The sequence below is a fragment of the Butyrivibrio sp. AC2005 genome, from assembly GCF_000424145.1.
GTDB lineage: Bacteria > Bacillota > Clostridia > Lachnospirales > Lachnospiraceae > Butyrivibrio.
Window position 1 is genome coordinate 403,701 of record NZ_KE384137.1, and the last position, 54,783, is coordinate 458,483.

General features: G+C 41.9%; 52 protein-coding genes and 1 pseudogene (1 of these 53 cut by a window edge). 3 read left to right on the forward strand and 50 right to left on the reverse strand.

What is annotated here, in order from left to right:
- The 34 genes from G602_RS0118725 to G602_RS27490 all read right to left on the reverse strand — a co-directional run.
- On the reverse strand, positions 1–704 hold the 5' portion of the coding sequence (locus G602_RS0118725; protein WP_044932745.1) for a respiratory chain complex I subunit 1 family protein. It extends 166 nt beyond the left edge of the window; 704 of the gene's 870 nt are visible here — the first part of the coding sequence; the start codon lies at positions 702–704; the stop codon falls past the left edge of the window.
- The gene (locus G602_RS0118730) at positions 704–2,641 is read right to left on the reverse strand and encodes an NADH-quinone oxidoreductase subunit 5 family protein (protein WP_242835667.1); all 1,938 of its coding nucleotides are present in this window, start codon (positions 2,639–2,641) and stop codon (positions 704–706) included. Before G602_RS0118730 ends, G602_RS0118725 begins: the two co-directional genes overlap by 1 nt.
- Positions 2,642–2,783: 142 nt before the next feature.
- Positions 2,784–3,221: a MarR family winged helix-turn-helix transcriptional regulator gene (locus G602_RS0118735; protein ID WP_026660351.1), complete on the reverse strand. Its 438-nt coding sequence runs from the start codon at positions 3,219–3,221 to the stop codon at positions 2,784–2,786.
- 181 nt (positions 3,222–3,402) lie between these two features.
- Positions 3,403–3,690 (reverse strand): cell division topological specificity factor MinE, encoded by a 288-nt coding sequence (gene minE, locus G602_RS0118740; RefSeq protein WP_026660353.1) that lies wholly within the window; start codon positions 3,688–3,690, stop codon positions 3,403–3,405.
- 15 nt (positions 3,691–3,705) lie between these two features.
- Positions 3,706–4,494 (reverse strand): septum site-determining protein MinD, encoded by a 789-nt coding sequence (gene minD, locus G602_RS0118745; protein WP_026660354.1) that lies wholly within the window; start codon positions 4,492–4,494, stop codon positions 3,706–3,708.
- A 49-nt stretch (positions 4,495–4,543) separates the two neighbouring features.
- Entirely contained in the window at positions 4,544–5,305 is a 762-nt protein-coding gene (locus G602_RS27475; protein ID WP_049945332.1) for a septum site-determining protein MinC, read from the reverse strand.
- A gap of 109 nt (positions 5,306–5,414) precedes the next feature.
- Entirely contained in the window at positions 5,415–6,365 is a 951-nt protein-coding gene (gene tsf, locus G602_RS0118755; protein WP_026660355.1) for a translation elongation factor Ts, read from the reverse strand.
- 47 nt (positions 6,366–6,412) lie between these two features.
- A complete protein-coding gene (rpsB, locus tag G602_RS0118760; RefSeq protein ID WP_026660356.1) occupies positions 6,413–7,156 on the reverse strand; it encodes a 30S ribosomal protein S2 in 744 nt (247 codons plus the stop codon).
- A 224-nt stretch (positions 7,157–7,380) separates the two neighbouring features.
- The gene (locus G602_RS0118765) at positions 7,381–8,310 is read right to left on the reverse strand and encodes a hypothetical protein (protein ID WP_026660357.1); all 930 of its coding nucleotides are present in this window, start codon (positions 8,308–8,310) and stop codon (positions 7,381–7,383) included.
- 26 nt (positions 8,311–8,336) lie between these two features.
- A complete protein-coding gene (locus G602_RS29305; RefSeq protein WP_049945333.1) occupies positions 8,337–9,608 on the reverse strand; it encodes a DUF6115 domain-containing protein in 1,272 nt (423 codons plus the stop codon).
- A 66-nt stretch (positions 9,609–9,674) separates the two neighbouring features.
- Entirely contained in the window at positions 9,675–10,034 is a 360-nt protein-coding gene (locus G602_RS0118775; RefSeq protein WP_026660358.1) for a hypothetical protein, read from the reverse strand.
- Positions 10,035–10,362: 328 nt separating this feature from the next.
- A complete protein-coding gene (locus G602_RS0118780; protein WP_026660360.1) occupies positions 10,363–11,946 on the reverse strand; it encodes a FapA family protein in 1,584 nt (527 codons plus the stop codon).
- Positions 11,947–11,967: 21 nt separating this feature from the next.
- Entirely contained in the window at positions 11,968–12,741 is a 774-nt protein-coding gene (locus tag G602_RS0118785; protein WP_026660361.1) for a FliA/WhiG family RNA polymerase sigma factor, read from the reverse strand.
- 16 nt (positions 12,742–12,757) lie between these two features.
- A complete protein-coding gene (locus G602_RS0118790) occupies positions 12,758–13,339 on the reverse strand; it encodes a hypothetical protein (RefSeq protein ID WP_026660362.1) in 582 nt (193 codons plus the stop codon).
- Entirely contained in the window at positions 13,336–13,821 is a 486-nt protein-coding gene (locus tag G602_RS0118795) for a chemotaxis protein CheD (RefSeq protein WP_026660363.1), read from the reverse strand. The genes G602_RS0118790 and G602_RS0118795 overlap by 4 nt, the downstream gene beginning before the upstream one ends.
- A gap of 12 nt (positions 13,822–13,833) precedes the next feature.
- Positions 13,834–14,472, reverse strand: coding sequence for a chemotaxis protein CheC (locus G602_RS0118800; protein WP_026660364.1), 639 nt, complete (start codon positions 14,470–14,472; stop codon positions 13,834–13,836).
- Between the two features lie 24 nt (positions 14,473–14,496).
- Positions 14,497–14,976, reverse strand: coding sequence for a chemotaxis protein CheW (locus G602_RS0118805; protein WP_026660365.1), 480 nt, complete (start codon positions 14,974–14,976; stop codon positions 14,497–14,499).
- Between the two features lie 24 nt (positions 14,977–15,000).
- Positions 15,001–17,175 (reverse strand): chemotaxis protein CheA, encoded by a 2,175-nt coding sequence (locus tag G602_RS0118810; protein ID WP_026660367.1) that lies wholly within the window; start codon positions 17,173–17,175, stop codon positions 15,001–15,003.
- 90 nt (positions 17,176–17,265) lie between these two features.
- Positions 17,266–18,339 (reverse strand): protein-glutamate methylesterase/protein-glutamine glutaminase, encoded by a 1,074-nt coding sequence (locus tag G602_RS0118815; RefSeq protein WP_026660368.1) that lies wholly within the window; start codon positions 18,337–18,339, stop codon positions 17,266–17,268.
- On the reverse strand, positions 18,340–19,062 hold the full coding sequence (locus G602_RS0118820; protein WP_026490848.1) for a flagellar brake protein: 723 nt from the start codon (positions 19,060–19,062) through the stop codon (positions 18,340–18,342). It abuts the gene before it with no gap.
- A 32-nt stretch (positions 19,063–19,094) separates the two neighbouring features.
- A complete protein-coding gene (locus G602_RS27485) occupies positions 19,095–20,015 on the reverse strand; it encodes a MinD/ParA family protein (protein ID WP_044932752.1) in 921 nt (306 codons plus the stop codon).
- Positions 20,016–20,062: 47 nt separating this feature from the next.
- Entirely contained in the window at positions 20,063–21,373 is a 1,311-nt protein-coding gene (gene flhF, locus G602_RS0118830) for a flagellar biosynthesis protein FlhF (RefSeq protein ID WP_026660369.1), read from the reverse strand.
- Position 21,374: 1 nt separating this feature from the next.
- Positions 21,375–23,429, reverse strand: a complete 2,055-nt coding sequence (gene flhA / locus G602_RS0118835; protein ID WP_196808726.1) for a flagellar biosynthesis protein FlhA — start codon at positions 23,427–23,429, stop codon at positions 21,375–21,377.
- A gap of 137 nt (positions 23,430–23,566) precedes the next feature.
- Positions 23,567–24,715, reverse strand: a complete 1,149-nt coding sequence (gene flhB, locus G602_RS0118840) for a flagellar biosynthesis protein FlhB (RefSeq protein WP_044932755.1) — start codon at positions 24,713–24,715, stop codon at positions 23,567–23,569.
- Positions 24,702–25,481 carry a flagellar biosynthetic protein FliR gene (locus G602_RS0118845; protein ID WP_026660373.1) on the reverse strand — a complete coding sequence of 260 codons (780 nt, stop codon included), beginning with the start codon at positions 25,479–25,481 and terminating at the stop codon, positions 24,702–24,704. Before G602_RS0118845 ends, flhB begins: the two co-directional genes overlap by 14 nt.
- A gap of 14 nt (positions 25,482–25,495) precedes the next feature.
- A complete protein-coding gene (fliQ, locus tag G602_RS0118850; RefSeq protein WP_026660374.1) occupies positions 25,496–25,765 on the reverse strand; it encodes a flagellar biosynthesis protein FliQ in 270 nt (89 codons plus the stop codon).
- A 25-nt stretch (positions 25,766–25,790) separates the two neighbouring features.
- Positions 25,791–26,723 carry a flagellar type III secretion system pore protein FliP gene (fliP, locus tag G602_RS0118855; protein ID WP_044932757.1) on the reverse strand — a complete coding sequence of 311 codons (933 nt, stop codon included), beginning with the start codon at positions 26,721–26,723 and terminating at the stop codon, positions 25,791–25,793.
- A 3-nt stretch (positions 26,724–26,726) separates the two neighbouring features.
- Positions 26,727–27,071 carry a flagellar biosynthetic protein FliO gene (locus G602_RS0118860; protein ID WP_026660376.1) on the reverse strand — a complete coding sequence of 115 codons (345 nt, stop codon included), beginning with the start codon at positions 27,069–27,071 and terminating at the stop codon, positions 26,727–26,729.
- Positions 27,072–27,101: 30 nt separating this feature from the next.
- Positions 27,102–28,358: a flagellar motor switch phosphatase FliY gene (fliY, locus tag G602_RS0118865; protein WP_026660377.1), complete on the reverse strand. Its 1,257-nt coding sequence runs from the start codon at positions 28,356–28,358 to the stop codon at positions 27,102–27,104.
- Between the two features lie 4 nt (positions 28,359–28,362).
- Positions 28,363–29,346, reverse strand: a complete 984-nt coding sequence (gene fliM / locus G602_RS0118870; RefSeq protein ID WP_026660379.1) for a flagellar motor switch protein FliM — start codon at positions 29,344–29,346, stop codon at positions 28,363–28,365.
- An 84-nt stretch (positions 29,347–29,430) separates the two neighbouring features.
- Entirely contained in the window at positions 29,431–29,964 is a 534-nt protein-coding gene (locus tag G602_RS0118875) for a flagellar basal body-associated FliL family protein (protein WP_026660380.1), read from the reverse strand.
- Between the two features lie 15 nt (positions 29,965–29,979).
- On the reverse strand, positions 29,980–30,984 hold the full coding sequence (locus tag G602_RS0118880; RefSeq protein WP_026660381.1) for an OmpA/MotB family protein: 1,005 nt from the start codon (positions 30,982–30,984) through the stop codon (positions 29,980–29,982).
- The gene (locus G602_RS0118885; protein WP_026660382.1) at positions 30,984–31,790 is read right to left on the reverse strand and encodes a motility protein A; all 807 of its coding nucleotides are present in this window, start codon (positions 31,788–31,790) and stop codon (positions 30,984–30,986) included. The genes G602_RS0118880 and G602_RS0118885 overlap by 1 nt, the downstream gene beginning before the upstream one ends.
- A 51-nt stretch (positions 31,791–31,841) precedes the next feature.
- Complete coding sequence (locus G602_RS27490) at positions 31,842–32,099, reverse strand: flagellar FlbD family protein (RefSeq protein ID WP_044932759.1); 258 nt, start codon at positions 32,097–32,099, stop codon at positions 31,842–31,844.
- Positions 32,100–32,758: 659 nt separating this feature from the next.
- Between G602_RS27490 and G602_RS29310 the strand changes: the two genes are divergently transcribed.
- On the forward strand, positions 32,759–33,088 hold the full coding sequence (locus G602_RS29310) for a hypothetical protein (RefSeq protein WP_049945334.1): 330 nt from the start codon (positions 32,759–32,761) through the stop codon (positions 33,086–33,088).
- Positions 33,089–33,270: 182 nt separating this feature from the next.
- Here G602_RS29310 and G602_RS31950 read toward each other — a convergent pair whose 3' ends face one another.
- The 15 genes and pseudogenes from G602_RS31950 to topA all read right to left on the reverse strand — a co-directional run bounded on the left by G602_RS31950 (position 33,271) and on the right by topA (position 51,296).
- Positions 33,271–35,958, reverse strand: a complete 2,688-nt coding sequence (locus G602_RS31950) for a flagellar hook-basal body complex protein (protein ID WP_049945335.1) — start codon at positions 35,956–35,958, stop codon at positions 33,271–33,273.
- 213 nt (positions 35,959–36,171) lie between these two features.
- Positions 36,172–36,567: a TIGR02530 family flagellar biosynthesis protein gene (locus tag G602_RS0118910; protein WP_026660383.1), complete on the reverse strand. Its 396-nt coding sequence runs from the start codon at positions 36,565–36,567 to the stop codon at positions 36,172–36,174.
- 142 nt (positions 36,568–36,709) lie between these two features.
- Positions 36,710–37,465: a flagellar hook capping FlgD N-terminal domain-containing protein gene (locus tag G602_RS29320; protein WP_049945336.1), complete on the reverse strand. Its 756-nt coding sequence runs from the start codon at positions 37,463–37,465 to the stop codon at positions 36,710–36,712.
- 17 nt (positions 37,466–37,482) lie between these two features.
- Positions 37,483–39,210, reverse strand: a complete 1,728-nt coding sequence (locus G602_RS0118920) for a flagellar hook-length control protein FliK (protein WP_026660384.1) — start codon at positions 39,208–39,210, stop codon at positions 37,483–37,485.
- Positions 39,211–39,430: 220 nt separating this feature from the next.
- A complete protein-coding gene (locus G602_RS27515) occupies positions 39,431–40,417 on the reverse strand; it encodes a hypothetical protein (protein ID WP_049945337.1) in 987 nt (328 codons plus the stop codon).
- The gene (gene fliJ / locus G602_RS0118930) at positions 40,417–40,875 is read right to left on the reverse strand and encodes a flagellar export protein FliJ (protein ID WP_026660385.1); all 459 of its coding nucleotides are present in this window, start codon (positions 40,873–40,875) and stop codon (positions 40,417–40,419) included. The genes G602_RS27515 and fliJ overlap by 1 nt, the downstream gene beginning before the upstream one ends.
- Positions 40,876–41,047: 172 nt before the next feature.
- Entirely contained in the window at positions 41,048–42,406 is a 1,359-nt protein-coding gene (gene fliI, locus G602_RS0118935) for a flagellar protein export ATPase FliI (RefSeq protein WP_044932762.1), read from the reverse strand.
- Complete coding sequence (locus G602_RS0118940; RefSeq protein WP_026660388.1) at positions 42,406–43,614, reverse strand: FliH/SctL family protein; 1,209 nt, start codon at positions 43,612–43,614, stop codon at positions 42,406–42,408. Before G602_RS0118940 ends, fliI begins: the two co-directional genes overlap by 1 nt.
- Positions 43,598–44,692, reverse strand: a complete 1,095-nt coding sequence (gene fliG, locus G602_RS27520) for a flagellar motor switch protein FliG (RefSeq protein ID WP_081676076.1) — start codon at positions 44,690–44,692, stop codon at positions 43,598–43,600. Before fliG ends, G602_RS0118940 begins: the two co-directional genes overlap by 17 nt.
- Before the next feature lie 440 nt (positions 44,693–45,132).
- Positions 45,133–46,389: pseudogene (locus G602_RS0118950) on the reverse strand (flagellar M-ring protein FliF C-terminal domain-containing protein); the annotation flags it as partial.
- Positions 46,390–46,571: 182 nt separating this feature from the next.
- Positions 46,572–46,913: a flagellar hook-basal body complex protein FliE gene (gene fliE, locus G602_RS0118955; protein WP_049945338.1), complete on the reverse strand. Its 342-nt coding sequence runs from the start codon at positions 46,911–46,913 to the stop codon at positions 46,572–46,574.
- Between the two features lie 49 nt (positions 46,914–46,962).
- Complete coding sequence (gene flgC / locus G602_RS0118960) at positions 46,963–47,421, reverse strand: flagellar basal body rod protein FlgC (protein ID WP_026660391.1); 459 nt, start codon at positions 47,419–47,421, stop codon at positions 46,963–46,965.
- Between the two features lie 13 nt (positions 47,422–47,434).
- Complete coding sequence (gene flgB, locus G602_RS0118965; protein ID WP_026660392.1) at positions 47,435–47,827, reverse strand: flagellar basal body rod protein FlgB; 393 nt, start codon at positions 47,825–47,827, stop codon at positions 47,435–47,437.
- 246 nt (positions 47,828–48,073) lie between these two features.
- Positions 48,074–48,853: a GTP-sensing pleiotropic transcriptional regulator CodY gene (gene codY / locus G602_RS0118970; protein WP_026490870.1), complete on the reverse strand. Its 780-nt coding sequence runs from the start codon at positions 48,851–48,853 to the stop codon at positions 48,074–48,076.
- 349 nt (positions 48,854–49,202) lie between these two features.
- Positions 49,203–51,296 carry a type I DNA topoisomerase gene (topA, locus tag G602_RS0118975; RefSeq protein WP_026660394.1) on the reverse strand — a complete coding sequence of 698 codons (2,094 nt, stop codon included), beginning with the start codon at positions 51,294–51,296 and terminating at the stop codon, positions 49,203–49,205.
- A gap of 824 nt (positions 51,297–52,120) precedes the next feature.
- On the opposite strand from topA, the gene G602_RS0118980 reads away from it, so the two are divergent.
- Positions 52,121–52,738 carry a biotin transporter BioY gene (locus G602_RS0118980; protein WP_044932765.1) on the forward strand — a complete coding sequence of 206 codons (618 nt, stop codon included), beginning with the start codon at positions 52,121–52,123 and terminating at the stop codon, positions 52,736–52,738.
- A 15-nt stretch (positions 52,739–52,753) separates the two neighbouring features.
- The gene (locus G602_RS27525) at positions 52,754–53,527 is read left to right on the forward strand and encodes a biotin--[acetyl-CoA-carboxylase] ligase (protein ID WP_044932767.1); all 774 of its coding nucleotides are present in this window, start codon (positions 52,754–52,756) and stop codon (positions 53,525–53,527) included.
- Between the two features lie 247 nt (positions 53,528–53,774).
- On the opposite strand, the gene hslO is transcribed toward G602_RS27525, so the two are convergent.
- Entirely contained in the window at positions 53,775–54,680 is a 906-nt protein-coding gene (hslO, locus tag G602_RS0118995) for an Hsp33 family molecular chaperone HslO (RefSeq protein ID WP_242835669.1), read from the reverse strand.
- Between the last annotated feature and the right edge of the window lie 103 nt (positions 54,681–54,783).

The window sequence follows — 54,783 nt, forward strand, 5'->3', positions numbered from 1 at the left end:
CTGACAGGATTCTTGTAAATGAAGAACATCGCAACGATACCCATCATAAGAACCTCATCGTACCACTCTGCTATCTCATAGAAAGCAAGGTTTGTACCTGAAATATCAGATGTAAGACCTTTAACCATCTCCTGGTGTGCGTGATGAGATGTACTCATGTCAAAAGGAGATTTTCTGAACTTAATTGTAAGAATAAATAAAAATCCGATTAACATACCTGGAATCTTGCAGATTGCAGGCATGTCTGCCTGTACAAGATCATTAACCATAAAGCTTCCGTTTGCCTCATAGAAACCGATGGCAACAAGAAGAATCATGGGCTCATAACACATCATCTGCAAAAGCTCACGGTTTGCACCAAGTGCACTGTAAGGTCCGTTTGTTGAATACGCTGCAAGTACCATCATTACCTCTGACATTGACAGAGCGAAGAATACAAGAAGCATATCTCCACCACCAAAGAAAAGCGAACCTGTAAAAATCGTAAAGATTGTATATGCAATTACAAAGAGAACCTGAATGCTGTTAACAACGGTTGTCTGCTTTGCAAGCAGCTTATACACGTCATAAAAAGGCTGAAGGAGCGGCGGTCCCTGTCTTCTCTGCATACGAGCGGAAACGACACGATCGATACCTTCCATGAGTCCTCCGATAATCGGAGCAAGCAAAATATAAAGAACTACTTTAATGATTGTCATTGTCATCAGAAAGCACCTCCGCAAACTATAATCAGCATTACGATCACTATTACAGCAGAGACCACAATACTGGGTACGAGAAGCTTATCCTCGCCAAAGTAATCTGTCATGTACCAGTTGGACATGTAGAGAGCTCTCTCCTTACCAAATGAATCAATATAATGACGGTCATCGCCTGCGTTAACGCCGGCTACATAAGACATAGTCATCTTACTCTTCTTACCGATAGCAAGGATTCTGCTTCCGATAGGAATTGCAAATATCATAGCTACCATAATCATCATTATAATTACATCAGAGCCTCCGATAACGTTCGGAATATTCTTATGGAATGCCTCGTTAAGAATAGGCTGAACCATGATATCGGACATCTTAGGGAATGCAAAGCACATAACAATAATCATACATGTAAGCGGTACAAGTGAAATCATCTCACTCTTAGGTGTGATATCCTCAAGCTCGTATGACTGATGGATAACCGTGCAGATTTTTCCAAGCCATTTTGCCCAGTAGAAAAGAGTTGAACCGGAACCAAATACAAGGAAAAGGACAAGCCATACAGAATTTGAATCAACGAAGGACTTAAGTGCTGCCCACTTTGATACAAGCATTCCGAAAGGAGCCATGAACATACCGCAGATACCGATGATCATTATAAACGCAAGCTTGGGAAGCTTGATAATAAGACCATGCATATCCTCTACGTCACGACTGTGCATGCAGTTCTCAATATCACCGACTGTCTGGAACAGAAGTGACTTTGAAACAGCGTGGAAAAGAATGAGCATAGTAGCTGCCCAGACACCCTCTGTTGTACCTGTTCCTGCACAGGCTGTAATAAGACCAAGGTTTGAAATTGTTGAATAAGCAAGAACCTTTTTACCATCACTGACTGTGATTGCAAGAAGTGATGCAGCAAAGAATGTAAATCCACCGATAACGGTGATCATTACACCTGTGAAGGTTCCGGCAAGCATGGGTGACAATCTGATAAGCATGTACACACCAATTTTTACCATTGTTGCTGAGTGAAGAAGTGCACTACTGGGAGTAGGTGCAACCATCGCTCCAAGAAGCCATCTTGAGAACGGGAACTGAGCACTCTTTGTAAGTGCGGCAAAAGCAATAAGTGTTACAGGAACCATAACCAGCTTGTTCTGTCTGGGAATAATAGCTGTAAGCTGACTTAAGTTTGCAATTCCGAAATTAAGATTGCTGTAAAGAAGTGCAGCTGCAAAACCGCATCCTCCGAGAAGGTTCATCCAAAGAGCTCTGAAGCTGTTGTTTACAGCCTCCTCTGTTCTTGTATAACCAATAAGAAGGAATGAGCATACACTTGTGATTTCCCAGAAGAAATAAATCCATCCGAGATTATCAGAAACAATAAGACCAAACATTGCACCAATGAACACAAAAAGAAGTGCCAGGAAGTAGTTTGATCTGTCTTCTACATCAGTATGATGATTGTGATAATCCTTCATGTATCCAACTGCATAGATACAAATAAGGATACCTACAATACCAACGATAAGTATCATAACCGCAGAAAGGAAATCCACTCTAAGATGAGCGTATCCTTCAACAGCCTTACCTGAGAGATCCATAGCAAGAACAGGTATTGTTCCGATCATGGACAAAAGTATTGCATAGTACTTTTTATATTTTATACTCAGGAAAATTACGACACACATCAGAAGGATCTCTCCTCCCATTATAATATGGTCGTGAGGAGCAGTCGCAGTCAGATAAGTATTGCGAGTAGTTCCCTTCATGGAAAGAACTCTTATGCCTACCATTATAGCGGTAGCCATAACACTAAAGCCTCCTACGATTGCAACGAAATTACGCAGTAGTGATGAATTCCTTATGCAGAACATGAGAACTGCAATTACAAAAGGAAACAGAATAAGGAAACTCACTGCTTTAAGAATTGAAATAGTCAAGGAATCTCCACCCCTTTCAGGATAAAATTATTAGGCAAAATAATTGCGTAAAATACACAAAAGATGCCTTACATATACTACCACAAAATGTTGTGTTTTACATAAAAATTGTTATAAAAAAAACAAATTATTTATAAAAATTTTATCGCACATTTTCTATTACCATGTAAAGCAATCTGTACAGCTCTTTTGCGTCTTCTGCTGACAACTTTACGCAGCTTCCGATTTTGGCAGGGATGTCCTTTGCCTTTTCCTTGAGATCTTCACCCTCCCTGGTTATTGACACAAGCAGATTTCTCTCATCAGTCTTGGATCTGTTTCTTTTAAGATACCCTTTGCTCTCAAGCTTTTTAAGAACCGGAGTAAGCGTTCCTGAATCAAGATACAGATACTCTCCCAGACTCTTAACATTCATCTCCTTCTTATCCCACAGAACCATCATTGTTATGTACTGTGTGTAAGTAAGATCCACTTTATCAAGGAACGGTTTGTAAGCTCTGATAATCTCCTTGGAACATGCATAAAGTGGAAAGCAAAGCTGATTCTCCAATTTTAATGAATCATAGTTGTTACTGCCCATATTTCCCTCCTGGTTGTTATTAAAAATAAACATAATATATAAATTGTACACAATAATACTATATTATGTATAATATCACAAAACATGTTTAGTTCAATGGTTTTAATAAAAATATAATCAAAATTTAAAAGGATTATTCCATAAAAAAAGGATGAACCACGCATGGAACATCCCTTTATCGTTATTCTTTAATCGTATGTTTCATATTGCGAATTGGTATATTTGCATAAAGTGCAGGAACACTTTTGCTGTCCGCGTCAGTACCTTCCGTATCCATCTGGGTGAACTTGATATCAAGACCGGCCTGATCAACCTCAACATACTTGGACAAAACATCAAGAATATCATTCTTAATTCTTTCCATTATTTCGGGATTGCAGCTCTGTCTGTCAGAAACAAGAACAAGCTTAAGACGGTCCTTTGCTGCCTGACTAGAGGACTTTTTCTTAAAAATATCAGTCAGTTTCATGGCATTTCCCCCTTATCACCTACGAAAAACGTTAGCGATAGCTGCAAAAAAGCCCTTTTTATCCTCAAGGTTGAGGAAAGGAACAGATTCGCCAAGTATTCTTCGGCAAATGTTCATGTATGCCTGTCCTGCAAGTGAGCTGTCTCCTGCAAGAGGCTCACCATTATTAGTTGCTATTACAATATTTTCATCATCAGGAACAACACCCAAAAGTTCAACTGCAAGAATATCAAGTACATCCTCTGCACTCATCATATCCCCACGTTTAACCATATCAGGACGGAGCCTGTTTACTACAAGCTGTGTCTTGCCAATCTCATTCGCTTCGAGAAGTCCTATGATTCTGTCAGCATCACGAACAGCTGAAACCTCCGGTGTAGTTACAACGATGGCTCTCTCAGCACCTGCGATAGCATTCTTAAAGCCCTGCTCAATTCCTGCCGGGCAGTCCATAATCACATAGTCAAATTCCTGTTTGAGTTCATCTGCCAGCTTCTTCATCTGATCAGGTGTAACACTTGTCTTATCCTTAGTCTGTGCAGCAGGTAACAGAAAAAGTGAATCAAATCTCTTATCCCTTATCATAGCCTGCTTTACCTTGCAGCTGCCTTCCACTACATCTACAAGATTATATACTATACGGTTTTCCAACCCCATAACCACATCCAGATTTCTAAGACCTATATCGGTATCTATAAGGACTACCTTTTTATTAAGCTTTGCAAGTCCCGTACCGATGTTGGCTGTGGTTGTTGTTTTTCCGACTCCGCCTTTGCCGGAAGTTACTACTATTACTTCTCCCATTCCATCCTCCGTAAATTATTTACAAAAAACAATCATCCCTGATCATTTTCTATATAAATCGATTATCGCGCAAAAAAGCTGCGCCGTAAACATCTTTTACAATATGGCCATTAGAAATGTATGCCACTTCTGTATTTTTTTCATTTTGCGGTTTCATGAATTTCCTAAATCTTATCTTAGGGCCTTCATCAGAATCCGGGGATATTGCAATTGTGTTTGCAATCCGAACCTGCAAAGGATCAAACTCAAGAGCCATTACAAAAGCCGTTTCATCACCTGACGCTCCGGCATACGCGCTTCCGCGAAGAGCTCCCATAACAAAAATACTGCCATCAGATGTAATTGAAGCACCGGGTTTTATGTCTCCCAGCACAATTACGCTCTTATCATATGTTAAAGATTGCCCTGACCTCAGGCTTCCGGAATGAATTACAGCCTGGTCTTTGGCAGCCTCAATATTTTCTTCTGTCAATACTTCATCATTGCTATCATCTATTACCTGTTCTTCCTGCTCAGTAACTTCAGGTCGCTTAATATAACTTGCAAAGATTCTGTCAGTTTCAGGATCTTCCCTCAACACGCAGGTAATATTTATGTCACAATTATCTGAAATAGCTTTGAGGATTTCATTTTCCTCTTTATCATATAGAATTCTGCCTCTGATTATCATCCCCATAGAGGCTTTGCCCAGAAATGAGCGTGATTCCCGAAATTTTGATGCAACTTCTTTTACAAGAAGGTCAAATGAACTCTTTGGATCCAATTCAAGGATAATTCCGGTACCGGTTCCCTTAAGACTAACCAATCCCATCTGTTATAACTCCTCCAACAAAAACCAATGAATTATTTATAAAAGCCCTTGCCGTAATTTAAACAGCAAGGGCAATCATAATTGTTTTTACAAGATAGGGATTACTGCATTACTGCATTCCAGCCTGCTTAGCAACCTCTTCTGCGAAGTTCTCTTCTCTCTTCTCGATGCCTTCACCAGTCTCAAAACGGACGAAACGCTTAATAGAAAGGTTTGCACCATTATCCTTAGCTACCTGAGCTACATACTGAGCAACAGTCTGCTTTCCATCTTCAGCCTTTACGAATACCTGCTGGTTAAGGCAGATTTCCTTAAGTTCCTTCTGGAGACGACCCTCAAGCATCTTCTCGATGATCTGCTGAGGCTTTCTCTTTCCTTCAGGAAGCTCCTCGTTCTCTTTAAGAGCCTGAGCAAGAAGGATCTCCTTCTCATGATTTCTGAATTCCTCAGAAACATCGTTCATATCAACATACTTAGGATAAAGAGCAGCAATCTGCATTGCAATGTTCTTTATAGCATCCTTAATGTTGTCGTTAACAACATCTGTATCAGCCTCAACAAGAACTGAAATTCTTCCGCCGCCGTGAACATAAGGAACTACGATTCCGTTCTCAGCTACAACCTTCTCAAAACGACGAATGCTGATCTTCTCGCTGATAACAGCTGTGATCTCAACAAGTGCCTCCTGAACAGTCTTAGAACCATCAAGAACCCATTTCTCAGCCATGAAGCTGTCCATGTCCTTAGACTCAGATTCAACAGCCTGCTTAGCTACTGCTTCTACGAAATTCTGGAACTGCTCGTTCTTAGCAACGAAGTCAGTCTCAGAGTTAACCTCTACTACAGAAGCTGTCTTGTCATCCTTAACAGCTACTCTTGTAAGACCCTCAGCTGCGATTCTGCTAGCCTTCTTCTCAGCCTTAGCCTGACCATTCTTTCTAAGGAACTCTACTGCTGCATCCATATCACCGTTGGTCTCTGTAAGAGCCTTCTTGCACTCCATCATGCCTGCACCGGTAGATTCACGTAACTCTTTAACCATTGCTGCTGTAATAGCCATCTATATTTTCCTCCGAAAATTTTAATTTAATATTGTAAAAAACAAAATTACTCAGCGTCCTCAGCTGTCTCTTCATCTGCAACCTGCTCGTCAGATGTAAGATTCTCAGCACCCTGATTAGCCTCGATAACAGCGTCAGCCATCTTACCAACAAGAAGCTTTACTGCACGGATAGCATCATCGTTACCAGGGATGATGAAATCAAGCTCATCGGGATCACAGTTTGTATCACCGATACCGATAAGTGTAATTCCAAGTGCCTCTGCTTCCTGGATGCAGATTCTTTCCTTCTTAGGATCTACTACAAAGATAGCATCAGGGATTCTCTTCATGTCGCGGATTCCGCCAAGAACCTTGTCAAGCTTCTCATATTCCTTCTTGAGCTGTGCAACTTCCTTCTTGGGAAGAACATCAAAAGTACCATCCTCCTGCATCTTCTCAAGCTTCTTAAGACGCTCGATTCTGCTCTGGATTGTACGGAAGTTTGTAAGCATACCACCAAGCCATCTCTCATTTACATAGTACATACCGCAACGCTCAGCCTCAGACTTAACTGCGTCCTGTGCCTGCTTCTTAGTACCAACGAAAAGAACTGTACCACCCTGTGATGCGATCTCAAATACTGCCTTATAAGCCTCGTCAACCTTAACAACTGACTTCTGAAGATCGATGATGTGGATACCATTTCTCTCTGTGAAAATGTAAGGAGCCATCTTAGGGTTCCATCTTCTTGTCTGGTGTCCGAAGTGTACACCTGCCTCAAGTAACTGTTTCATAGATACAACGCTCATGTTATTACCTCCATTTGGTTAATTCTTCCGCATATCTTTGCTTTTGGACCCGAAGGGGCGTTATTTCCTTCGGAAAGCTATCATCCTATCCTCTGTCAGACACCGGATGAAATCTGGATATACGTGTTTATTTGTGACTCTGCTTGCTAAAAATGGGCATAATAAAAGCCCAAATGCTCACAGCTTCATTAGAATACCATGATTTTGGGCTTTTGACAAGCAATTTATTTGGTAATGATAGAAGCAATCTCCTCAAAGGATGCTCCCTTGGGTATCTGCTTGGTACCGGACCTTATTTTTCGGTCAAGTCCACTTTTTACAAGATACTTATTAAATGCAACTCCATCCTCAATGACGCCGGATTCTCTTAATATTCTTGCGCATGTATCAGATTCGCTACCGCTTGGCAGATCAACAACTATATAATTAGTTTGCGAAGGCGCTTCAGTAGATGCACTTGATGAACTTGCTGCTGTATTTGATGAAGCTGCTGTACTTGAGGTTGTATCTGATGCAGCTGTGGTTGTATCCGCTACACTGGCAGACATAGTTGAAGTATCCTCAAGTGTGGTTTTTTCCTGATTATTCTCAACTGTGTTACCAGAATCAGAAGCAGCTTGTTCTGTATTCTGTTCTTCTATTTTTTCTTCAATCTTAGCTTCTGTCTTTGCTTCAGTTTTCTCTTCTGACTTTTCTACTGTTTGTTCTGCAGATTTTTCTTCTGCTCCGATGACTTCTGTCGAAGCCGTTTCAGAAGCATCAGCGGAAGCGAGCTTAACATCTTCTTCGGATTTAACGCTTTCGCTATTTTCTCCAGTCGTCCCATTTTCCTGCGTCTCTTTATCCATTTCAGGAACAGATTCACCTGTCTGAGACTCCCCTTTGTGGACTTCTTCAGATACTTCTTCTCCTGTTTTATCCACTTTCTGATCGGATGCAGTGTCATTAGTTTCATCTGTCACCTCCGGATTTTTAGCTGAATCAGAATAACTTGATAAAGTACTCTCTGCTTCCACCATCCCCAGCTGTTTTGCTCTTTTTATTATCTCCTCATCGCTCATATCAGAGCCGCGTCTGCCAAGGATAACTCCCATTATAACGGCCGTGAGGACAATTCCGACACCAAGTCCGCGTAAGTAATATTTTAGCTTCATAATTATGTATTCCCCCAAACCGTCAATTACATTATTGTACGACTTTTCTTATGTTTTCCTGCAAGATCAATAACAAGCTTGACCTCTCCGATTCCTAGTCTTAATTCTCTTGCAATTACCACTGCAGATTTACCTGCCTTGTGCATTTCAAGTATTTTCTGATTTCTTGATACGGGATTCGAAGCAGATTCTTCCTCTTCTAAAGGCTCAGGAACGGCAACCTTCTTTCTGGAAGCATCTGCAATTGAAACAACTTTTGCAGGCTTTTCTTCCGGAGTCACAACATTTCCCGTAACTTCAGCTATATCTTCAATAAAATCATCCTCATCTGAATCCGGCCAATATGTTGAATGAAGTTCAAAATCATCTTCCTCAGGTTCATAATCATTCGCAGGCTGCTCAGAACGAATTACTTTATTCATAGTCTTTTCTGCTGCAGCAGCATCTGCTCTGTCGAGGATATCCGCAAGTGAAGAAAATTCAGGCTCAGGATGAATGACTCTGGATGAAGCCGGTTCAGCCTGCATATTGTTCTGCGCCTCAAATTCTGCTTGTCTTACGGACTCAGTTTCAAACTCTGCCTGTCTCTTAGCTTCTTCAAGCTGTGCCTGTCTCTTAGCCTCCTCTTCAAGCTGGGCCTGTCTCTTTGCCTCTTCCTCCAGCTGTGCCTGTCTCCTGGCAGCTTCCTCAAGCTGTGCCTGTTTCTTGGCTTTTTCAGCAATCTCAGCCTGTCTCTTGGCTTCTGCTTCAAGCTCCGCAAGTCTTCTGGCCTCAGCTTCACGCTGCGCTTTCTTTCTCGCCTCTTCCTCACGCTTTGCCTGTTTTAATGCTTCAGCCTCAAGCTCCGCCTGCCTTTTAGCCTCCGCTTCAAGCTCTGCCTGTCTCTTAGCTTCAGCCTCCTTTACTTCCTTGGCAGCACGATTAGCCTCAGAAACAGTGTTTTTGAGGTTCTTTTGCTTGTCATTTAACATATCATACATAAAAACTACTTCATCATGATTTTTATGGATATCATTCATGACAGTATCCGAATATTCACTTATGGCCGACATTTTTTCATTAGTAACGCGATCCATTGCACGTTCAGCCTTATTGATAGCTTCCTCCATGCAATCATCCAGCATTTCATCAATTTTCCCTTGGGAATTCTTGATTGCTTTGGACACCATGTCATTGATCTTCTGATTTGCTCCGTCAAAGTCAATCTCAGAAGAACCTGAACCATTAGGAATCAGATACCCTAATATAACTGCCAGGATTCCGGCAGCGATTAATATTATTTCCGTAACACTTAACATAACATCCCCACTCTAGCTTTGTATCTCACTCCCATTAGAAATACATTATCTAGTATTATAAAGTGTTCAGATTTTGAAGTCAAACCCTGATGAAATATGCATGTCCAAAGGCTTTCCATCAGCACCTATAAGGGTTTCAGTCAGTTTCTCCAATTCCTCAGGAGATTTGTACTGATTTTTGCCCTTTCCCCCATTTCCCTGGTACTCATTTTTTCCTTTTTCCTTGGCATCATGCTTCTCATGTTCGTTTTGATCTGCATTTTCTTTTTTTGTTACAGAATTAGCTTTCTGGTCAACTTCCTTGTCGAATTCTGTCTGAAATGCATTCTGATCTGTTAATACTTTGTTGTCTTCGTTTTGCTTTATCTGTGAAAAATCGTTTGTCCTTACCACAGACCCCTGAAAATCAATTCTGCTTATTGACATAGCTGCCTCCCTTCTACCTATATTCCCCTCATCCGGCGCTTCGCGCCACCTGTCTTCGCTCCGCTTCGGTCCGCGCTAAGCAATCGTCCCCCGGACGATTAGCGCCCCTAGGGGGGGAAGGCTTAATTTAATTCATCCACACTCGTTTTTCTATATCATCTAATTTAGATTACTTTCTATCATCTAATTTAGATTACTTTCTATCATCTAATTTAGATTACTTTCTATCATCTAATATTATCTAATATCTATTATCTAAATTAAATTTATTACTACCATTTAGTATATAATTGATTTATATATATATCGGAGAATATAGTCTTGGAGCTTAGATGGGGCCGGATTTTACGAGGCCATCTCGCAGCTCAAATCTGCAATAGGTTGACGCTGTCTTAAGTGTAGTCTGTTGATCACCTATATGTATAGTTATTCCAGGATAAGCTGTACCTTCAACAACAACATAGGCATCCTTTGAATCTGCAAGTTTTTGCTGTATATCCGCCATCTCCTGCGAATTCTTCTCAATCTGTGAAGTTAAGACCTTGTTCATTGTGATTAATTGCTGGGCTTGCCTGGTCTGGTCAGGTGAGAGCTTGTTCCCGCTTCTTAATCTCTTTGTAATTGATTCTACTGTCGGTTTAATATTTTCAAGCTTTTTCGTTGATTCACCAACAGCCTTCTGAAGTTCACGGAGTCTTACCTTTATATTCGGATCTGCTCCAACTTCAATAATGGTAGTGGCTCCCATGTCGCTTCCAAGATCCCTGGCCACTATTCTGTCTGTAGCGGTAACTCTTCCACCAGCTATAAATCCCTTTTTACCCGAAACAGTAATCTCTGTTCCCGATGCAACATTCGAATGAAGAATACTCTCACTTGTGATGCTGCCTTTTGCCGTAACTTTAGCATTTTCAATAAACTTGGTTATTATATTGCCTCCGGCCTTTATTTCGCCTTTGGCCATTCCGTTTATACCGCGTTCGAGGATAATGTCATTTCCCGCATTAAGGCTGGCGCCTTCTACAACGCCTTTAACAATAATATTTGCGCCTGCTTTTATTGAAAAGCCCGAAGCAACCGTGCCCTTAACCTCAACACTTCCATCGTAGTTGATATTCCCTGTAGCCACATCAACATTTTCAAACTGAATGACATTACTGACAACCACCTTACCATCCTTTAAAGTAACGTGACCATCAGTGTCCGAATAAAGTACAAGACCGTCTGCGGACAAATATGTATTTTTTCCTGCAACAAGCTTTAAGGTTTTCACAGGATGCGGGTTTAATATTTCTCCATAAATATTCTGCCCGGGATCTCCCGGATCCTCAGGTGTCAGAATTGCAAGCTCCGCACCTTTTTTCACATGATTAATAATGTTAAGGTTGAAGTAGTCAACACTTCCATCCTCACGCATAGCAGGTTTTGCATGAAGATCTGCCTTAAACTGATAATCAATTTTTGCGTTACATCCTTCTCTTGTTTTAGTACCTCTTGCAATAACAATTTCCGTGCAATATTCTCTCATCTGAAAATAGTTTGAAATCGCTTCAGTATCTATTCCATAAGTAATATTTCTGTAAGCAAGATCCTCCAAAAATTCCTTTGGAGTCATATTTTCAGCGCCTTCTGAGGGTGCATAAAAAAATGCCGAGGCCTGCATACGATCACGGGAAATAGTAAGCCTGTAACTCTCTCTTTCCGGGAAAGTAGAATTATCATTGAGTATTACCAGCTCCCCTGTCGCTTCTGTAACAGCCTCGTTTAAAATCGGTGGTCTGTAGCTTATCGATCTTTCCTCAAGGTACTCCTTAACATCATCATATTGCAGGGTCTCTCCGTCCAACGTTGGCGGAAAGACCTTAATTCCTGTTGAGGTGGGCAATGTTATTAACTGAAAATAACCGTTCATTCATCCCCTCCATGCTGACATTTATCCCAGTTGCGTTAATATACCCATATATTTCCCGAGTTTTTCTCTCATCTTTTGAAGTGCCCTTGTATGAAGCTGAGAAACTCTGGATTCAGAAACCTCCAATACATTACTGATTTCCTTTAAGGTCAATTCCTCATAGTAATACAAAAGAATAACTTTTTTCTCTTTATCTGTAAGAAGAGCAAGGCTCTCTGCCAGCATTTTCTTTAGCTCTTCCTTTTCGATTGCTTCCTCAGGCTTTTCAAAGCTTGAAGCAAGATTATTGGTATCCTCGGGAACATCGCTTCCCTGTTCCATAAACTCATTGAGAGAAACGACACCGGTTACTTTCATCTGATTCTGCCAATTCGCATACTCATCATCAGATATACCAAGCTTGGACGCAATCTCGGTATCAGTCGCAGGATGGCCCTGTTCCTTTTCTATATCGTGAATGGCAGCTTCGATTTTTTTCTGTTTTTGCCTGATGGTTCTGGGTATCCAGTCCATCTTTCTTATCTGGTCAAGAATAGCACCTCTGATTCTTACACTGGCATATGTTTCAAATTTGACATCCTTCATGAGGTCAAATTTATCTATAGCATCGATAAGACCAAATATTCCATAGCCCACAAGATCATCGTACTCAACATTAAAGCCTAAATACATGGAAAGTCGCCCCGCTACAAGCTTAACAAGCGGAGCATACTCTAAAATAAGCTTCTCTCTGAGTTCAGGTGCCTTATTCTTATGATATTCATTCCAAAGCTTACTTCTTCCAGCTTCATCCATAAGCTAATAATCCCTGTCAAAATTTCGATAAATCAGTACCTAAATCGAAATCATCGCTTTCCCCAAATGAATCATCTTCATTCGGAATATTATCATCTTCATTCTCAGCTTCAAGTGCATCCGCTGCAGCAGCGGCTGCTGCTTCTTCAGCAGCGATTCTCTCTGCCTCAACCCGAGCTTCCTCAGCAGCAAGTTCATCTGCTTCTCTCTGCAAAATAGCCTCTTCCTGAAATTTAATGGCAAGCTCTTTATTCTGATTAAGTGTATCAAAATGATTCACCAGAAGTTCAAAAAGTCTGCCCACTATGAAAAAGACCACAGCTGATAAAAAAAGGGTCTTAATCCAGGCACCGATTTCGTAATGCTGCAGAAGTGTATATATACCAATAAAGCCACTCCCGGCAAGCATCACGATAGCGGTAATAAGCCTGTTCTTAGGAGACTCGGTAATAACCACAGTCTCCATATGTGTTTTCTTTTCTTTTTTTTCTTCGCCCTTTTCTTCAGCGGCGTTTTCTTCAGTCGCTACCTCCGGACCACTTTCCGGCTTAGCAGCTGCGGGTTCTTCCATTTTCTCTTCAGTAATCTCGTCACTCATATCGTCTTTTCCGGTTTACCAACTGCTCTAATCACAAAGTCACCGTTTTCAGGATAGAAAATAACAGTACGTCCGTAAGAATCGCCTGTATCCTGTGCTAATATCGGAATACCAAGCTCTTTTAATTTCTTGATTGTAGCTGCAACATTTCTCTCACCTACTCGCATTGTTGCATTGCCTGTATTAAACGCAAACATTTGTGCACCACCGGCAATTTTCGCGACAAGACGTGATTTGTTAGCGCCTTTGCCCACGACCTGTTTAATAAGCTCATCAATTCCTGTATCCGCAAATTTCGGAATATTGGAATTATTTTTGATCTCCTTAGAATCAGGCAACATTATGTGCGCAAGTCCGCCAATTTTAGTAACCGGATCCCTTACAGCAATCCCTACACAGGAGCCAAGTCCAAGTGTCGTGATACCGTCAGGACTGACGCAAATATTAAGATCGGCCATACCAACCTTGATAATTTGACTCATTCACTCAGCTCCTTATCCATTTATGGTGATATCGCCCATTCCAAGAGAGGTCAATATCTTACTATAGCCATCTACATCCGGTAGCAGGATGAAATATCCGCTAAGAACTTCTGTATCAAAAAAGCTCGTTTCAATAAGAAGAATCTTATCACCCATCATACCGAATTCAATTGCAGGTACAGACAAAATTGCACCGGCCATATCAATTGCAAGGAAGGGTACAGATGGTAAAAGCTTAAGGTTTGTTATCATGGAGAGGGAATTAAGATATGAACCCGTAATAATATTTCCCACTTCCTTTATAGCCGAAAGCTCTGTATCATCGAAAGGAACATTTTCATCCTTATCAGTTATGCCCATAAGCATATTTACAAGATGTCTTGCTGCCTTCATTCCAAGAAGGAACATTATACTTCCATTGATATCGCCTTCTACTGCAAGGTAAATACCTGTCATTATCTGTTCAGCACCGCCCATAAGGTCTCCGACATCCTTGAAATCAAGAAGCTTAACCTGTGGTACAGACATATCAACCTTTGTGCCAAGCATCTGCGCAAGCGCTGTGGTCGCATTACCTGCACCAATATTTCCAAGCTCTTTCAAGACATCAAAATACTGGCTGGACATGTTCTCCAAACTCATCTCACTCAAAGGTCTTCCTCCTTCAAAAACTTATTATGCTTTAGGTTTGTCTTCTTCCATCTCTACCATTCCAAGATCAAGAATGGAAACAAGACCACCCTCATATTTTCCAACACCACTTATAAAGCTGTTAAGTTTTTTACCCTTATCTGCGCTGTAGGTAACCTTTTCAATGCTCTTGCTGCCAAGAGTAAGAACCTGATTAACCTGATCAACTATAATACCAATCAGAGTATCCTCCTCAGCTTTAAGAATTATGATACGGCTCTTATCTGTAATCTCATCAGGATTCATGTCCATTTTGAGTCTGAGGCTCATAACAGGAACAATGACACCACGGATGTTGATAACACCCTTTAAATAATGAGCAACCTGAGGAACTCTCGTAATCTGCTGCATTCGCACAATGTTATCAATATACTTTATATCTATTCCATATTGCTCGTCGCCGAGTTTGATAATAATATATTGGATCAGTTCGCCAAGATCCTGAGTATCTCTTAATTCATTCATAATATCATCCTTTCTTTGTGAAAGTTATGCCAACTGATTTGTATCAAGGATCAACGCTATCTCACCATCACCAAGGATAGTAGCGCCACTGATCATACGGCACTTATTCATGTATCTTCCCAGAGGCTTAATAACGATTTCCTGCTGTCCCATGAGTTCGTCTATAACAAGACCAAACTGCTGCTCGCCCTTTCTTGTTATAACAACCACAAGATCTTCATCCTCTTTCTTAGTGCTCTCTGTGTCGAGTGCTCTGCTAACACGAATAATGGGTGTAACACTTCCACGAAGATTGATGACTTCTTTATTTTCTACAGTCTTAATATCTGTAGGCGCTACATCCTCAATACTCTGAATGGAATCAAGAGGAATAGCATATTTTTCTCCGCCAACAACAACCATCAGTGCCTGAATAATAGCAAGTGTAAGAGGAAGTCTGATCTGCCATGTACTTCCTTCACCAAGCTTTGTCTTAACGCTGACTTCACCGGAAAGTGATTCAATCTTGGACTTAACTACGTCAAGACCTACTCCTCGTCCTGATACTTCAGTAACCTTCTTGGCAGTTGAAAATCCCGGATGGAAAAGGAAGTCAATGCACTGCTGTTCGGAAAGAGTTGCTGCTTCATCAGGTGTAACGATACCCTTCTCAATAGCCTTATTCTTAACTATCTCAGCGTCAATACCGTTACCATCGTCACCAACCTCGATAACAACGCTGTTACCATCCTGGAAAGCATGAAGGAAAATATGTCCTTCTTCTGACTTTCCGCGCTCAGCACGAAGCTCTGCAGATTCAATACCGTGATCGGCACTGTTACGTAACAAGTGCATAAGAGGATCACCGATCTCATCAACCACAGTTCTGTCCATTTCAGTATCTTCACCGGTCATGGTCAGTTCCATGTTCTTTCCAAGCTGTTTATTAAGATCTCGAATCATACGAGGGAATTTCTGGAGTACGCTCTCAATAGGTACCATTCGAACTTTCATGACAGATTCATGAAGATTGGTAGTAACGCTTTCCAGATATTCAATCTGCTCGTTTACGTTGCCACTTACTATTCCTGCTGAATTTGCAGCAGATATCAAAGAGTTCTTAGCAATGATAAGCTCACTGACCAGATTCATGAGAACATCCAGTTTATCAATATCCACACGAACTGTACGGTTTACAACAGGCTTACCAACCGGTTTCTTGCCGCCGGCATCCTTTGCAGGTGCTGCCTTATCAGTGGGCTTAGCTGCAGGTGCTGCGGGTGCTGCAGGAGTCTGAGCAGGTGCTGCCGCTGTCGGAGCCGCTGCAGGTGCTGCGGGTGCTGCTGCAGCCGCTTCTTCTGAGCTTGCTGCTGCGTTAGGATCATAATCTCCTATCTCACAGTCTTCAATCTCAGATACACTCTTTACTATATCTTTTATCTTATCTTTATCTTCTTCGTCTGTAGAAATAATTAGACTGAAATTAAATTCAAACTTTTCATCCTCAATATCCTGAGTCGAAGGTTCGGAAATTATAAGTTCACCGATATCTTCAATACCCTTGAATACCAGGAATGCTCTTGCTGCCTTAAGGATGCAGCTCTCCTGAATCTTTACATTAAGTCCATAGAGCTTCTTGCCCTGTCCCAGCGCATCCTCAAGTGTGCCCTTGGTATCAGCATCAATCTTAATTGCTCTATAGTCCTTTGTAGGATCTGCATCTGAAGGTGGTGCTGCCGCTGCCGGAGCTGCTGCAGGTGCTGCTTCCGCTGCCGGAGCTGCCGCAGGTGCTGCTTCCGCTGCCGGAGCTGCTGCAGGTGCTGCTCCACCGCCACTGGCGCCGGCTCTTATATCAGCAAGCGCTTTAATAAGATTTGCATTTTCCTCAGTTCCTTCATCCTGTGACTCCGTGATATTATCCACGTAAGCCTGAATAGCGTCCAGACATTGGAACAGAGTATCAATCATGCTGGAATCAATTTTCAATGTGCCGTTACGCACATCGGAAAATACATCTTCCATATCATGGGTAAGATTCTGCATATTCTTATAACCCATGGTTCCTGCCATTCCCTTCATGGAATGCGCAGAACGGAAGATTTCATTAATACAATCCTCGTTCTCCGGATCCTGCTCCAACTGCATAATACTGTCATTCAGTGTTTGCAGATGCTCCTTTGCTTCGTCGAGAAAGACGCCTAGATACTGAGAAACATCCATAATCCCTTTACCTCCATAAGAAAACCTCACGCAGGTGTTAAGACTTAGGATCAGGAAAGGTAACAAGGAAGTTCAACTGTCGCTAAGAGATTACTTAACTCCTACGTTCATAATGATTTCCTGGGCTACGTCATCAAGTGTAACTACCTGATTGACAAGACCAGCTGTTGCCACTGCCTTAGGCATGCCATAAACTGTGCAGGAAGCCTCGTCCTGACCAATGACATGAACCTTCTTTGCTGATTTCAGATTTTTTATTCCCTCAGTGCCATCCGCACCCATTCCTGTAAGAACCACACAGCATATAGAGTCGTAATCCGAATCCATCAGAGACTCATACATGAAGTTTGCACACGGTCTTACGCCTTCTCTCGTAGGACCATCAACATAATGAATAGTGTGCTTACCGGCTGATGTAATTACATGCATATGCTTTCCGCCTCTTGCAATATAGACGGTTCCTGCCTGAAGTACATCACCCTCCGCCGCCTCTTTAACATGAACTTCAGATAACGAGTCCAGTCTCTCGGCAAGAGATGCTGTAAATCCTTCCGGCATATGCTGTACAAGTACAACCGGGGTCTTAAGATTTTTGGGAAGTTTTGGAATAACCGCTTGAAGCGCACGAGGCCCACCCGTAGAACTGGCAATCGCAACGATACGATTACCTGTGACCTTGTCTGCATGCTTAGCGACAATATCCACCATCTTACGAGAGGCTTTGATTTCATCAATTGAAAAAGCCTTCGCACTTATAGGCGCTTTAGAATCGCAAACTGCTGCGAGAGTTCTTGTAAGCGACTTAGTGAAATCATCGCCACGGCAATCCGAGGCGCGATCCGGTTTGTGAATAAAATCAAGGGCGCCGAGTTCCAGACAGTCAAGGGTAACCTTTGCCCCTTCCTTAGTATCTGTAGAACACATCATAACTTTCACCCTTATTTTATTTTTGTTAATCTCCTTGAGCAACGTAATTCCGTCCATACGAGGCATGTTAATATCAAGAATACATGCATCATAGGAATTCTTTTTCAAAAGCTCAAGGGCTTCAATTCCGTCTTTAGCCTTATCTACAACCTGAAATCTTGAATCTGAATTTACTATATCACTAAGGACGGTTCTCATGAGTGCAGAGTCATCAACTAATAAAATTTTTTTCGACATTTAGTTTTGCTTCTTTCTAATTTTACGTTCTTCCTCAAAGATAAAATGTATAATATCCTCTCTGGAAGTTTCGTCAATGTAGCTGTACTGTATGCGGTGCTCATACAGTCCCGGCCTGTTTTCGAGTTCCTGTACCCTAAGTACGGTGCACACCATCTCGTACTCAACATTATTAATGTTTCCGGGTAATCTGTAAGCACAATAAATCGTGCTACCCTCTTCATATTGGAAATTAGCGACAAACCGTAAACCTCCTCCGCTTATATCCACTATAACGCTTCGTTGTAACGGTTTATTCGTTCCCAAAAGCAATCCCCAGTTCCGCCTTATAGCCTCGACTTCCTCTTCGGTAAAAATACGCGATCGTAGTTCGAGTGCACAGCTGAATCTGTAATACTCTCTTCGCTGAAGCCTCTGAAGATTGCTTAGAAGATCAAGAACCAAAATGTACACATTATTACTTCGGTATCGGTCAATTATCCTTCCATAACATTGAAACAGTCCTCTTGAGCTGTAAAAGCACAAGCTATATTCACCATCTACAGGTAAAAGCACCAGCTTTCCCTTATCCATTGGCATGAGAACCTCAATCCTGTCCTCCGACAAAACATCGGTAATCTTACTCAGGTGAATTTTTTTCGTGCGGCTGTCATCGTCCATCCAGACCTTGCCGATGGCCTTCAGTTCAATTTTATTGCCTGGCGCAATATAGTCCGCAAGCATGTAGGTACCCCTCTTACCTTTTATAGTATATCTTACAGACCGGAAGCCTTATCTCCGGTGTTTTTCTCTGAATTTAGTTTTCGTCCGGTTATGATATGTGAGAAAAATGCAGCCATTCCTCTGGGCTTGTATTTTTCAAGTTCATTTTTATTTACAAGTTCCGCAGCAATATGCTCAAAAGCTTTCGCAGATTTGGAATTGGGATACTGTATGGAAACGGGTGATTGCTGCATCACACCTCGTGCCAGCATCTGATCCTGCGGAATAGCGCCGAGATATGCAAGCGGAAGCTTTAAGTATCTGGCAACTACTGCATTTAATTTATTAAATAGCTGTTGTCCCTCATCGTTTGTAGCAACTCTGTTGGAAACAACCTTAATCATCGTATTATCTCTTGAAAATCTCTCCTGCTGGTTAAGTGCCTTAAGCAGCGAATAGGAGTCAGTTATCGATGTGGGCTCCGGTGTTGTCACAAGAATAATCTCACCGCTTGCCACAAGGAATTCCATAACTGCATTGGATATTCCGGCTCCCGTATCAATAATTATCGTATCCGCAATAGCATCAAGCTCTGCCAGATTAACAATAATATCAACAAGATACTTTCTCTCAAGATTGTACATACCGGAGATACCGGAACCTCCTGAAATAAATCCTACGCCCTCCGGTCCCCAGGTAATTATATCCTTAATATTCTTTTTCTTATATATCAGATCACTCAGATTATGCTTGGGAACTGTTCCAAACATTATCTCTATATTGGCAAGTCCGAAATCGGCATCCAGAATGATGACTCTCTGTCCCATTCTTCTAAACTGAATGGCAAGGTTTATTGATACATTCGACTTACCTACGCCACCCTTACCGCTCGTAACTGTGATAATCCTTGCGAGAGGCCTCTGGGGCGTGTGTTGTGCTTTAATTATATTTCTTAACTGTTGAGCCTGATCCATAAAAATAATCCTGTTTCTATTCTATCAAAATATACGAAATTCTTCTACTATTTTCCGCCAAGAAGACCCTTAACACTTTTCTGAGCATCAAAGACAGCAATATCGCTCGGAACGTTTTGTCCATTTGTAATGTAAGACATCGGAGCGCCAGTGTGCATGTGTATATTATAAAGGTTTCCTGCTGAACTTGTCTCATCCATCTTGGTGAAAATAAGCTTATACTTAACGAGTTCGGAATAGCCGTCTGCTATTTCAATAAGATCCCTGTACTTGGTGGTAGCGGAAAGAACCAGATAGTTCTCTGTTTCAACGCATTCCTCAAGTGCATGGATATATCCGATCATAGTTTCCTTTTGTTCTTCATTGTGAAGACTGTGACCTGCCGTATCAACCATCAGATAATCATAATCCTTGAATTCCTCAGCTGCGGCTTTCATTTCCTCTACGGAATATATTACCCTGAAGGGAATATCCATAATGGTTGCATAGGTTTTAAGCTGCTCTGCAGCAGCTATTCTGTAAGTATCAACGGTTAAAAGTGCAACATTTTTCTTTCTGACAATTCGAAGCTCGGATGCCAGCTTGGCAATTGTTGTAGTTTTGCCAACACCGGTAGGTCCAATAAAAATCTCCGCTATAGGGCCGTCAGTGCTCTCCTTAATTCTGTCAGCTGGTCCGAATTTAAGCACCATCTTCTGATATACGTTCGCAAGAACATACTCCATCGGTATATTGGGTTTACTTACCTTTTCAACCTCATCCGTGAGCTGATTGGCGTAAATCTCATCGACCTCGTTCTCAATAAGCGTATTGTACAAAACCTTTACAAATGAAAGCGTTTCATCGGAAACAGTATTGGGAGTTTCCTTAATCTCTGATACTTCCTCCTCAGCCATATCCGGTCTTGGATCTTCTTTTTCGGTCTTGAGATTCTTCTCGATAAGGTTGTGAAGGCTGTCAAGTTTTTCCTCAATAGCACTGCTCTCATCCTGGAGCAACGCGTGTTCTTTCGGCGCAGGAGTGCTTACGGAAGGCTGCACCTGTGCCGGCTGAGAAACCTTAAGAGGTGGAATCTCACCCTGTTCCTGAGCGCGCAGCAGTTTATCAGCCATTGATGCAGGCTTCCCAGGTCTCGGAGCTCTGTTCTGCTCTCTTGCCGGCTTAACAGACTTCATGCTTTTTGCAGGCTCGTCCTCAAGCGCAACCGTCACCTCTATTTTGGGCGGCGCGAAAATAGCGAAGAATCCGCTTTTTTTCACAGGCCTGACATTCATGATTACAATGTTATCGCCCAGCTCCTTCTTTGCAATTTCTGTAGCCTCTGATTCAGTTTTTCCGGTATATTTTTTTATTATCATATTATGCCGCTACCATTCCTACAGACTGCATTTCAACATTAGGTTCAACTTCATTGTAAGAAAGCACAATCAAATCTTTATAATAATCCTCTGTCATCTTCTTAAAATACATACGCACAATTGGCGAAGTCATAATTATCGGTATCATTCCGGCGTCTTCAAGCTTCTTAGCCTGTTCTCCCACAGACTTAAGTATCGCCTTGGTTCTGGTAGGATCAAGGGTAAGATATGCGCCGGTCTCAGTCTGCTTAACAGACTGCATTATCTCCTGCTCAATCTTAGGATCAAGAGTGATAACGCTGGTAGTCTCTCCAGGATAAAAATATTTGCTGGAAATCGCACGTCTAAGGCTCTGTCTGACATACTCGGTAAGAATATCTGTGTCATGTGTAGACGGAGCATAGTCAGCAAGTGTCTCAAATATTGTAACCAGATCTCTTATGGAGATTCCTTCCGCAAGGAGATTCTGCAATACCTTCTCAATCTCACCAAGACTCATAAGCTTAGGCACAAGTTCTTCCACAAGTGCAGGATTGTTCTCCTGCAAATTGTTGACAAGATTCTGTACATCCTGTCTTGTAAGAAGCTCTGCAATATGATTCCTGATAACCTCAGTTAAGTGAGTAGCAATAATTGAAGGCGGATCTACAACTGTATAACCAAGCGATTCCGCACGTTCTCTCTGACTTTCGGTAATCCATGTAGCCGGCAGATGGAAGGAAGGCTCAAAGGTAGGAATACCTGTAATCTCCTCCTCTACATTTCCGGGATTCATGGCCATATAGTGATCAAACAGAATTTCACCATCACTAACCTGTATACCCTTAATTTTTATAATGTATTGGTTAGGATTAAGCTGAATGTTATCTCGAAGACGAATGATAGGAACAACTGTACCAAGCTCCAGTGCAATCTGACGTCTTATCATAACAACACGGTCAAGAAGATCTCCGCCCTGATTAACATCAGCAAGCGGAATAATTCCATAACCAAACTCGAGCTCTATAGGGTCAACCTGAAGAAGGCTTGTAACATTCTCAGGCTGGCGTATTTCTTCAGCCTGCTGCTCCTCTTCAGCCATAACCTCTTCCTCAGCAGCTGTAATCTTCTGTGATTTCTGCATGAGGAAACCCAGTGCTCCTATGCAGGCACCGAGCGGAAGGTATAGCAAATCCGGCAGCGGTGTAAGAATACCAAGTGTAGCTATAAGCGCACCAACAAGGTACAGTGTCTTGGATGCATTAAACAGCTGACCAACAAGTGCCGGTCCAAAATCGGCTTCTTTCGATCCCTTTGTAACCAGAATACCTGTACTAAGAGATACAAGAAGTGAAGGTATCGCACTTACAAGACCGTCACCCATTGTAAGAATGGCGTATTTATCGAGTGCATCATTTATAGGCATCCCCTGTCTTAAGACGCCCATCAAAATACCACCTATAATATTTACGGCAGTAATTATAAGACCCGCAGTAGAGTCTCCCTTAACGTACTTCGTAGCACCGTCCATGGCTCCGAAGAAGCTTGCTTCGTTCTGAATCTTCTCACGTCTCTCCTTAGCTTCCTGATCGGTAATAGCACCTGTGTTAAGGTCAGCGTCGATAGCCATCTGTTTACCGGGCATAGCATCCAGAGTGAAACGTGCTGATACTTCAGCGACACGCTCAGAACCTTTATTGATAACCATGAACTGCACAAGTATAAGGATTATATATACGATTGTTCCGATGATCAGATCACCGGCACCAACGAACTCTCCGAATACCTGAATAACCTGACCGGCATCGCCTCCGGTAAGGATGAGTCTTGTAGATGAAATATTAAGTGCAATTCGGAAAATTGTTGTGAACAAAAGGATAGTAGGGAAGAACGACATATCCAGTACTTCCTTGGAAAACATGGCCGTAAACAGAATCACAAAAGACAGTGACATATCAAAGGCCAGAAGAAAGTCCATCAGCCACGTAGGAATGGGGACGATGAACATGATAATAGCCGCAACGAAATATAACGCTACACCGTAATCAAATGCACGTTTTCTAATAATCTCGAGCATTATTCATCCCCCTTTCCCCGATTTTTTTCATAACTATACATAGTTAGTATAGCGCATACCACATCTTGTATGCAAGAGGGGATTAAGGCACAAGAGCTCAACAACACCAAAGGAAGTTTCTGCACCTTGCTAAGTACTTATACTTTGCCCTGAAGATGATATACAAAGGCGAGAACCTCTGCCACTGCCTGATAAAGCTCCGGCGGCACGAATTCTCCAATATCAACCGTCGAATAGAGCATACGGGCAAGCGGTTTGTTTTCTACAATCTCAACACCATACTCTTTTGCTACATCCTTAATACGCTGTGCAAGATATCCCTCACCCTTGGCAACTACCATTGGTGCATCGAATTTATCCGCATCATATCGTATTGCAACTGCGTAATGAGTAGGGTTGGTGATGACAACATCTGCCTTGGGAAGCTCCTGCATCATACGACGCTGTGAAGCCTGCATCATACGACGACGCTGCTGACCTTTAATCTGAGGATCTCCTTCAGTATTTTTATACTCATCTTTAACTTCCTGCTTGGTCATCATGTTGTCTTTTCGGAATTTTCTCTTCTGATAGATATAATCTGCAATGGCGATTACAACATAAACCGCAGCAATGCGTATACCTATTTCTACTATTGTATTACCCAAAAGTCCGATTGCCTGTCTCAGGGGCATATCGTAAAGTGTAAAAACAGATGCGGTATATCCAAGAAAATATGTATATACCACTGTTCCAATAATTGCAATTTTAGCTATTGATTTTACCAGCTCAAAAATCTTTCTTGTAGAAAAGATCTTTTTGAAGCCCTTAATGGGATTCAGCTTACTTAGCTTTGGCTTCAGTGGCTTTGTTGTAATCTTCCACTTAACCTGAACAACATTGCAGATAAAAGCCACAGTCAAAGAAACCGCAAGGAATGGCAAAGCTGTAAGAAGTATCCTTAACAGCGCATTCATAATTGTAATTCGTAGGTCAGCAAACGGAACATATCCATCGTACATCTTAGTTGTAGTCGGAATCTGATTGTAGACACTTCTGAAAAAGCCGGTAAAGCTGTCCGCCATATAAGGATACATAACTCTTATGAGCACAAAAAGAGACATCAGCCCTGCTGCATGAGTTACCTCCTGGCTCTTTGCAACCTGTCCTTCATTTCTTGCATCCTGCAATTTCTTGGCAGTAGGCTGCTCTGTCTTTTCACCGCCGGGACCATCAGCAAAGAACTGCAGATCGTAGGATATCAAAAGACCGTTATTCAGTTGCATTTGATTTTCACGTAAGGTCATTTATAAACTCCGTCATAAGCTCGCGCATATTGGTAAAAATGAAGTCCGATGCGTTATACAACAAAATACATGTCATATACATCATGGATAATCCAACTATAAGTTTAAGCTGCATACCGACAGCAAACATGTTCATCTGAGGCGCTACTCTCGCAAGAATACCAAGAATAACGTTCATAATAAAAGTAACTATAAATATCGGCAGACATATTCTAAAGCCGATAATCATGTAATATGAAACAAATTTAAGCATTGATTCAAGCAGTTTATCGCTGTTAAAAATTGCACCATTTACCGGAATCAATCTGAACGAATCAACCAGAGCGGAAATAAAATATCTGTACAATCCGCTCACAAGCATCATACCCATGAAAGCATATTGATAAAGTCCTGCGGAAACAGGAACATTTTCTCTTGAATTAGGACTCATAATCTGCACCATTGACAGGCCAACCTGCATATCTGCTATCTGTCCGGCCATATTGGCAACAAGTGTGCATATCTGTGCAGCATATCCTATCAGAAGCCCTGTAAAAAACTCCTTCAGAATAATAACAGTGAATCCCCATATTGTTTCATATTCAAGTGTATCTACAGGTGCATAACCGTAAAGCAGGAACGAAAGCAGCACCGAAAATCCAACTCTGACTACATGCGGAGTGTTACTCATACTAAAAAAGGGTGCAACATACACAAACATTGTCACCCTGACCAGTATAAGCAAGAATATCTCAAGATCGCCGTAGGTGAAGGTGTAATCTATCAAATCTTCATCCTCCGCTAATGAATGTATAACGAGAAGTCTGACCACATTTTTACCACGAAGCCTGAAAGCTCAGTTAGCATCCAGTTTCCAAGTATAATAAGTGTCAGGAATGTAACCAGAATTTTAGGGACAAAGGTAAGTGTCTGATCCTGAATAGAGGTTACGGTCTGAAATATTGAAACAGAAAGACCAACTATGAGCGAAACAAGCAAAACCGGTATCGCTATTTTTATTACCATGAACAAGGCGCTGGCCATGATTGCAGTAATATTGTCAACTGTCATATTCTCCTCCTTCTTGCCCCTCATGTTAATAGAACGTCTTAACCAGACTACCGATTACCAGATTCCAGCCATCCGCAAGTACAAACAGTAGAATCTTAAACGGCATCGAAATAGTCGTAGGCGGTAGCATCATCATACCCATACTCATAAGTACCGACGCGACGACCATATCGATTACAATAAACGGAATATAAATCAAAAAGCCAATTATAAAGGCTGTTCTTAGCTCGCTTATAAGGAAGCTGGGAATCAGAACTGCATTCGGAATACTATCAAGCTCACCATCCCACTCCAGCTCATCAATTTCCATGAAAAGACGAACGTCCTTGGTCTGTGTCTGTCCATACATGAAATTTCTTATGGGAATCATGGCTGTATCAAAGAATTCCTGCTGTTCTATCTCCCCCTTATCAAAGGGCTGGATAGCAGTTTCGTTTATCTCCTTGATAGTAGGCTGCATAATAAAAAATGTCAGGAAAAGAGCAAGTCCCATAAGCACCTGATTAGGAGGCGATGTCTGGGTTGCCAATGCAGCTCTAGTGAAATGCAGAACTATGATGATTCTGGTAAAACAGGTCATCATAATAAGAAGAAGCGGCGCCAATGCAATAAGCGTTAATGTTATAAGAATTCTCAATGCACCATTTATTGTACCGTTACCATTGTCATAGGTGACAGTTACCGTATTGGCAATATTAAGCTCCTGGAGGTCATCAGCATCCTTAGCAGATCCGGGTTCAGTGAGGTTCGTTCTCTCTCCATCCGTTCCGGTCAGATTGGTTTCCCTGTCTACAGTCGGATCCGTAGGATGAGTATCATCAACATAGGATGTTGACGCAGAAACTGTTACTGCTCCGCTGTTAAAAATACAAAAAGCCATAATAAAAGAAAGGCATAACAACGAAATGCCCATCTTAAATAATGGCTTTAAATCTTTTACTCCCCAAAATTTTTTCATACCTTACTTCTTCTTAAATTTCTCTAAGACTTTCTCAAATTCTTTACTAAAATCTACAGGATCGGAGGATTTCAGAACAGGTGGTTCATATTCATCCTCCGACAGCTCTGTAAGTACTGTAACCGTATCCTTACACACGGCTATCACCATATATTTATTAACTACTCTTACTATCTGCAAATACTTGGTAGAGGAAAGTCTGCATGTTTCCATTATCTCCATATTTGCAGTGAAAGTGGATCCCTTTTGATATTTGGCAATCCACTTAGTCACATAATAGGTCGCAACCAGGACCAGAATAAATAAAACAAGTACAGTAAATAGTTGCGCTACCGATGAAACATTCATTTTTTAGCGACCTTCCGATTATTACTGAAATTACTGGACAATTTCGGTAACACGAACACCGAAACTTTCTTCAATGACTACAACTTCTCCCTTTGCCACAAACTTACCGTTAACAAGAACATCAACCGGTTCACCTGCGACTTTTTCAAGTTCTATGATAGTTCCGGGTGCAAAATCAAGAATATCTGAAATTGCCTTAGCCGTTCTTCCAAGTTCAACAGTTACTTCAAGAGGCACATCCTTGATAAGTCCGATGTTCTCTCCGGCAGCCATCATCGGATTGCCACCTGCAAAGCTCTGGAACTGGGCAGGCTGAACATTTGCACCCATCATCTGAGGCTGCATCATAGGCATACCCATGGGCATCATAGGCATACCCATCTGAGGCATTCCCATTTGCGGCATTCCCTGCATCATTGAAGGATCCATTCCGGGCATTCCTGCCGCAGCTGAAGGATCAGGAGCAGGCATTCCCATACCCATATCAGGAGCTGCCGGTGCAGGAGCAGGTGCAGGTGCTGCCTCTTCTGCAGGAGATTCCGTGCTTATGGTATCCTTAAGGCTCTTTGCAAAATCTATAGGATACAACTGCATCAACGTAGAATCCACAAGATCACCAATCTGCAGCTTGAAGGTTACACGGCAGAAGGTTCCTGTCAGGAATTCGGAAATCTCACTGGGATCGTCGTCAATCATATCAAGCAATGTTGCTTCCGGAGGGCTGATATCTACCTTCTGACCAATCATGGTCGAAAGAGAGGTAGCTGCAGCACCCATCATCTGGTTCATAGCCTCTGAAATAGCAGAAAGCTGAAGTTCCCCGACTTCTCCCTCTGTATTTGTTCCATCACCACCCATCATAAGGTCAGTGATGACCATAACATCGCGTTCTTTCAAAATGAGGATATTAGTACCCTCAAGACCTACTGTGTATTTAATCTGAATAAATACGCAGGGTTTCTCATAATTGTTAAGAACTGTATTCCAGTTAGCCAGCTCAACCTGAGGCGTAGTGATATTAACCTTCTGATTAACAAGTGAATAAAGCGTTGTAGCTGAAGATCCCATACTGATATTGGCAACTTCACCTATCGCGTCCTTTTCCTCATCATTCAGAAGACTCTCGTCAATCTCACCAGCAACAAACCCGCTGCCGCCTGAAGGAGCTGCAGGAGCATCTCCTCCTGCATCAGCAGCTGGAGCGTCTCCGCCACCGGCATCACCACCTCCTGAATCCATACCGGCGAGCAGTGCATTAATTTCTTCCTGTGAAAGCATTCCATCCATGCTGCTACTCTTCCTCCTCTCTAATTACCGACGTTATTCTGACGGCATACTTATCTTTTGCGGTTCCGGGAAGTGCCGTGAATTTATAAATATCACCAACATATACCTGAAGCTCGCTGTTTACCTGATTATCAAGTCTTATAATATCGCCCCTCTGGAGCTGAACAAAATCACTTACTGATACATTACATCTTCCTAAAATTGCTTTTACCGGAACATCAACATGTCTTACCAAAGACTCTAGGTGTTCACCGTATGTATCGTCATCATGCTTCTGCATTGTTGAAAACCAGAACTTGGTATTCAACTTATCCATAACACTCTCCAATGTAAAGTAAGGAAGACAGATATTCATAAGTCCCTCGACCTCACCTATTTTAATGTTAAGTGTTACAATCGCAATCATATCCGTAGGGGAAATAACCTGCGCAAACTGTGGATTTGTCTCAATCCTCTCCATAATAGGATTTATTGCCAGTACGTTCTCCCACGGTTCAACCATAAGCTGCATGCAAATGGTTATGAGCTTTTCTATAAGAGGCATCTCAATATCCGTGAAAGGCCTGGTCTTATCAAGTCCTACGCCTTCACCGCCAAGCATTCTGTCTATAAAGGCAAATCCGATATTAGCCTGCAGCTCTAAAATAATGGTTCCCTGCAGTGGTAGGAAATTTATTATTCCCAAAATAACAGGGTTACTAAGAGCATTACTAAACTCCGAATATGTTACAGTCTCGGAGTTAGCAACCGAAACCTGTACGTTTTTTCTAAGATAAAGCGGAAGTGTCGTAGATAACAGTCTTCCATAATGTTCATAGATCATCTCCAGGGTTCTCAAATGTTCCTTAGAGAACTTGGCCGGTCTCTTAAAGTCGTAATCCTTGACTTTCTTCTCGTCCGCAGCGGACATCTGATCCACGTCGAGTTCACCGGTATTTAGAGCCGCGAGTAGATTATCTATCTCATTCTGTGATAATACTTCACTCAAGCGTAGATCACCTCACTTTTACAGTAACAAAGTACTTTCATAACAAACTCTTTTTCATACTCCCCAAAATCAAAACAAAATATATTACTGATACACTGTTCCGGAAAAGCTTACATCATAGATGAAGCCGGATTTAAACAGTTCCTGTATCTGCTCCAGCAGTGTAGCCTTGGCTTCATCCTCATGAGCTCTTATCTCATCAAGTGTATATGCGCCGATAACAGTAGTAATCTTGGACTTAATCATATCCTGATAGGTTGCAATACCCTCTTCAGTCCAATATGTGGTGTAAGCCTCATTTGACTTATCCATCGAAAGAACAATTGTTGTAAGCATATAATGCGCTTTTCCACTTCCATCCTCTTTAAGAGTGATAGTCATGTCCGGTATGGAGTAGGATGCTACATTAGCAATATCAACCTCGCCGGTAGCAGATCCGGAAAAGCCCTGACCATTTTCTCCACCGTTAGCTTCTATCTGCAAAGCTGCGGCAACGTCACCGATAAGTGCAACTGCCTGATTATTGGTCGTCATAACCGTCAGCATCATAAAGCCTGTCATACCTGTATTAACTAAAAGTAAAGCCAAAATGATAATTGCAAGCAGGTTTTTTTTCATTTGTTCTCTCCCTCATCAATACATTGGACTAAGTGGATTGTATATTCTAATCTCAACTCGTCTGTTCCTGGAACGTCCCTCAATTGTGGAATTATCAGCTATAGGCTCATACTCACCTCTTCCGGAATGTTTCATCTTAGCCGGATCAAGCGAAGTATTATTAACAAAATAGTAAAATACCGAAAGTGCTCTGGCATCACTAAGCTCGTCATTGTTGGTTATCTTGCCGTAGGTTCTGTGCATGGGAACATTATCTGTATGTCCCTCAATCTCTATGGTACCACCGGCATATCTCTCAAGAACTTTTCCTACTTTATTCAAAATAGCATCTGCTCCCGGTTTTAATGTGGCATCACCGGTGTCAAACAAAATGGAGCCCTGCAATGTCAACTGAACAAACTGACTTGTAAAATTGACATCAATCTTATCAGATACCTCCATTACATCGAGAGATTCCTTAACCTCAGCTGCAAGTGCCTCTGAAGCCTTGAGCTGCTCAGCCTCAGCGGCTTCCTGAGTATCCTCAGCATTAGCTCCCTTGTTATCAGCATCACTCTCAAGTCCCTGCTGGGAAGCATCTCCCTCTGATCCGGTTCCTGATGTATCGCCTTCAGAGCCAGTGGTTTCACCGCCCTCGCCCTGCATAACGCCTGCACTATCGCCGTCATCGTTTATTCCGGCACCGCCGTTCTCACTGGCATTCTCTCCCTCCGAATCAGTCACATCCTCATTCTGTGATCCGGACTGTGAAATACCCATCGATATAATATAGTTGGACAGCTGATTAAGCTGTGAAATACCATCTCCAACAAGTGCTCCCTGACCAAGTGCTGCCTCACCACCCTGAAAAATACCAAAGGCTGAACTGAATGATGCAGCTACCTCCTCGAACTTCTGAGCATCCATGGTTGCCATTGAGAAAAGCAAAACGAAGAAGCACAGGAGCAGATTCATAAGATCACCGAATGTTCCCTGCCAGGCAGGCAAACCCGGTTTTATTTCCTCTGGTTTTTTTGCCATTACTCTCCTCCACCGCCATCACCGGAACCATTCTCAGCTTCGTATGCAGCTCTGTTAGCAGGTGACAGGAACGATTTAAGCTTCTCCTCAGTAACTCTGGGGTTCTCCCCGGCCTGAATTGAAAGCAGTCCCTCAATAATAATACTCTTCATAGTGTACTCTGCATTATCCCTTGCCTTAAGCTTATTCTCAGCGGGATAGCAGAACCAGTTAGCAAGAACCGAACCATAGAACGTAGTGATCAGGGCAACGGCCATGGACGGTCCGATTGAAGACGGATCTGACATGTTCTGTAGCATAAGAACCAGTCCAAGCAGTGTTCCGATCATTCCCCAGGAAGGTCCCATACCTGCAACATCTGCAAAGAAGGTATAGTTCTCTTTATGTCTCTCGGACATAGCATCAATCTCAGCCTCTAAAATAGCTTTAACAAGTTCGGGCTCAGTACCGTCCACTATAAGTCCGACGCCCTTCTTCATGAAAGCATCCTCGATATTGCTGGCCGCTTCTTCAAGTGCCAGGAGTCCTTCTTTACGGGCTGTGTTGGAAAGGTCAATAATCTGCTTGATAACAGCCTTGGTATCATCAGCCGGCATCTTAAAAATGAGTGTGTAGGATTTAAGTCCGCTGATGAAGCTTGGCATGGTCCTGGACGCCAGCACGGCCATGAACGCTCCACCGAATGTAATCATCGCAGAAGGCGCGTCCACGAAGTATTTAACACCGGTGATACCGGCACCAAATACGATACTAAGAATCATGAAAATGAAACAAAGTACAACACCAAGTAATGACGCTATATCCACTTAGTTTTCCCCCTTCATCAAAAAATCAAAATGCCATATAGAATCAAGTGCCTACTTATATCCGATATTATGAACAGCATCCTGAACTCTGCTCTTAATAACGCTCTCACTTGTAGACACTAATGGTCCGCCCGTCTGCAGATCCCATCTCTCATTGCATCTCTTCATGACCTCAGGAAGTGACTCCTGCACTATAAACTTGCGCCCGTTCGCCATGATAACAACCGTATCGGGAGTGGACTCTACTGTCTCTATAAGATTCTCATTGACCAGAATCATCCGGCCATCCATTCTGGTGATTTCTATCACGATTCATCCCCCGACATTTTTGTTGTTGAAATAAAATTGCAATACTAAGATGCCTGTTTTAACAAAAATTACACTACCCTAGCTTATTAAGACAATTTTATCATGGTTTTTCATTATTTTGATGCACAAAATTCCGCAAAAATATTGAGGTTGTATTTTTATTTCAATAATTTAGAATAATTTTGAAATAATTTTACATGCTATATCTTGTACATACTTCATTTTCAATTATACAACATCTCGTTATTGTTTAAAATAGTTTTGGAAGCTTTTGTGCGAATTGGATGTATGATTTTTACTTTAAAGAATTTTTCGGGTTTGTTTATTTGAATTTTAGATATTTGAAGTGGATTTAAGGATGAGGGGAAATTGTTTTTGTAATTTTATTTCATATCTATTGTGGTATTACTGAATATTTATTTCAATATTGCTGTTCCAGCTATTCTTTGTGGCTACTTGCGCAAAAAAGAAATTCGCGCAAGTAATTCTGCTTCCAATGCGGCACTCTCTGTACGAGAGGACCTTATGCAATATAATTTTCACCAAATATATCGTAGTTTTTGCCTTCTATAGCTGTGATTTTACTACTTACTAATCTTTCACAGCTGATTCTATGATGATCTATCTTCGTTACAAAAATCAGAGCATATGCTAAGATTATGTTAATTGAGAATGCTGTAGAAAAGGCAATCGATGAATGTATTGCCGAAGGAATATTAGTAAACTTTCTCATGAAGCATCGTGCGGAGGTACAGGAAATGAGCATATTTGAGTATAATGAAGAACTCCATTTACAAAATGTTCGCCAGGACGCTATAGAGGAAACAAATGCTAAGGCTGCTGTCATCATAGCAGAAAAAGATGCTATTATTGCAGAGAAGGATTCTGCTATTGCTGAAAGGGATTCTACTATTGCTGATCAGAATTCCGCCATTGCTGAAAAAGACGCAGAACTTGCTAAATATAAATCAAAATATGGTCCTTTATAAATGCTAAAACATTTTCATATAATTCACAAGGGCGCTCGGATGAGCGCCCTTTATATGTACTCTGCACTTCTCCCCCTCGATAAGTGCGATACATCTAATATGAAGTTCTGCTCTCAGGCTAGAGCCTTCGCCAGAACAAAGTAGTACGCTAAGCTCGAAAATACCTCGCTAAGCGATTACTTTTATCTCTTCAGATTTGTAAGCTCCTCAAGGAGTGTATCTGAAACTGTGATGATTCGGCTGTTAGCCTGGAATCCACGCTGAGTGGTGATCATGCTGGTGAACTCGCTTGAAAGGTCTACGTTTGACATTTCCAGAACACCTGTTGTGATGTAGCCACCGTCTGTTGTTACATCCTGAATTGTAGCTTCGCCAGAGTTAAGTGTCTGTGTGTAGAGGTTGTCACCATTCTTCTCAAGACCTGATGCGTTAGCAAATTCTGCTGTTGCGATCTGTCCAAGAAGCTTGGTCTGGCCGTTTGAATAGGTTGCGTAGATTGTTCCGTCCTTACTTACTGTGACACCGTTCATCTCGCCGACTGCACGTCCGGTCTTAAGGCTCTGCTTATCACCCTTTACTGCTCCGATTGTGGAGGTTGCCATTGTGTTATAGTTGGTTGTTGTTGAAAGATCCATATTTACATTTGTAAAGCCACCCATAAGATCCACACCGTTTTCAATAAGGCTCTCTTTTACAAAACGAAGCGGAATCTTTTCTGTAGGATTTTCAATGGCACCGGTTTTCTCATTGTAATTCATGCTGATTGAGTTGTTTACAACCTGTAGTGTGCCATCTTCCAGAATATGATAAGTCAAGTTCTCATAGTTAGTAGCTCCGGGATCAGGGTTGTAGTTATATACATCTGAGAAAAAGTCTTTTGTAAGTGTTGCATCGTAAATTTCTGAAACATATCCGTTTCTGGGAATATTCTCATATATTGTTGAGTCATCAATATTATTGGTATATGTTGCTGTTGTTTCTGTTAGAGTATAAGAAATATCCAAATCTACTTCTCTTGTTGCTGTATCTATATCAAAAGGTCCATCAAAAGTTGCTGTATTTCTTGTTCCTACAGTAACTGTACTTCCATCATCTGCTAAAGTATACGTAACATCATCAGATGTTGGAACAAATCCATATACTTCTTCCAAAATATTCTTCATAGAAGCGCTTAAAGAATTTGTTGTTCCTGAGAGTTCCATGACAGTAGCTTTGTTAGTTTTTAAATTAATAAATGATATCTTTCCCTGTGCAGCACTCTTTGCATCCACCGCATATTTATTTTCATTCTCATAAGGTTGCTGTTCACTAGATATTGGTACTTTTACAGTTACCGATGTTGGAGCATCCGTATTTATCGTATATGTTGCAGAAGCGTTGGAAGTGGTAATTCCCAAAGCTCTTTTTTCAGCCGCACTAAGACTTGAAACAAGCGCATCTTTTTTTGTTACTGTGTAAGTTTCTCCATCCGCAGTAGTTATCTTGGCCTTACTATTTCCTACTGGAGATATTACTATATCTAAATCTGTTGCATATTTTGTTTGTACATCATATGGGGTAAAAGTAATTTTACTAACCCCATCATTTGAAATAGTATATGAGGGTTCCTTGTTCTGATCAACCATATCCTGAATGTCATCTTGATCAAAGCCAAACATCCTTGCTAAAGCATCTTTTTTATCCGCATCAAGAGAGTCCCAATCCCCTGTTTTCGGAACTACAATTGCATTGCCACCTTCTGGCTTATTGTAAGTAATAATTGTATCTGTTGGTCCTGATACATAATATGGTGCAAGTGTACCTGATTCCGGGTTACCATTTGTCACCGGATAGAAAGTTATCCTTCCATCAGAATCAATTTCATAGTAATCTGTATCTGTAGGAGAAGCTGCTTTTTCTCCATATACTTCCGCAAGTAATGACGGAAAACTTTCAGTTAAAGATGACACAATACCTGTCGTAGGTACTTTGCTGTACGCTGTTGCACCTGCAGCATTCTTGAAGGTTGTATACTGTGCTCCAACTACTGCAGAGTATTTAACTGTTGTTATTTCTTTCAACCAGGGATCACGTACTTTGTAAGTCTCTTCTGAATAGTTAGGATCATCTGTAAAGATTACTCTTGCCAGCTTATCTGCACCGATTGTATTTCCCTTTGAATCGAGAATATCTTCCAATGTCATTGTATATGCATGTTCAGTATCATCAACATCGCGGACTGCAAATTTTGCTGTGTAAAGATATCCAAGATTGTCATAGAACTCGAGAGATACAGTTTTTCCGTTATCACTTGTAATGTTAGTATCATGTGCGTCAATGTTGCCGCTTACAACTGCTTCTGTTGTTCCTTCCGGAGGATAGGTCATGTTCTCAGGTGTCATGATCTGAAGCTTTCCAATACCGCCATTTGTATTTACTGTAATAGCACCTGTCTCCGGATCTTCTGCTGCTGTCCAGCCGTATACGAAGTAACCTGTTGACTGCATTGCGAGATTTCCTGCACCGTCTACGTAGAAGGAACCATCTCTTGTAAACATTGTCTGGTTACCGTTATTTACTACGAAGAAAGCATCGCCGGTAATTCGCATATCGAACGGATTGTTTGTGGTTTCCGTTGCGCCCTGCTGTGTGATTGCAGTTGCAATCGCGCCTGATTTAGCACCAAGACCAACCTGGCGGGCATTGGTACCACCGGTTGTCTCGGTAGCTCTGGATGCACGCTGCGAAGTCTGATACATCAAATCACTGAAGGTGATAGACTGTGACTTGAAGGATGTGGTGTTAACGTTGGCGATGTTGTTACCTATAACATCCATCTTGACCTGGTGGGTCTTAAGTCCTGCTACACCAGAAAAAAGTGATCTCATCATAAGGCATGTCCTCCTAATTTGATGGGGGACGGCACACATATTCTATTTTCCGATTGGGAATGAAAAGAATAGGAAACAAAAATTTGAATTCCTTCTGGCGGTCGGGAATTCGTGACCTCCTTAGACACCAGCCACTGCCGGCTGGCTTGCGGGTGGAAGCGCCACCCTCGGTCCGGTCAATTTATTCTGTTCATTCTGCTCTTCCTATAGAACTTATGCGATTACCGCTCCGTCTATATTGGTAAAAATGTTACTGCCAGTTTCCTGACTATCCATCGCGGTTACTACTGTGCTTGTCTTAACGTTTACGATGAAGGCTAGCTGATCAACAAGGATGAGAGATTCGTTTATTCCTTTCTCATTGGCCTGATTTCTTGCGTTGTTCAGGCGGTTCATCTGATCCTGTGTAAGCTCAATGTTGCGGTCACTTAGTCTGTTTGAAGCGTGTTTTGAAAACTTAACGCCTTCATTTTTGTTTTCGATCTGAGAGAGAATTTTGCCGAAATCAGAATTCTGAACACCGACTTTTTCTCTTATCTTCTCGTTCTGACCAAGGTACTGGTTCTGAACCTGTTCAATTGAAAGGAATCCGTTATTGTCAATTCTCACGGCTTACTCCTTTCTTTAAACAAATTAGTGAGCCATTAATTGCTCTGCCGATTTATATTTCGGCAAAGGTCTCATAAACATAAGACCTATTCGCATTTTTTTAGAAATTTTATAAATAATGGCTTATCTTTGGTTATCCAAGTTACTCTTCAGCCGTTGCTGCTTCCGAGTCTGTTCCTTCATCAGCATCTAAATCTTCAGTAATTCTTGCTGCCTTTTCCTCATCATTAACTTTTTTGCTTGCCTCGTACTCCTCCTGATTCTTAGCTGCTTCCTGAACCAGCTCTTGTGCTCTGGCATAGTACTTTTCAAGTTTATCGATATCCTTCTGGTCTACAAGTGCTATAGCATCAGCATCCATACTCTGGTAGAAATTATAAGCCTCGTATACCTTCTGGGCATCTGTAAATACCATGTTCTCATATGCAGGGAACTTATCCATGAGTTCGGCAAGATCATCTGCCTGATCATGGATTTCTACAAAGTGGCTGTCAGCTACGGAGCTAACATCTTCCATCTTGTAGTCCTTACCATCAATATTCAGATAAGCCTCGCCACTCTTATAGGTTACATAGTCAACTTTTCCCTGAACCTGTCCGCCATTCTCATCACTTACGATAACAGTTTTTCCTACGAGGTCAGATGCTCTCGACATTGAGAAGGCCTCTGCCATGTTGGATAGCTGCTCAACCTGTGTGAATGTAGCGTACTGGTTGATGTACTCGGTATTTGATGTTGGCTCCAAAGGATCCTGGTATTTCATTTGAGCACACAGAATATTCATGAAAGCATTCTTGTCATATCCCTGATTGGCTGCGGCCGCGTTCTTTTTAGCCTCCTCGGCCTGAGCTTTGGTATCAAGAATTTTACCGTTTTCAACAACTGCATTTACGCTCATAAAAAGTTACCTCCGTATCAAGCCGAGAAATCTACTGAATTGCCGTTAATTGCCATCATTTCAGCCGTGAGCCTGTCCTCCTCATCTATCTCTTCAAGTGCGTCTACAGAGAGGTCTTCAAGTCTGATTCTTCTCATAGGCTTTCTGATGGAATCCTGTGCTTCCTGGTCTTCTTCCTTCTGACTCTGACTGTCGTTAAGGGCCTGGTCAAAAGCTCCTGTATTCACGGTTACCTCAACAGCAGTTACCTTAACGCCCTGTTCGTTGAGTTTTTCCTGAAGCTGCTGGAGCTGGCTCTCGATTGCTGCCCTTACATCCTCATTCTGTGTAAGGAATTTCGCAACGATGTTTCCATCCTTGGCTGCTTCAATGATTACATTTACATTGCCGAGGCTTGCGGGATGGAGCTGCATTTCCATTGTTGTACTTTCAGGCTTAACATTCATCTTGATGTACTCTGTAATCTGATCCATGATATCCTGTGTATTCGCCTTTGCCATCTGCCCATAGCTTTCAGGTTCCTCCACTACCTCTGAAAGAGATGATGATATCTGATTCATCAGATGATTGTACTGAGAGCCCTCTGTGTTTTCCTGCTGTGGCTGTTCTTCGTGCTTTTCTTCCTTAGGCTGTTCCTGAGGTTTTACCTCAAACTGGAATTCAGGTTCTTCAATTTCAACATTATTGTTTTCCGGCTGTGTCTGAGGTTCTTCTTCAATCCTTAATTCAGTATGTATTCCAGTCTGTACCTCAGTCCCCGCTTCAGTGTACAAATCAGATTGTGTTGAAACTTCTTTTACCGTTCCTTCTCCGTTAAGATCAAGTCTTGCTGCTTCGGATGAAAAAGCTGCCTGTTCGTTAACCTCAACATGTTCAACAACTACAGGATTCTCCTCCGGTCTTGCAATGCTTGCTGCTGCTCTCTGCTCAAGCTCCTCATTAAAATTCTCAAGTGCTGAGCTGAGTCCTTCCTCTGTGAGATTAAATTCCTCCATGAGGTTGTGTCTTGTAGTATCTACCGCATCCTGCATGTTCTGAACGTTCAGATATACATCAGCATTGGTGACAATCGCCATTACATCATCGGCACCTGTTATCTGAGCTACTATCTGAGTCAGGTTAGTAGGATCAAGTATTGCTACGTTTGTAAGCCCAAGTGTTTCCATGGCATTCTCAATATCTTCGATATCTACGCCCATGGAATCTGCAAGCTGCTGCATGAGGTCTCTGCTGCTTTCAAGTAATGCCTGTTCCAGTTCAGAAAGGCCTTCATCGACCACTTCTTCTACTGCGGCTTCGCCATCAGGATTAACATTTATCAGTACAACAGCTTCCTGTACTTCCTGTGTTTCTTCCGTGATGTCGGCAGTTTCTGCGTTTTCATTTACTGCTTCGCCCGTATTTGCCTTTTTCTCAGAAACTTTTTCATTTGTGACATTTTCTGTTGTAGCTGCTTTGTCAGTTGTTACTTCGGTCACTTTGCCATCATCTGTTTTTTGTACAGCTTGGACATCCTTTGTTTTAGTGTAGGATGCAGCTGCGTTTGTATCATTTAGCGCTCCGGTTGTGGTAAGCGTTTTGGATACACTTAAGGACACTGATGCGGTTTGCTTCTGAGTGTTTGCATTAGTAAGGGCTTTCTGAAAATCAGTAGTCTGCTCTTTTGTTGCAGCAATTCCTTTTGACTGCACGGTATTAGCAAAGAAATCTAAGTTGTTAATACCCGGAATCGCGTTAGTAATCAAATCCTTTCCCTCCTTTCTCTTTTATGTATGGGTATGGTACACCCATAGTTCTACACAAATTATATCGGCCATGTGGAGAAATAATTAACCCACATGGCCGAAAAATCTTAAAAATTTATAAACCCCTCATCCGGCGTTTAGCGCCACCTTTCTACGCTCCGCTTCGGTCCGCGCAAAACCGACGTCTCCCGGACGTCGTGCGCCCCCCAAGGGGAAGTCTTTAATTATTCACCCCAGAAACCGTAGCCTTGTGAGTGGAAGGTTCCATATAGTCAGTAACTCTGCCGGCATACTCTTCTGTCATCTTATCAAGAATAGCGCCACGGCTCTCGGCACTCATCTTGCCAAGAATTCTGGAGATAAGTCGTACAGCATCTCCGGTGTCATTCTCTATCATAGCATCAAATATTGCAGCAGCTTCCTTGGCCTTCATGGATGAATAAGCCTTTACGTATTGTTCAAGTTCAAGATCATCAGCTTCGCCCTGAATAATCTGAGCATAAATCTGAGCTGCCACGTCAGGTTCAATCATCTCATAATACTTTTTAAACTCTTCAGCTGAAGGAGCATTATCTGCGTACACGACATTTTTATAAAAATCTTCCTTCTGCTGTTCCAGCTTGGCCTGTTCTTCCTCAAATGGCTGCAATCTTTCGACTTCCGTCTTAAGCTTCTCATTTTCTGCCTGAAGCGTTGAATTTTCTTCCATTTCCTTTCTCAGCTCATTTTCAAGCCTCTTTATATAAAGATTAGCCTCATCAAGACTGCTTGCAAGCTGTTCATCAATGGGATTAACAGCATTTTGTTGCTGCTGTTCCTCATATTTCTTTTGTTCAACGGGAACGTAGCTCCCTTCTGGAAGAAGTCTCTGTATTCCCGGTATATCACCGATAATCGGTGCAAGAACATTGGAGCCAAAGCCACCAACATCAAGCTTTATCAGTACTCCCATTATAACAAGCCAAATAGCAATAATGATAAAAGTAACAACAAGAGTAGCCAGTCCGCCGCCATCATCGCCATTAAGCTCAGCTGCCTGCTCTGCCAGTTCTGCTTCACGGAGCTTAGCTTGCTTTTTCTGCTCTTTAAGCTCTGCCCGCAGTGCTTTTCTGTCCTCTTTTATCTTCTTTCTGGCCTCTTTTTCGGGATCAATCGGTTTAGGGAGGGGGGTAGATTCAGTTTTTTCCTTAGCTTCTTTTTCTGCCATTATTGTTCCTCTCTTGCACGCTGTGTATACGTGAAGCTGGTCCTTTCATCTACTTCTTTAGCCTCAGCCTCTTTTTCTTCCTCCATAAATTGCTCAAAGGCTTTTTCTTTCAGTCGTTCCTGCATTTTTCGCTCCTGAACGGCTTTTGTCAGTTTCATTCTGGCAACTTCAAACTTTGCCCTGTAAGATTCAACTTTTACTTCCTGATCCTGGATTATTACATCCATCTGTCTCTGGTAATAGTTGTTATCCATTATCTTCTGGACATTCATTATGCTCTCGCTTCTAAGTTCATATCCTTCCCGGATAAACTCATTGCGGGTATTTATATAGCCATTCAGGATGTCTATCTGGTCATTTAATTCTTTGGAGGCGTGGGCGAATTCCATTTTGACCTGCTCCTCCTGTTGTAGGCGGAGGTCAAGGACGCCCTGGAGCCTGTAGTTAAATCTTGCCATAGCCCCTCATCCGTCAGCTTCGCTGACACCTGTCTTCGCTCCGCTTCGGTCCGCGCTAAACCAACGTCCCCCGGACGTTGAGCGCCCCCCAAGGGGGAAGGCTTTAAATATATGTCACATCCTCTATTTTGGAAAGATTTTCACTTCTCTTTTCCATATAAAATAAAAACTTCTAGTCCTTGAACATATTCTGCAGCTGAGCGCACACCTCTTCGTAGGTGAATTTCTCATCTGTTTCCTGCATAAGAAATTCGTTGACGGCATCGATTTTTGATACTGCGTAATCGATGGTCTTATTGGCGCCCGCTTTGTATGCTCCTATGTTGATCAAATCCTCTGCGTCTGAATAGGTCGCCAGTACGTTCTTGAGCTTACCGGCTGCCTTCTTCTGTTCAGGCGATGCGATAGCACTCATACATCTTGATATGCTCGCCAGTACGTCTATAGCGGGATAGTGATTTTTCTGTGCAAGCTTTCTGTTAAGTACTATATGTCCGTCAAGGATACCTCTGGCGGTATCAGTAATAGGTTCATTAAAATCGTCACCATCTACAAGTACCGTATACAGGCCTGTGATGGAACCCTTTCTTGATTTACCTGCTCTTTCAAGGAGTTTTGGCATCTCAGCATAAACGCTTGGCGGATATCCTCTTGATACGGGAGGTTCTCCACTCGCAAGTCCAATCTCTCTTTGAGCCATAGAAAAACGTGTCAGGGAGTCCATCATCAGAAGGACATCTTTTCCCTTATCACGAAAATATTCAGCAATTGATGTTGCAGTCTTTGCAGCTTTAAGTCGCTCAAGAGCAGGCTTGTCAGAGGTCGCAACCACAACTATGGATCTGGCCATACCCTCAGGACCCAGGTCACGTTCTATGAATTCGCGAACCTCCCTGCCACGCTCTCCTATAAGAGCGATGACATTTATATCCGCATTGGTATTTCTCGCAAACATACCCATGAGTGTGGATTTACCAACACCTGATCCTGCAAAAATTCCGATACGCTGTCCTTTTCCTACAGTTAATAAGCCATCAACAGCCTTAACTCCAAGAGAAAGAACATCGGAAATCGGATCTCTGGTCATAGGATCCGGAGGCTGATTTTCAACCGAATATGCTATTCCGTTTTCAAGCTGCACACCTTTTCCATAGTTGGTTCCGTCAATCCTTCCAAGGCCATCAAGTGTCTTCCCAAGAAGTCCCTCACCAACATTAACACGAAGCGGTGAATCAGTATTTTCAACAATACTTCCGCTTCCTATTCCACTTATGTTCTCATAAGGCATAAGAAGCACATGATTATCCTTAAAACCGACAACCTCTGCCATAGTTCCACGGCCGGAAGGTCTGGCAGTGCTTTCGCCATCCTTCTTTTTGGAATAGATATAGCAGATATCGCCCATTTTTGCTTCAGGTCCCGCAGATTCAATGGTAAGGCCTACTACATTTACAACCTTACCCCGAACCCTGTAGAACATGTTGTTAGCAATCTTTTTATATTTTGAATAATCAATAATCCCATTTGCCATCAGCGCTTATCCCTATCAAAAGCCAGAAGTTTAAGCTTTCTTGCAACCTCGGAAAGCTCAACTCCCAGTGAACAGTCAAACACTCCGCCATCCGACTCTATGATACATTCATTTTCCTTCAAAAGCGGATCCTCGATGATTTCAAGTGTCGAATTAGGTGAAGCCATAGCCTCTTCAAGAGTTGCCTTCTCATCCGTTACAACATCATAATCATCGGATGAAATATGGAGAATCACATTTGTTCCGTTCTCCATCTTACCAAGTGTTGTTTTTATAAGATGTAAGACAATATCCTTATTTTCCCTGAACTCCACGTTGAAAACATGCTCGTAAATCTGAGTCAGAGTATCAACCATATCAGGCTCTATGCTGGCAACAAGCTGCTGGAAATCTGCCTGCTGCTTTTCTCTTTCTCGGGTAATCTCAGCTTCCGCTTCAGCTCTCATCTGCTCGATTTCCGCAGTTGCTTTCTGAATAGCCTGATTATAGCCTTCTTCATAGCCTGCAGATCTGCCTTCTTCCATTGCCTGATTTTTAATCTGTTCAGCCTGATTTTTAATCTGTTCAGCCTGAGAATTCGCATCGTCAACTATCTGTTTGGCTTCTTCCTCAGCCATTCTGATCTGCTCATCAATCTGAGCCTGTATCTCCTCGAGATTAATCTGTGGTGGTTCCTCCTGTACAGAAGCAATTTCATCAGTAATCTCCATGCCAAGGTTCATATCTTCTTCAGCCATCTGCATGCCTTGACCATCGAAGCCATCTCCCTGGTAATCCGGATTCATTGTGGGCTGACCTTCATTAAAGCCGTCAACATCCCCTTCTTCATAGGAGCTTTTCCCATAAGTGCTCGCTCCAAATACTCCCTCTCCATTATCGTAGCCCATGCCATAGGCATCGCCATCACCGGGAAAGCCCTCCTGAAATTCTCCAAGTTCCCCGGGATCGCCGAAATTGGTATTGCCAATTATATTCTGTCCATCTTCATAGGCATTTATCTGTTCAAAGCCAAGACCCTCTTCAAAGCCACCAAAAGCAGGCACTGGTTCACCTTTCTCCAATGCCTCCCTTCTTTTGGCTTCCTCAGCCTGGTATTTTTCAATTTTTCTTTCAGCAAGCTCGTTGTTATCTATTATATGCTTATCATTTTCATCAACCTGATACCAACCGAACTTGAGCAAATTAGATTGATTAGACAACCAGGTCATCACCTCCGCCTCTTGAGATTACAATCTCGCCGGCATCCTCCAGCTTACGGATAACATTAACAATCTTCTGCTGTGCTTCCTCAACATCCTTCATACGAACAGGTCCCATGAAGTCCATATCCTCCTTGATCATCTGAGCAAGACGCTTGGACAGGTTGTTGAAGATAGCTGTCTGTACCTGCTCGGTCGATCCCTTACATGCAAGACCAAGGTCAGCGTTATCAACGTCACGCAGCACACGCTGAATTGCACGGTCGTCCAGAAGAAGGATATCCTCGAAGACGAACATCTTCTTACGAATCTCATCAGCAAGCTCAGGCTGCTCAATTTCCAAGGTCTCCATGATATGCTTCTCTGTCGCACGGTCAACTGCATTAAGGATTTCTACAACAGCATCTACACCACCGACAACCGTGTAATCCTGGTTAACAAGTGATGAAAGCTTTGATTCAAGTACTCGTTCAACTTCCTTAATGGTATCGGGACTTGTTCTGTCCATTGTAGCGATACGCTTGGCAACGTCTGCCTGTCTCTCAGGCGGTAGCGCACCAAGTATCATAGCGCTCTGAGCCGAAGACATGTAGGACATAACAAGAGCAATAGTCTGCGGGTGCTCATCCTGGATGAAGGTAAGCAGCTGTGAAGGATCCGCCTTACGAATAAACTCGAAGGGCTTAACCTGCAGGGATGCAGTCAGCTTACTGATAACATCCATAGCCTTATCTTCACCAAGTGCCTTCTCCAGAAGTTCCTTTGCATAGTTAATACCACCCTCAGCAATATACTGCTGGGCAAGGCATATTCCGTAAAACTCCTCTATAACCGCTTCCTTGATCTGTGGTGTAATACTTCTCGTGTTTGCGATTTCAAGAGTAAGTTCCTCAATTTCATCCTCTTTTAGATGTTTAAAAATAGCTGATGATTTTTCAGGTCCCAAGGCAATCAACAGTATGGCTGCCTTCTGGGTTCCCGAAAGGTTCGCAGTAAGCGCAGGATCAAAATTCCCGGGTGGAAGTGCTCCACCTCCAGGTGCGCCATCCAGTTCGTCATCATCAAATTCTTCGCCGTCAATAGCCATGGCAATTCTCCCCTCCGTGTGATTTTACCGGTCAAAACCGATTATAGTTCGTAGTCCTCCTTTAGCCAGTTACGAAGAAGTATCGCAGCAGCTTCCGGATTATCTTCTATAAATTTCTCTATAAGCTTCATAGTCTCACTGCTCTCCTCCATGGTAATGTCAGCAAGACCCTCTTCCTCATCCTCAAATAATTCCTCAGGCTGTGATTCAAGAAGTTCCTCAACAGAGAGTTCCTCAGGAAGCACTTCCTCTTCAGCTTCCTCAATCTCAATCTCCTCTCTTCTGGTTCTGATACTCCTCCAGATAACAAATGCAAGAAGTCCCAAAATCAGGAGAATAAGGATTACCTGAAGTACATCTGCAAAGGTAATACCCTTAGGCTCAGCATCAAAAAATTCAGGCTGAGTATAGGCGGTCATTGAAATATTGGCCGCTGAAATACCGGTTGCCTTGGCAACGATATTGATTGTATCCTCTGCGACCTCTGTCTGTGTAACGCCGGTATTTTCCTTGAATTCCTTCCAGGTCATTCCGTCATGGTCATCAGGGTTATAGTTATCCTCATTGTAGATGACATAAGTGGTTGCAGTTACAGAGATTGTCGACTCATCATAATTGACCTTACCTGAAGGTGTATCACGTGTCGTAATTTTCTCATTAGGAAGATAATCCTTGGACTCTTCCTCTATTGTAGATGATGAATTTTCATTATCCTGAAGCATATATGAAGTCTCATCATCATTGTTGGTATCAGTACCCGGAATTCCACTTGTTCCGTTTACATTCTGAGCACTGTAGTTATCTTCATGACTAAGTACACCCTGAGTCTGACCATCAGCAGGTGTGTATGTATGCTCGGTCACCTTTTCTGTGGAAAAATCCAAAATAAGGTTACTTGCAACTTCAATGTCATTATAGAGCTTTGTGCCCTTAAGAACTCTTATTACTTCACTTCTGACCTGCTGTTCGGCCTTGGTCTTGGCATTAAGCTGTGTACTTGCAAGTCCTGATGCAGAATTATCCTCAGAACCTGAAAACAACAGATTGCCGTTGGTATCCATGATAATGATCTTCTCGGTAGTGTTGTTACCAAGAGCCATGGCAGTTGCCTTGGCAAGGAAGGTTGCATTATCCTCTGTAAAAGCTTCCGGATCACTAAGTCTTAAGAAAACACTGGCAGAGGATTCCTCATTTTTTGATAAAAGTGTTCCGTCATTAGTAGGTATGTGAAGTTCTACTCTGGCGCTCTCAATAGCATCAAAATACTCTGCAAAATCAGATGCCAGCTTCTTTTCCTTGTATTCTACATATTTTTTCTGCTTATCAGATTCGGTTGTTGAAAATCCGCCATCAACTACATTATCAATAGTATAGGTATCAGGCTGGATATAGTTTGTTCCAAGCAAAAGAGAGGCACTGCTCTCATCCGATTTCAGAACCTCAAATCTAAGATTATCATCCGATTTTCTGTACTTTATACCATTTTCATCAAAAAGCTCAATAACCTGCTGAGATTCTTTCATAGTCTCAACAGTCGCTACTGTTACATATTGAGGCTGATTAAATACAGTTACCAGAATAACTGCCGTGAATACTAATGCGGCAACTCCGGCACCTATAAGCGTCTTCTGTCTGATTGTAAAACGATTCCACCACTCAAGGATGCGATCCCTGAGTCCCAAAAGACGTTCTCTCATACTCCTCTCCTCCCTGGAACTACGTTGTTATCCCCTCATCCGGCACTTCGTGCCACCTGTCTACGCTCCGCTTCGGTCCGCGCAAAGCCGACGTCCCCCGGACGTCGTGCGCCCCCTAGGGGAAGGCTTTATATTTTGTTCTTCCCCCTTAGGAAGACTTTGAAAGGATAACAATCTTAAAACTAAATCTGCATCTGCATTATTTCTTTGTATGCAGAAAGCATTTTGTCGCGGACCGCAACAGTGTACTGCAGCGCTGTCTCAGCCTTCTGCAGTGCTATTGCAAGGTCGTGAGTATTATCTGTCTCACCGAGAGACCACTTGATTTCTTCGTTCTCGGCATCTGACAAATAAGCATTTGTTGTATTTATATTTTCAACCGCTCTGTTAAAAATATTCGTAAAGGAACCATCATTACCAAATCTGTCCCCAAGAGGATTGGTAACTTTGGAATTGGCCTTCTCGGCATTTCTTATCGCAGTTGAATGTACATTTCTGATCTGACTGATATCAATATCTGCCATTTACCCCTCCTATGCAGTTCCCCGAAGCTGCAAATAACTTTTTACACTATTAGCCCCTAGCTATGGAAAGCCCCTGTGTCATCAGATACTTGCTGGATGAAAAAGCTGTAGCATTGGCTTCATAGCCTCTCTGGGCATCAATGAGGTTAGTCATCTCCGTTACTATATCAACGTTAGGATAAGTAACATAGCCAAATTCATCAGCATCCGGATGTGACGGATCATAAACCATCTTGTAATCCGTCCAGGTGTCGTCCTTAATTGATGACACCTTAACGCCACGTCCACTGTAGTGATCAAGTCTCTCATTCAAAATCTTGGAAAAAGGTGTCTGGGTTCCCTTTTCAGAAAAGGTTACAACTTTTCTCGTATAAACATCGCCTGTTGCATCGCGGGTAGTGTTAGCATTGGCAATGTTCTGGGAAATAATATCCATGCGAAAGCGCTCAGCAGTCATTCCCGAGGAGTTGATATTAAAGGAATCAAAAATATTACCTGTACTGATCATAGGCTACACCCCCTTACCCTTTCATCACACTCTGAAGATTGGTAAATTCAGACTGTATTCCAAGCATAACGCCCTGATACTTAATCTGGTTAGCTGCCAGAGTAACGTTCTCAGTATCGATGTCCACGTTATTGCCATCCATTCTATATGAAAAATTCGAATAATCGGTGTATGGTCTCGCCTTAAGTCTGTTTATCTTAAGTTCCGAAACCTTGGCATCCATGGTCTTGTACCTTGAATCACCAAGGGCTCGCTCAAGCTCCCTCTCAAATGCCACATCCTGCCTCTTGTAGCCGGGTGTGTTGACATTTGCAAGGTTATTGGACAAAACCTCATTCCTGATCCATGAAGCATCAGCTGTCTTATCAAGTACATTAATGTAATCAAACGCATCACTATTGATCATATTGTCTCCTCCGTTTGTGACGAAGCGGGTAATCCTATTAAACCTTTTAACCCTTATTTACATATTAAAATGAAATTTATCAAATTACAAGTGATTTGAAGTAAAAACACACTTTATATTGTGTTTTTAAGCCGCAAGTTATACTAGAAATTGTTATTATATAGCAAAAGGGATTTATCCTGACCAGATAAATCCCTTCATCAGCATCCGTCCTGTAATTTATTTCGGATAATAAGCCAATCCTCATTACATCTGAGACTTAAGTTTTTTAATTTCATCAAAAACTACATCATTTAAAACCTTGATGTATGTTCCCTTCATACCTGAGGATCTCGACTCAATAACGCCAGCGCTCTCAAATTTTCTAAGTGCGTTTACAATAACGCTTCTTGTAATACCCACTCTGTCGGCAATCTTGCTTGCAACAAGAACACCTTCCATTCCATTAAGTTCATCAAATATATGAATGATAGCTTCCATCTCTGAGAAGGAAAGAGTTCCGATAGCCGACTTTACAACAGCTAGCTTTCTACTTTCTTCAGCACTCTCTTCATTAACTGCCCTGAGCATCTCAAGACCTACAACTGTTGTGCCATATTCGCAGAGGATTATATCATCGATGTCATAGGGTTCATCACACTTATATATAAAAAGCGTTCCAAGTCTCTCTCCGGCAATCTCTATGGGTGTGATAATTGCCTGATATCTTCTCATGTCAACATCTTCAAATCCAAGCGTCTCGAGATTTACATTTTCCTTTGTGGACAAAACTGTCAGTAATCTTTCGTTGAGCATCGGGTCGATAAAGCTTCCGACATCATCAACAAGCATCTCGCCCAGTGAGTCTACAGCCTTGGCCTCACCTATACCGAGAACCTTACCTTTTCTGCTTATTACAAGCATGTTTGAATTAAGGATTTCACACAAAACCGAGCAAATATCGTTAAACACTACCTTACCTGAATTACTGTTGTGTAGAAGTTTCCCAATTTTTCTGGTTTTGTCCAAAAGCTGTACGCTACTCATGAAAAAATTCTCCTTTTATCTGAAAACGTTAACAAATTTACATAAATCTACTACAACTAATGCGATTGTAACACAAAATATACAATACATCAAAGGTATTTGTGCCTATTTTTATTAAAATTTAATGAATATAATGTACAAATCCAAAAATATAAGAACGCCCCTATAGATATAAGAACGCCCGTAGATATATATATGCAATTTCTCGCTCATTAGCAGAGCTATAATCGCTTGAAATTGCATATACATACCTACGGGCTGTTAATTCAACTCGTTACAATTTTAAATTCATATTTAATTATAATGCATATATCTGAAGGCTGATTCGCGCTCTTCAGCAGAGCTATAATCACTCCTCGTCGTCTTTGGAACGGTCCTCTACGTGGCCGCATTCAGGATCGTTACATACGAGTTTATTGTTCTTTATAAGCATGAGTCCACCGCACTTGGGGCATGCTTTCTTTGCAGGCTTCTGCCATACCATGAAATCGCAGTCAGGATTGTCGATACATCCATAGTACAGACGGCCCTTTCTTGTTCTTTTAAGAACAATATCCTTACCGCACTTAGGGCAGGAAACTCCGGTCTTTTCATAATAAGGCTTGGTGTTCTTGCACTCCGGGAATCCGGGACATGCAAGGAACTTACCGTGAGGGCCGTACTTGATAACCATGTTGCGTCCGCAGTTCTCGCAGACAACATCCGTTGCCTCATCCTGAATCTCAACCTTTTCGATTTCCTTCTGAGCCTTCTCAACTGCATCTGCAAGGTCAGGATAAAAATTCTCAACTATTGTCTTCCACTTCACGTCACCCTCGGCAACACCGTCAAGAAGTGTCTCCATATTGGAAGTAAAGCTGACATCAACGATTTGAGGGAAGGCCTCGTTCATCATCCTGTTAACAGCTTCTCCGAGCTCTGTAACGTAGAGGTTCTTATTTTCCTTGGTTATATAATGTCTTGCAAGAATTGTTGTAATTGTAGGTGCATATGTACTGGGTCTTCCAATACCAAGTGCCTCAAGATCATGAACCAGTGAAGCTTCTGTATAATGAGGTGCAGGCTGTGTAAAGTGCTGCTTCTCCTCAAACTCCTGGAGTTCTAATTCAGAATTCTCATCAATTCTCTTTGCAAGTGTATTTTTCTCAATCTGATCTTCTTCGTCAGTATAAACATTCATGAAACCATCGAAAACTGTTCTGGATGCAGAAACTGTAAATCTGTGTTCGCCTGCATCAATTTTTACTGAAGTGGTCTCATATTTGGCAGCTGCCATTCTGCTGGCCATAAATCTGCGCCAAATGAGCTGATATAGTCTGAACTGATCACGGCTAAGAAATTCCTTAACTGCAACGGGTGTGTTGTTTACATCAGTAGGTCGTATTGCTTCGTGAGCATCCTGAATCTTGGCACCTGCTTTTCCGCTCTGAGTCTTCTCAGCAAGATACTCATCACCGAATGCATCAGAAATGTATTTTGCAGCCAAAGCCTGTGCTTCATCTGATATTCTGGTGGAATCAGTACGAAGGTATGTGATAAGTCCGACTGTTCCGGCCTTGCCCATATCAATTCCTTCATAGAGCTGCTGCGCTGTTCTCATTGTCTTCTGAGTAGAGAAATTCAGCGCTTTAGAAGCTTCCTGCTGAAGTGTCGAGGTTGTAAAGGGAAGCGGAGCCTTCTTTGTACGTTCACCCTTCTTAATCTCAGTAATCTTAAACTTTTTACCCTTAAGATCCTTTAATATCTCATCTAGTTCAGCCTTTGAAGCTATCTCAGCTTTCTTACCGTCTTTTCCATAATAATGTGCTACGATAGGTTTTTTCTCACCCTTAACCTTAAGGGTAGCATCAAGTGACCAATATTCCTGAGGGATAAAGGAGTTAATCTCATCCTCCCTGTCACAGATAATCCTAAGTGCAACAGACTGAACACGTCCTGCACTGAGTCCTCTCTTAATCTTCTCCCACAGAAGTGGTGATATCTGATAACCAACCATTCTGTCAAGAACACGTCTGGCCTGCTGAGCATCAACAAGATTCATGTCGATGTCTCTTGGATGCTTCATAGCTTCCTTTACAGCAGACTGTGTAATCTCATTAAAAGTAACTCTTGAAAAACGATCCTTGGCATTCTCAAGCTTTAATGCTGTCATAAGATGCCAGGATATAGCTTCGCCCTCGCGGTCAGGGTCAGTCGCGAGATAAATATGGTCAGCATTCTTAGCTGCCTTTCTCAAAGCCGCAAGCACATCGCCCTTACCTCTGATGGTGATATACTTCGGTTCAAAATCATGTTCAACATCAATTCCCATCTGGCTTCTCGGAAGATCGCGCACATGTCCGTTACTTGCAGCAACCTCATATCCTGAACCAAGGAATTTCTTAATTGCCTTCACCTTTGTGGGTGACTCAACAATAAGTAAGTTCTTCTTTTTACTAGCCATTAAAAATGCCCCTCTGTGATATTAATAGTAGAAACTCTTCATTTTGGGTTTCATAGTTTCGTAATATACACCAAAAATATGGGCAATGCAACATGATTTTTTAAAAGAATTGTCAGAAGTGTAAATTGGATTAGATAAAAATACATAAAAAAAGTGGGCACCGATCATTTGATCAGTGCCCTTTAGTTCTGAATTTCCAATGGACTTGTTCTCCTTTTCTGTTTTTTATTTTAAACGAATCCTCATCCAAAATCATGCTGCGCATCATGATCTTTTTCGACTACCGGTATCCAAATTACTCACCGACTATGTAGTCCTATTGATTCGTTAGAAAAATAAGGAATAGCTGGATCGAATTGGTGAAGCACACGCCGCCGCATCTCACCCCTATTCTCAAAACAGATAAATCTCTGTTCTTACTCCGGTAAAGCACTCGCTACCTTTGCTACTACTGAGTGTTTATCTGCTCGTCTGTTGGTAATATTGATAATATCAGCACGCCATATAAATGTCAATACATTTTAGCTGAATTTATATATTTTTTTGAATACATTTCTATTCACGATATATTGTCACTATTTTCAGTCTATTTTACTCAAATTGATTGTATATTTAAATTCATTTTAATTAAAAAGGCAGTAATCATGCTTAAAATGCATTATCTTGTATTTAGCTTTATCCTTTTACTATATATTGTATAGCAGCATTGTCACCCTAACCTTATAATTGTAGTTGACATTATATACAATTCATTCTATTCTATATTCGTCACCCATTATTGTTTCATTTTAGGTGACAATATTTCATGAAAGAAGGATTCAAAAATGAATGAAGAAATTAGTAATACCAGCGCAGAAGTACTCGAAACCAAACAGGCTTCTTCAGTAAAGGATCTATGCTTTATTGCTGTTTTTACCGCAATAATATGCGTATTATCACAGCTGTCAATTCCAATGCCCGCAGGTGTTCCAATGACCTTGCAGACGCTTATTATTCCTCTTGCCGGTATCGTAATCGGTAAAAAAAGAGGCACCTATTCAACACTTCTTTACCTGCTTATCGGAGCAATCGGCATTCCCGTATTTTCAGGTTTTAAAGGTGGAATAGGAATTCTCCTTGGATTAACAGGCGGTTTTCTTATTTCATTTCCCATACTCTCCCTAACAGCAGGTATCGGTGATGAACTTGGGCTTAAGCTTTGTAATAAAAAAAGCACAGGTAAAGCATTATATTACATTACCCTCGTGCTTTGTCTTTTAATTGGTGCTACAATAAACTATGTGTTTGGAACCATATGGTTTATGATTGCTTCAGGAAACACCTTTATGGCTGGTCTTACAGCCTGTGTACTGCCATTTATCCCTACCGCAATCCTTAAGATAATCATAGTTGCCATCCTCGGTCCCGAACTCAAGAGGCGCCTACTGCCAATATTAAATTGATAAAGGACTAAAAATATGCCGGACACAAAAAGTAAAGTGCTTAGCTATCTCGAAGAAAACAGTGGTAAATTCTCATCCGGAGAAACCATAGCAGCGGAGCTTGGCATTTCAAGGAACAGTGTCTGGAAAGCCATAGAATCCCTGCGAAGAGACGGTTTCCAAATAGAAGCTGCATCCCGCAGGGGTTATTCTTTATCAGGAAAAGCTGACAAAATCTCCTTATCAGAAATCAAAAAATATTTGCCAGCTTCGATAAATTCAGATCTTATATCAGTCTATAATTCCCTTGAATCCACTAATAAAACCGCGAAGAGCGAAGCTTCCTTTGATGCCCCCCACGGCACTGTTATCATCGCCTCAGAGCAAACAGGCGGAATAGGAAAAAAGAGACATGTATTCGCCTCTCCAAAAGGCGGAATTTACATGAGCATCGTGTTAAGACCGGATCATTTTCCTGTTGAGGATTATAAACAAATAACGTCATTTTGTGCGCAATCTGTTTGTAAGGCTATAAAGATGCTTACAGACTTATCTCCCACCATTTCAGAAACAAATGACATTTATCTGGGCGATAAAAAGATATGCGGAATCCTATCAGAAGCAAGCTATGAATTCGACACCGAAGAAATCCAATATGTAATTGTGGGGATTGGGATACATTTCAATTCAGAATTATCAGATTTTCCCGCCATGATCAGAAAGACGGTTGGGACACTTTTCGCAAAAGGTGAAGAAACCACCACAAAAAATGAACTTATCGCCAAAATACTTGAGCTTATTCTTGTTTAAAGGACGCGCCCCCCGGCTATATATTTATTTCCAAACCTCGTTGCAAAAATATGCAGAATCGGTTTGGCCTGAATATATATGCCGGGGGCACTGTCTATGTACACTCACAAACCTCATTTCAAAAAAACACAGAATCGGTTTGGCCTGAATATATATGCCGGGGCACTGTCTATGTACACTCACAAACCTCATTTCAAAAAAACACAGAATCGGTTTGGCCTGAATATATATGCCGGGGCACTGTTTTTTATTTTGCTTTAGAAATCATTCCTTTAATATCATCCGGGCTGAAGCTGTAGGCCTTTCCGCAGAAGTGACATTTGATTTCAATGTCTTTTTCATCGGATGCCAGATCTTCAAGCTCTTTTTTTCCAAGTAGTATAAGTGCTCTCTCCACTCTGTCTCTGTCGCATCCACAGTGGAATTCAACAGGCATGTTGGTGGTAATCTCATAATCAAAGCCATCAAGTACCATGGCAAGAAGTTCTTCAGGTGTCTTTCCCTCTCTAAGAATGTCTGTGACAGATTTCATTCCCTGAATGTTACCTTCAAGTCTGCTGATAGTTTCTTCAGAAGCACCGGGCATCAGCTGAACAATAAAGCCGCCTGCCTCCATAATGGAGAAATCATTTTTCACAAGAACTCCAAGTCCCACAGATGAAGGAATCTGCTCAGACTCAGCAAAATAGCATGTAAGATCATCAGCTATCTCACCTGAAAGGAGCTGAATTGTTCCGACATAAGGATCCTTAAGACCAAGGTCTCTGGTGACAGTAAGTGTTCCATTTCCTACAGCGCCGCCTACATTGAGATGTCCGCCTTCATTATTGGGGAGTGCAACGGCGTTATTCCTGACATACCCCTTTACCTGCCCTCTGTTGTTAACAGTAACAAGGAGTCCGCCAATTGGTCCGTCACCCTCAATTGTAATAGTAAGGGCATCCTTTTCATTTTTTAACATATCACCCATCATAAGAGCGCCGCTCATTAGTCTCCCAAGAGCGGCACTGCATATAGGGCTAAGATCGTGAATTTTTCTGGCCTCTTCAACCAGATTCCTTGAAGTAATTGCGAAGGCTCTGATCTGCGCATCTGCAGCAGTGGCCCTCACCATGTAATCTCTGTATTCCATGTATCTCCTGTAAACCCTCATCCGCCCTACGGGCACCTTCCCCCTAAAAGGGGGAAGGCTTAAATTATATGTCTTCTCCCTGGAAGGGGGGGGAAGGCTTAAATTATATGCCTTCTCCCTGGAA

Bases quoted from the DNA above. Each gene is read 5' to 3' on its own strand.
- fliG (WP_081676076.1), bottom strand. From the start codon at position 44,692: ATGGCTATTGACGGCGAAGAATTTGATGATGACGAACTGGATGGCGCA.
- G602_RS27525 (WP_044932767.1), top strand. From the start codon at position 52,754: ATGCCGGACACAAAAAGTAAAGTGCTTAGCTATCTCGAAGAAAACAGT.
- flgB (WP_026660392.1), bottom strand. From the start codon at position 47,827: ATGATCAATAGTGATGCGTTTGATTACATTAATGTACTTGATAAGACA.
- G602_RS0118810 (WP_026660367.1), bottom strand. From the start codon at position 17,175: ATGGATGTTTCTCAGTATCTAGGCGTCTTTCTCGACGAAGCAAAGGAG.
- G602_RS0118805 (WP_026660365.1), bottom strand. From the start codon at position 14,976: ATGAATGAATTAAGAGATACTCAGGATCTTGGCGAACTGATCCAATAT.
- G602_RS0118820 (WP_026490848.1), bottom strand. From the start codon at position 19,062: ATGCTTGCGGACTATATTGCGCCAGGCAATAAAATTGAACTGAAGGCC.
- G602_RS31950 (WP_049945335.1), bottom strand. From the start codon at position 35,958: ATGATGAGATCACTTTTTTCTGGTGTAGCAGGACTTAAGACCCACCAG.
- fliY (WP_026660377.1), bottom strand. From the start codon at position 28,358: ATGGATGGAATGCTTTCACAGGAAGAAATTAATGCACTGCTCGCCGGT.
- G602_RS0118735 (WP_026660351.1), bottom strand. From the start codon at position 3,221: ATGGGCAGTAACAACTATGATTCATTAAAATTGGAGAATCAGCTTTGC.
- G602_RS0118815 (WP_026660368.1), bottom strand. From the start codon at position 18,339: ATGTCGAAAAAAATTTTATTAGTTGATGACTCTGCACTCATGAGAACC.
- flgC (WP_026660391.1), bottom strand. From the start codon at position 47,421: ATGATCAGTACAGGTAATATTTTTGATTCCTTTAATATCAACTCCTCG.
- tsf (WP_026660355.1), bottom strand. From the start codon at position 6,365: ATGGCTATTACAGCAGCAATGGTTAAAGAGTTACGTGAATCTACCGGT.
- G602_RS27515 (WP_049945337.1), bottom strand. From the start codon at position 40,417: ATGGCAGAAAAAGAAGCTAAGGAAAAAACTGAATCTACCCCCCTCCCT.
- minD (WP_026660354.1), bottom strand. From the start codon at position 4,494: ATGGGAGAAGTAATAGTAGTAACTTCCGGCAAAGGCGGAGTCGGAAAA.
- G602_RS0118785 (WP_026660361.1), bottom strand. From the start codon at position 12,741: ATGGATGAAGCTGGAAGAAGTAAGCTTTGGAATGAATATCATAAGAAT.
- G602_RS29320 (WP_049945336.1), bottom strand. From the start codon at position 37,465: ATGAGCGTAAATGCAGTTGTTGAAAACGGTAAAATTCTTGATACCAAA.
- fliQ (WP_026660374.1), bottom strand. From the start codon at position 25,765: ATGACAGTTGACAATATTACTGCAATCATGGCCAGCGCCTTGTTCATG.
- fliI (WP_044932762.1), bottom strand. From the start codon at position 42,406: ATGGCAAATGGGATTATTGATTATTCAAAATATAAAAAGATTGCTAAC.
- G602_RS0118780 (WP_026660360.1), bottom strand. From the start codon at position 11,946: ATGAACGGTTATTTTCAGTTAATAACATTGCCCACCTCAACAGGAATT.
- fliE (WP_049945338.1), bottom strand. From the start codon at position 46,913: ATGGCAGATATTGATATCAGTCAGATCAGAAATGTACATTCAACTGCG.
- G602_RS29310 (WP_049945334.1), top strand. From the start codon at position 32,759: ATGTTAATTGAGAATGCTGTAGAAAAGGCAATCGATGAATGTATTGCC.
- G602_RS0118940 (WP_026660388.1), bottom strand. From the start codon at position 43,614: ATGACCTGGTTGTCTAATCAATCTAATTTGCTCAAGTTCGGTTGGTAT.
- G602_RS0118790 (WP_026660362.1), bottom strand. From the start codon at position 13,339: ATGAGTGACGAGATTACTGAAGAGAAAATGGAAGAACCCGCAGCTGCT.
- rpsB (WP_026660356.1), bottom strand. From the start codon at position 7,156: ATGAGCGTTGTATCTATGAAACAGTTACTTGAGGCAGGTGTACACTTC.
- G602_RS0118860 (WP_026660376.1), bottom strand. From the start codon at position 27,071: ATGAATGTTTCATCGGTAGCGCAACTATTTACTGTACTTGTTTTATTT.
- G602_RS27485 (WP_044932752.1), bottom strand. From the start codon at position 20,015: ATGGATCAGGCTCAACAGTTAAGAAATATAATTAAAGCACAACACACG.
- fliP (WP_044932757.1), bottom strand. From the start codon at position 26,723: ATGAAAAAATTTTGGGGAGTAAAAGATTTAAAGCCATTATTTAAGATG.
- topA (WP_026660394.1), bottom strand. From the start codon at position 51,296: ATGGCTAGTAAAAAGAAGAACTTACTTATTGTTGAGTCACCCACAAAG.
- G602_RS0118875 (WP_026660380.1), bottom strand. From the start codon at position 29,964: ATGAAAAAAAACCTGCTTGCAATTATCATTTTGGCTTTACTTTTAGTT.
- G602_RS0118795 (WP_026660363.1), bottom strand. From the start codon at position 13,821: ATGAGTCAAATTATCAAGGTTGGTATGGCCGATCTTAATATTTGCGTC.
- G602_RS27475 (WP_049945332.1), bottom strand. From the start codon at position 5,305: ATGGGATTGGTTAGTCTTAAGGGAACCGGTACCGGAATTATCCTTGAA.
- flhF (WP_026660369.1), bottom strand. From the start codon at position 21,373: ATGATAATAAAAAAATATACCGGAAAAACTGAATCAGAGGCTACAGAA.
- flhB (WP_044932755.1), bottom strand. From the start codon at position 24,715: ATGACCTTACGTGAAAATCAAATGCAACTGAATAACGGTCTTTTGATA.
- minE (WP_026660353.1), bottom strand. From the start codon at position 3,690: ATGAAACTGACTGATATTTTTAAGAAAAAGTCCTCTAGTCAGGCAGCA.
- hslO (WP_242835669.1), bottom strand. From the start codon at position 54,680: ATGAGGGTTTACAGGAGATACATGGAATACAGAGATTACATGGTGAGG.
- fliJ (WP_026660385.1), bottom strand. From the start codon at position 40,875: ATGGCAAGATTTAACTACAGGCTCCAGGGCGTCCTTGACCTCCGCCTA.
- G602_RS0118980 (WP_044932765.1), top strand. From the start codon at position 52,121: ATGAATGAAGAAATTAGTAATACCAGCGCAGAAGTACTCGAAACCAAA.
- G602_RS0118765 (WP_026660357.1), bottom strand. From the start codon at position 8,310: ATGAAGCTAAAATATTACTTACGCGGACTTGGTGTCGGAATTGTCCTC.
- codY (WP_026490870.1), bottom strand. From the start codon at position 48,853: ATGAGTAGCGTACAGCTTTTGGACAAAACCAGAAAAATTGGGAAACTT.
- G602_RS29305 (WP_049945333.1), bottom strand. From the start codon at position 9,608: ATGTTAAGTGTTACGGAAATAATATTAATCGCTGCCGGAATCCTGGCA.
- G602_RS0118880 (WP_026660381.1), bottom strand. From the start codon at position 30,984: ATGGCAAAAAAACCAGAGGAAATAAAACCGGGTTTGCCTGCCTGGCAG.
- G602_RS0118775 (WP_026660358.1), bottom strand. From the start codon at position 10,034: ATGTCAATAAGCAGAATTGATTTTCAGGGGTCTGTGGTAAGGACAAAC.
- flhA (WP_196808726.1), bottom strand. From the start codon at position 23,429: ATGCTCGAGATTATTAGAAAACGTGCATTTGATTACGGTGTAGCGTTA.